Source organism: Actinomyces provencensis, assembly GCF_900155435.1.
Lineage (GTDB): Bacteria > Actinomycetota > Actinomycetes > Actinomycetales > Actinomycetaceae > Pauljensenia > Pauljensenia provencensis.
This window is the reverse complement of sequence record NZ_LT700212.1, coordinates 927297-979345: the sequence shown is the minus strand read 5'-3', so window position 1 is coordinate 979345 and position 52049 is coordinate 927297. Positions and strand designations below refer to the sequence as shown.

At 69.9% G+C, this 52049-nt stretch carries 43 protein-coding genes and 1 tRNA gene (1 of these 44 only partly in view); 24 read left to right on the top strand and 20 right to left on the bottom strand.

What is annotated here, in order from left to right; genetic code table 11:
• Positions 1–150 precede the first annotated feature (150 nt).
• Positions 151–2028, bottom strand: coding sequence for an AMP-dependent synthetase/ligase (locus BQ9890_RS04225; RefSeq protein ID WP_075889606.1), 1878 nt, complete (start codon positions 2026–2028; stop codon positions 151–153).
• Between the two features lie 238 nt (positions 2029–2266).
• Between BQ9890_RS04225 and BQ9890_RS04220 the strand changes: the two genes are divergently transcribed.
• Positions 2267–2905, top strand: coding sequence for a hypothetical protein (locus tag BQ9890_RS04220; RefSeq protein WP_075889604.1), 639 nt, complete (start codon positions 2267–2269; stop codon positions 2903–2905).
• 95 nt (positions 2906–3000) lie between these two features.
• Here the strand turns inward: BQ9890_RS04220 and glnA are convergent, their stop codons facing one another.
• Positions 3001–4425 carry a type I glutamate--ammonia ligase gene (gene glnA / locus BQ9890_RS04215; RefSeq protein ID WP_075889602.1) on the bottom strand — a complete coding sequence of 475 codons (1425 nt, stop codon included), beginning with the start codon at positions 4423–4425 and terminating at the stop codon, positions 3001–3003.
• Positions 4426–4681: 256 nt separating this feature from the next.
• On the opposite strand from glnA, the gene gltB reads away from it, so the two are divergent.
• From gltB to secG, 12 genes are all read left to right on the top strand, one after another.
• On the top strand, positions 4682–9238 hold the full coding sequence (gene gltB, locus BQ9890_RS04210) for a glutamate synthase large subunit (RefSeq protein WP_075889600.1): 4557 nt from the start codon (positions 4682–4684) through the stop codon (positions 9236–9238).
• Positions 9231–10688, top strand: coding sequence for a glutamate synthase subunit beta (locus BQ9890_RS04205; RefSeq protein ID WP_075889598.1), 1458 nt, complete (start codon positions 9231–9233; stop codon positions 10686–10688). The genes gltB and BQ9890_RS04205 overlap by 8 nt, the downstream gene beginning before the upstream one ends.
• A gap of 87 nt (positions 10689–10775) precedes the next feature.
• On the top strand, positions 10776–11984 hold the full coding sequence (locus tag BQ9890_RS04200) for an IS110 family RNA-guided transposase (protein WP_326844909.1): 1209 nt from the start codon (positions 10776–10778) through the stop codon (positions 11982–11984).
• 746 nt (positions 11985–12730) lie between these two features.
• Complete coding sequence (gene uvrC / locus BQ9890_RS04195; RefSeq protein ID WP_078062529.1) at positions 12731–14947, top strand: excinuclease ABC subunit UvrC; 2217 nt, start codon at positions 12731–12733, stop codon at positions 14945–14947.
• A complete protein-coding gene (gene purT / locus BQ9890_RS04190) occupies positions 14940–16187 on the top strand; it encodes a formate-dependent phosphoribosylglycinamide formyltransferase (RefSeq protein ID WP_075889594.1) in 1248 nt (415 codons plus the stop codon). Before uvrC ends, purT begins: the two co-directional genes overlap by 8 nt.
• 38 nt (positions 16188–16225) lie before the next feature.
• Positions 16226–17182 (top strand): RNase adapter RapZ, encoded by a 957-nt coding sequence (gene rapZ / locus BQ9890_RS04185; RefSeq protein ID WP_075889592.1) that lies wholly within the window; start codon positions 16226–16228, stop codon positions 17180–17182.
• Complete coding sequence (locus tag BQ9890_RS04180; RefSeq protein WP_075889590.1) at positions 17182–18186, top strand: gluconeogenesis factor YvcK family protein; 1005 nt, start codon at positions 17182–17184, stop codon at positions 18184–18186. Before rapZ ends, BQ9890_RS04180 begins: the two co-directional genes overlap by 1 nt.
• Before the next feature lie 26 nt (positions 18187–18212).
• A complete protein-coding gene (gene whiA / locus BQ9890_RS04175) occupies positions 18213–19196 on the top strand; it encodes a DNA-binding protein WhiA (RefSeq protein WP_075889588.1) in 984 nt (327 codons plus the stop codon).
• 153 nt (positions 19197–19349) lie between these two features.
• Positions 19350–20357 (top strand): type I glyceraldehyde-3-phosphate dehydrogenase, encoded by a 1008-nt coding sequence (gene gap, locus BQ9890_RS04170; RefSeq protein WP_075889586.1) that lies wholly within the window; start codon positions 19350–19352, stop codon positions 20355–20357.
• Between the two features lie 102 nt (positions 20358–20459).
• Positions 20460–21650, top strand: a complete 1191-nt coding sequence (locus tag BQ9890_RS04165) for a phosphoglycerate kinase (protein WP_075889584.1) — start codon at positions 20460–20462, stop codon at positions 21648–21650.
• 2 nt (positions 21651–21652) lie between these two features.
• Complete coding sequence (gene tpiA, locus BQ9890_RS04160; protein ID WP_075889582.1) at positions 21653–22432, top strand: triose-phosphate isomerase; 780 nt, start codon at positions 21653–21655, stop codon at positions 22430–22432.
• Between the two features lie 150 nt (positions 22433–22582).
• Positions 22583–22828 carry a preprotein translocase subunit SecG gene (secG, locus tag BQ9890_RS04155; RefSeq protein ID WP_075889580.1) on the top strand — a complete coding sequence of 82 codons (246 nt, stop codon included), beginning with the start codon at positions 22583–22585 and terminating at the stop codon, positions 22826–22828.
• A 52-nt stretch (positions 22829–22880) separates the two neighbouring features.
• On the opposite strand, the gene pgl is transcribed toward secG, so the two are convergent.
• From pgl to tkt, 4 genes are all read right to left on the bottom strand, one after another.
• Positions 22881–23594, bottom strand: a complete 714-nt coding sequence (gene pgl / locus BQ9890_RS04150) for a 6-phosphogluconolactonase (protein WP_075889578.1) — start codon at positions 23592–23594, stop codon at positions 22881–22883.
• Positions 23587–24561, bottom strand: a complete 975-nt coding sequence (locus BQ9890_RS04145) for a glucose-6-phosphate dehydrogenase assembly protein OpcA (protein WP_075889576.1) — start codon at positions 24559–24561, stop codon at positions 23587–23589. Before BQ9890_RS04145 ends, pgl begins: the two co-directional genes overlap by 8 nt.
• The gene (zwf, locus tag BQ9890_RS04140; RefSeq protein WP_075889574.1) at positions 24558–26087 is read right to left on the bottom strand and encodes a glucose-6-phosphate dehydrogenase; all 1530 of its coding nucleotides are present in this window, start codon (positions 26085–26087) and stop codon (positions 24558–24560) included. The genes BQ9890_RS04145 and zwf overlap by 4 nt, the downstream gene beginning before the upstream one ends.
• 61 nt (positions 26088–26148) lie before the next feature.
• Positions 26149–28212 carry a transketolase gene (tkt, locus tag BQ9890_RS04135; RefSeq protein WP_407638869.1) on the bottom strand — a complete coding sequence of 688 codons (2064 nt, stop codon included), beginning with the start codon at positions 28210–28212 and terminating at the stop codon, positions 26149–26151.
• A 223-nt stretch (positions 28213–28435) separates the two neighbouring features.
• Here tkt and BQ9890_RS04130 point away from each other — a divergent pair, with 223 nt between their 5' ends.
• The 7 genes from BQ9890_RS04130 to cmk all read left to right on the top strand — a co-directional run bounded on the left by BQ9890_RS04130 (position 28436) and on the right by cmk (position 34577).
• Positions 28436–29392: a site-specific tyrosine recombinase XerD gene (locus BQ9890_RS04130; protein WP_195907624.1), complete on the top strand. Its 957-nt coding sequence runs from the start codon at positions 28436–28438 to the stop codon at positions 29390–29392.
• Positions 29389–30270 carry a ParA family protein gene (locus tag BQ9890_RS04125; protein ID WP_143226234.1) on the top strand — a complete coding sequence of 294 codons (882 nt, stop codon included), beginning with the start codon at positions 29389–29391 and terminating at the stop codon, positions 30268–30270. The genes BQ9890_RS04130 and BQ9890_RS04125 overlap by 4 nt, the downstream gene beginning before the upstream one ends.
• Positions 30254–31111, top strand: coding sequence for a segregation and condensation protein A (locus tag BQ9890_RS04120; RefSeq protein WP_078062220.1), 858 nt, complete (start codon positions 30254–30256; stop codon positions 31109–31111). Before BQ9890_RS04125 ends, BQ9890_RS04120 begins: the two co-directional genes overlap by 17 nt.
• A gap of 142 nt (positions 31112–31253) precedes the next feature.
• Entirely contained in the window at positions 31254–31808 is a 555-nt protein-coding gene (scpB, locus tag BQ9890_RS04115) for an SMC-Scp complex subunit ScpB (RefSeq protein WP_075892695.1), read from the top strand.
• Entirely contained in the window at positions 31805–32554 is a 750-nt protein-coding gene (locus BQ9890_RS04110) for a pseudouridine synthase (RefSeq protein ID WP_075889570.1), read from the top strand. The genes scpB and BQ9890_RS04110 overlap by 4 nt, the downstream gene beginning before the upstream one ends.
• Positions 32555–32564: 10 nt before the next feature.
• Positions 32565–33725 carry a prephenate dehydrogenase gene (locus BQ9890_RS04105; protein WP_230297812.1) on the top strand — a complete coding sequence of 387 codons (1161 nt, stop codon included), beginning with the start codon at positions 32565–32567 and terminating at the stop codon, positions 33723–33725.
• Between the two features lie 120 nt (positions 33726–33845).
• A complete protein-coding gene (gene cmk, locus BQ9890_RS04100) occupies positions 33846–34577 on the top strand; it encodes a (d)CMP kinase (protein ID WP_075889566.1) in 732 nt (243 codons plus the stop codon).
• A 233-nt stretch (positions 34578–34810) separates the two neighbouring features.
• Here cmk and BQ9890_RS04095 read toward each other — a convergent pair whose 3' ends face one another.
• On the bottom strand, positions 34811–35827 hold the full coding sequence (locus BQ9890_RS04095; protein ID WP_075889564.1) for an aldo/keto reductase family protein: 1017 nt from the start codon (positions 35825–35827) through the stop codon (positions 34811–34813).
• A gap of 272 nt (positions 35828–36099) precedes the next feature.
• On the opposite strand from BQ9890_RS04095, the gene BQ9890_RS04090 reads away from it, so the two are divergent.
• Positions 36100–36173, top strand: a tRNA-Pro gene (locus tag BQ9890_RS04090).
• Between the two features lie 234 nt (positions 36174–36407).
• On the opposite strand, the gene BQ9890_RS04085 is transcribed toward BQ9890_RS04090, so the two are convergent.
• From BQ9890_RS04085 to BQ9890_RS04035, 11 genes are all read right to left on the bottom strand, one after another.
• Positions 36408–37598: a tyrosine-type recombinase/integrase gene (locus BQ9890_RS04085; protein ID WP_075889562.1), complete on the bottom strand. Its 1191-nt coding sequence runs from the start codon at positions 37596–37598 to the stop codon at positions 36408–36410.
• The gene (locus tag BQ9890_RS04080; RefSeq protein ID WP_075889560.1) at positions 37591–37803 is read right to left on the bottom strand and encodes a helix-turn-helix domain-containing protein; all 213 of its coding nucleotides are present in this window, start codon (positions 37801–37803) and stop codon (positions 37591–37593) included. The genes BQ9890_RS04085 and BQ9890_RS04080 overlap by 8 nt, the downstream gene beginning before the upstream one ends.
• Positions 37787–38386 (bottom strand): hypothetical protein, encoded by a 600-nt coding sequence (locus BQ9890_RS04075; RefSeq protein WP_075889558.1) that lies wholly within the window; start codon positions 38384–38386, stop codon positions 37787–37789. The genes BQ9890_RS04080 and BQ9890_RS04075 overlap by 17 nt, the downstream gene beginning before the upstream one ends.
• Before the next feature lie 10 nt (positions 38387–38396).
• Positions 38397–38873: a single-stranded DNA-binding protein gene (locus tag BQ9890_RS04070; RefSeq protein ID WP_075889556.1), complete on the bottom strand. Its 477-nt coding sequence runs from the start codon at positions 38871–38873 to the stop codon at positions 38397–38399.
• Positions 38874–38953: 80 nt separating this feature from the next.
• Complete coding sequence (locus BQ9890_RS04065) at positions 38954–40741, bottom strand: type IV secretory system conjugative DNA transfer family protein (protein WP_075889554.1); 1788 nt, start codon at positions 40739–40741, stop codon at positions 38954–38956.
• The gene (locus BQ9890_RS04060; RefSeq protein ID WP_075889552.1) at positions 40738–41316 is read right to left on the bottom strand and encodes a hypothetical protein; all 579 of its coding nucleotides are present in this window, start codon (positions 41314–41316) and stop codon (positions 40738–40740) included. Before BQ9890_RS04060 ends, BQ9890_RS04065 begins: the two co-directional genes overlap by 4 nt.
• Positions 41313–42806: an ATP-binding protein gene (locus BQ9890_RS04055; protein WP_075889550.1), complete on the bottom strand. Its 1494-nt coding sequence runs from the start codon at positions 42804–42806 to the stop codon at positions 41313–41315. Before BQ9890_RS04055 ends, BQ9890_RS04060 begins: the two co-directional genes overlap by 4 nt.
• Positions 42803–44020, bottom strand: a complete 1218-nt coding sequence (locus BQ9890_RS16140; RefSeq protein ID WP_230297811.1) for a hypothetical protein — start codon at positions 44018–44020, stop codon at positions 42803–42805. The genes BQ9890_RS04055 and BQ9890_RS16140 overlap by 4 nt, the downstream gene beginning before the upstream one ends.
• Positions 44021–44106: 86 nt before the next feature.
• Entirely contained in the window at positions 44107–45579 is a 1473-nt protein-coding gene (locus tag BQ9890_RS04045) for an SCO6880 family protein (protein ID WP_075889548.1), read from the bottom strand.
• 6 nt (positions 45580–45585) lie between these two features.
• Complete coding sequence (locus BQ9890_RS04040; RefSeq protein ID WP_230298044.1) at positions 45586–46974, bottom strand: conjugal transfer protein TrbL; 1389 nt, start codon at positions 46972–46974, stop codon at positions 45586–45588.
• 71 nt (positions 46975–47045) lie between these two features.
• Positions 47046–47366, bottom strand: coding sequence for a DUF6112 family protein (locus BQ9890_RS04035; RefSeq protein ID WP_075889544.1), 321 nt, complete (start codon positions 47364–47366; stop codon positions 47046–47048).
• Between the two features lie 99 nt (positions 47367–47465).
• Here BQ9890_RS04035 and BQ9890_RS04030 point away from each other — a divergent pair, with 99 nt between their 5' ends.
• Both BQ9890_RS04030 and BQ9890_RS04025 read left to right on the top strand, forming a co-directional pair.
• A complete protein-coding gene (locus BQ9890_RS04030; RefSeq protein WP_143226232.1) occupies positions 47466–48389 on the top strand; it encodes a hypothetical protein in 924 nt (307 codons plus the stop codon).
• Between the two features lie 116 nt (positions 48390–48505).
• Entirely contained in the window at positions 48506–49534 is a 1029-nt protein-coding gene (locus BQ9890_RS04025) for an IS630 family transposase (protein WP_075888578.1), read from the top strand.
• 500 nt (positions 49535–50034) lie between these two features.
• On the opposite strand, the gene BQ9890_RS04020 is transcribed toward BQ9890_RS04025, so the two are convergent.
• Complete coding sequence (locus tag BQ9890_RS04020; protein WP_456047827.1) at positions 50035–50295, bottom strand: DUF6112 family protein; 261 nt, start codon at positions 50293–50295, stop codon at positions 50035–50037.
• A gap of 223 nt (positions 50296–50518) precedes the next feature.
• Between BQ9890_RS04020 and BQ9890_RS04015 the strand changes: the two genes are divergently transcribed.
• Positions 50519–51250: a DUF899 domain-containing protein gene (locus BQ9890_RS04015; protein ID WP_075889538.1), complete on the top strand. Its 732-nt coding sequence runs from the start codon at positions 50519–50521 to the stop codon at positions 51248–51250.
• Positions 51251–51258: 8 nt separating this feature from the next.
• On the opposite strand, the gene BQ9890_RS04010 is transcribed toward BQ9890_RS04015, so the two are convergent.
• A protein-coding gene (locus tag BQ9890_RS04010; RefSeq protein ID WP_407638868.1) for a M23 family metallopeptidase crosses the window boundary here: on the bottom strand, positions 51259–52049 show its 3' end. Its footprint extends 862 nt past the window's final position; 791 of the gene's 1653 nt are visible here — the last part of the coding sequence; the start codon falls outside the window, past its right edge; it ends in the stop codon at positions 51259–51261.

The following is a 52049-nucleotide window of genomic DNA, read 5'->3' as shown; positions in this document are numbered from 1 at the left end:
CGGGTCTGCGCGCCCCTCTCCCCGGGGGGATCCGTGGAGGGGGGCGGCCCCGCCGTGCCGCCCGGTGACCCCGGTGTCCGGCACACCACGCCCGCAGCACCCCGGTGCGTCAGTGGCGGTCCGTGCGCACCGGGGCGTGGGTCGTGGGGGTCAGGCGCGCCTGCCGCGACGCCGACGACGGCCCTCGGCCTCCGCGTTCTCCTGGGCCACCTTCTCGGCCTCGCCCTCGTCGTAGAGCGCGTCGACGTCCCCCGCGAAGTCGTGGAGCACCTGGGAGCGGCGCAGCTTGAGGGAGGGCGTCAGGTAGCCGTTCTCCACCGTGAAGGCCGCGTCCAGGATCCGGAAGCGGCGGATGGACTCCGCCCGCGACACCTGGTGGTTGGCGCGGTCGATGGCACGCTGGAGGGACTCGCGCACCTCGGGCAGGTCCGCGGCCGTGGCCGGGTCGACGGTGTCGAGCCCGTGCGCACGCAGCCAGCCGGGCAGCATCTCCGCGTCCAGGGTGATGAGGGCACCGATGTAGGGGCGACCGTCACCCACCACGACCACGTGGCTGATGAGGGGATGGGTCTGCAGGGCGTCCTCGAGGACCTCCGGGGAGACGTTCTTCCCGCCGGCGGTGACGATGAGTTCCTTCTTGCGTCCCGTGATCCTCAGCTGCCCCTTGCGGTCCAGGGTGCCCAGGTCCCCGGTGTGGAACCACCCGCCGCTGAGGGCCTTCGCGGTCTCCTCGGGCAGGTCGTGGTAGCCACGCATGACGGAGATGCCGCGGACCAGGACCTCCCCGTCCTCGGCGACGCGCACGGAGTCCCCCGGCAGGACCTGACCGACGGCACCCGTGGGGTTGGCACCGGGACGCTGGACGGTGATCGGGCCGGTGGTCTCGGAGAGCCCGTAGCCCTGGAGGAGGGTGATGCCGGTGCCGGCGAAGAACTGGGCCAGGTCGGTGGCCAGCGGCGCACCTCCCGAGACGACGTACCTGATGTTCGGACCCAGTGCGGCACGCACCTTGCCGAGCACGAGACGCTCGGCCATCCCGTGGCGCAGTCGCAGGGCGGGGGAGGGGCCGAAGGCGGTCTCCCGGGCGGCGGAGGCGGCGCGCGCCTGCTTGGCGGACCACGCGAAGATGCGTCGACGCAGGCCGTGCCCGGCCTTGGAGGAGGCTGCGTTGTAGACCTTCTCCAGGACGCGGGGGACGGCGAGCAGGGCGGAGGGCCTGAACGCCTGGATGTCCGGCAGGAGGCGCTTGACGTCGGGGGAGAAGGCAATGGTCCCGTGCCCCCCGAGCACCGCGTGCATGACGAAACGTGCGAGCACGTGGGCCAGGGGCAGGAACAGGAGCAGACGCGTGTCCGGGGCGTCGATGACCTCCGGGAGGATCTGGTACACGGCGCGGGTCGTGCCCACGAAGTTGGAGTGTGTGAGCACCACGCCCTTGGGGACGCCGGTGGTGCCCGAGGTGTAGATGATGGTCGCCACGTCCTCGGCCCGCACTGCGGCCGACCGGTCGTCGACCTCGGAGGGGGCCACGGACCGTGCCGCCGAGCTGAGCGTGCGCAGGGCGCCCCGGTCCAGGGAGTCGATGGCGCGCACACCCGGGGTGCGCACGGACTCCACCAGTTCCGCCTGCTGCGAGGTCGCGGTGAAGACGTGGGAGACCTCGGCATCGGCCAGGATGTGACCGATCTGGGCGGCGGAGTCGGACTCGTAGATCGGGACGGTCACCGCGCCGACGCTGAGGATCCCCAGGTCCAGGAGCATCCACTCGAAGCTGGTGGCGGACAGCACGGCCACGGACTCACCGGGGCGGACGCCGACGCCGATCAGCCCACGCGCGACGTCCTCGACACGGTCGGCGAGCTCCCGTGCGCGCACCGGTCTCCAGGCACCCACCTCGGTGCGCTCCTCGACGACGATGTCATCGGGCCTGGCCTCCGCGCGCTCGCGCAGCATGGCCTGGACGGTGTCGGAGGGGTCGATGGTGAATCGGGGCGTGTCGGTGAAGGACCCGTCGCGGTTCTTCCTCATGGTCGTGGTCTCCTTGCCTCGGGGTGCACGCTCGGTACCGTTGCTGCTTGGAACTCTAGCGGCGGCGAGGGGACCTCTCCCGTCGGCGCACCGGGGTGCGGGTACCGGTGCGCGCTGGTCCGGACCAGCAGTGGTCGGGACGGGAGTGGTCGGGACGGCGGTCGTCGGGCTGCCCACCTCCCGACGCGCCGGTGGCCACACGCGTCGATAGCATGGCCGGGAGAGGGGTGGCACGGACATGGGTCGGTGGACACGCAGCTGGCGCCGACGGCGCGCCGAGGAGGGCGACGGGAGCCCCCTGCGGGAGTGGCGCCCGTGGCACGCGCTGTGGAGGTCCGCCCTCGTCACCGAACACGCTGGCCACCACTGGACGGTGGACGTCGACCACTTCGACTGGGAGGGGCGCGCCCTGCTCCACCGGGACGGCAGGTGCGCGGCGGTGTCCGTCATGCCCGCGGCCTTCCCCGTGCCGGGGGCCCACATCGAGGTCGCCACGGGCACGTGGGGACTGACACGGGCCCACATCGTCCACGAGGACGGACGCGAGGAGGTGCTCGATCCTCTTCCCGGCACCTCCGAGGCCTGGCGTGCCCGCATGGGCGAGCGCTTCCCCCGCACGAGCAGGGCGGTGGGCGTCCTGGCGGTGCTCGTGCTCACGGTGAACCTCGTGCTCCTCGGCCTCGCACTGGCCGAGTGGGCCACCCACCAGTCCTGGGCGGCGCCCCATGTCGCACCGTGGTCCTCCCCGCTCCGGCTCCCGGACTGGCTCCCCGGCATCCTGGTGGTCGCGGGGGTCCTGGCCGCCCTGGAACGTGCGCTGACCATCCGCAGCCACTGGCTGGTGGATGCCGAGACCGGGTGGTTCAACCTCGGCTGAGGGGAGGGGCCGCGGACGCACGACGGCCCCGGCACCACGCGGGTGCCGGGACCGTCGTCGGAGCGGGACGGACAGCCGGGGCTGCCGTCGCCGACTCAGATGTTGTAGTACAGCTGGAACTCGTAGGGGTGGGGGAAGTTGCGCAGCGGCGCGACCTCGTTGGTCTCCTTGTAGTCCAGCCAGGTGTCGATGAGGTCCTGGGTGAAGACGTCACCCTCGGTGAGGAACTCGTGGTCCTCGGCCAGGCTCGCCAGTGCGGACTCCAGCGAGCTCGGCAGCTTGGCGATGTCCTCGTACTCGGCCGGCGGGAGCTCGTAGAGGTCCTTGTCGATCGGGGCGGCGGGCTCGATGCGGTTGCGGATGCCGTCCAGGCCGGCCATGAGGCAGGCGGAGAAGGACAGGTACGGGTTCGCCGAGGGGTCCGGCACGCGGTACTCGACGCGCTTGGCCTTGGGCGAGGTGCCGGTGACGGGGATGCGGATGCAGGCGGAACGGTTGCGGGCCGAGTAGACGAGGTTCACGGGGGCCTCGAAGCCCGGCACCAGGCGGCGGAAGGAGTTCACCGAGGGGTTGGTGAAGGCCAGCAGCGCCGGGGCGTGCTTGAGGAGGCCGCCGATGTACCAGCGCGCGGTGTCGGAGAGGGAGCCGTAGCCGCGCTCGTCGTAGAAGAGGGGCTCGCCGTCCTTCCACAGGGACTGGTGGGTGTGCATGCCCGACCCGTTGTCACCGAAGACCGGCTTGGGCATGAAGGTCGCCGACTTGCCGAACTGCGTGGCCGTGTTCTTGACCACGTACTTGAACTTCATCATGTCGTCGGCGGCCGTCGTCAGGGAGGCGAAGCGGTAGTTGATCTCGTGCTGGCCGGCGGAGCCGACCTCGTGGTGCGCACGCTCGATGTCGAGACCCACGGCCTGCAGGTTCGTCACCATCTGGTCGCGCAGGTCGACGAAGTGGTCATTGGGGGAGACCGGGAAGTACCCGCCCTTGACGCCCAGCTTGTACCCGAGGTTGCCGCCGGCCTCCTCGCGACCCGTGTTCCAGAACGCCTCGGCGGAGTCCACGGAGTAGAAGGTGTACTCCGGCTTCACCTGGTAGCGCACGTCGTCGAAGAGGTAGAACTCCGCCTCGGCACCGATGAAGCAGGTGTCGGCGATCCCGGTGGACTTCAGGTACGCCTCGGCCTTGGAGGCCACCTGGCGGGGGTCGCGGGAGAAGGGCTCGTCGGTGAAGGGGTCCACGATCGAGAAGTTCACGATCAGCGTCTTCGCCTCACGGAAGGGATCGAGGAAGGCCGAGGTCGGGTCCGCGATGAGCTTCATGTCCGACTCGTGGATCGCGGTGAAGCCGCGCACGGACGAACCGTCGAACATCACCCCGTCCTCCAGGGCGGCACCCTTGAACTCGGCGGCGGGCACGGTGAAATGCTGCTGGACGCCAGGCAGGTCGCAGAAGCGGACGTCGACGTACTGGACGCCTTCGCGGTCGATGAAATCCACGACCTCGTCGGAGTTGCTGAACATGGGGTGTCCTTCCCGGAGACTGTGCAGGCTGGTCGGGTGACGCGGTGACTCCCGGTCAAGATCCTGCAAACCGATGACAAAAGGGAGTGTAGCGGGGAGTCGGGCGGGCTCCAGGCGACTCGTCCGCATGTTGGTCCTTGATCGGCGCGGCGACCCCGGTGGCGGCATCCTTGAACACCGGCGATATCACCTTGACCCGTTCTTGGTTCGGGGCCTCTCGGGCCCGGGTCGGCGGCAGACACTACAGGGGGTCCCCATGAACCATCAGGAAGCCGGCCGTCCCCAGGCCATCGGCCTCTACGATCCGGCCAACGAGCACGATGCCTGCGGCATCGCCTTCGTCGCCACGCTCACGGGTCCACCCACGCACACCATCGTGGAGCAGGGGCTCCACGCCCTGGAGAAGCTCGACCACCGCGGTGCGGTGGGCGCCGAGGAGAACTCCGGCGACGGTGCGGGCATCCTCATCCAGCTCCCGGACGAGTTCTTCCGTGAGACCGTCCGCCCCGACCTCCCGCGCGTGGGCTCCTACGCCGCGGGCCTCGTCTTCCTGCCCGGTGCGCACGACGGACGCGTGGAGCTCTCCCGCGCCGTGGCGGCTGTGGAGCGCATCACCCGCGAGGAGGGCCTGCGGGTCCTCGCCTGGCGCGACGTGCCCGTCGACGACACCGGCGTGGGCCCCACCGCACGCGGCTCCATGCCGACCTTCCGGCAGCTGCTGGTCGCCGACCAGCACAACCGCCGCAGCGGGCGCGACCTCGAGGTGGCCGCCTACCGGGTCCGTCGTCGCTGCGAGCACGAGGCCGGGGTCTACATGACCGGTCTGTCGACCCAGACCTTCGTGTACAAGGGCATGCTCACCACGATGCAGCTGCCGGAGTTCTTCACCGACCTCTCCCACCCGACACTCACGTCGCGCCTGGCCCTGGTCCACTCCCGTTTCTCGACGAACACCTTCCCCTCGTGGCGTCTCGCCCAGCCCTTCCGGATGGTCGCCCACAACGGTGAGATCAACACCGTGCGCGGCAACCGCAACTGGATGAGTGCCCGTGAGGGGCAGCTCGCCAGCCCCGTCCTGGGGGACATGGCCCCGCTGCTGCCGGTCACGACCGACGCCGTCTCCGACTCCGCCTCGCTGGACGAGGTCCTGGAGCTCCTCGTCCTCTCCGGGAGGTCCCTGCCCCAGGCCGTCGCCATGATGGTGCCCGAGGCCTGGGAGAACAACGAGCAGATGGACCCCGGACTGCGGGCCTTCTACAAGTACGCCTCCACGCTCATGGAGCCCTGGGACGGCCCGGCCGCCGTCACCTTCACCGACGGCCACCTCATCGGCGCCGTCATGGACCGCAACGGGCTGCGCCCCGGACGGTGGCAGGTCACCGAGGACGGCCTGGTGGTCCTCGCCTCGGAGACGGGTGTCCTGGGCATCCCGGACTCCCAGATCCGCGCCAAGGGTCGCCTGGAGCCCGGCTCCATGTTCCTGGTCGACCTCGACGCGGGGCGGATCGTCCCCAACAAGGAGATCAAGGACGCCCTCGCGGGCCAAAGGCCGTGGGGGGAGTGGCTCGACGACAAGCTGGTGCACCTCTCCGACCTGCCCGAGCGCGAGCACATCGACCACTCGCACTCCTCCGTCCTGCGCCGCCAGCAGGAGTTCGGCTACACCCAGGAGGACCTCGACATCATCCTCACGCCCATGGCGACCTCCGGGGCCGAGGCCCTGGGTTCCATGGGCTCGGACACCCCCATCGCCGTCCTCTCCGCCCGGCCGCGCCTCCTCTTCGACTACTTCCAGGAGCTCTTCGCCCAGGTGACGAACCCGCCCCTGGACGCCATCCGGGAGGAGCTGGTGACGGCCCTGGGGACCACGGTCGGCCCTCAGCCGAACCTGCTGGAGGACACCCCCGACCACGCCCGCAAGCTGGAGATCGACTTCCCCGTCATCGACTCCGACCAGCTCGCCCAGATCTCCCACATCGGCAGCGCCCGCGCGGGCAAGGGGTTCACCTCCCGTGTCATCCGCTGCCTCTACCGCGTCTCGGGTGGGGGGGACTCGCTGGAGGAGGCCCTCGAGGACATCTTCCGCCAGGCGGACGAGGCCGTGGAGGAGGGCGTCTCCTTCCTCGTCCTCTCCGACCGTGAGTCCAATGCGGAGATGGCGCCCATCCCGTCACTGCTGGCCACCTCCGCACTCCACCACCACCTCCTGCGCCGCCAGACGCGCACGCAGGTGGGACTGGTCGTGGAGGCCGGGGACGTGCGCGAGGTCCACCACGTCGCACTCCTCGTCGGCTACGGTGCGGCCGCCGTCAACCCTTACCTCGCGATGGAGTCCGTGGAGTCCATGGCCCGCGCCGGCCACCTGGGCGACACCACTCCCCACGACGCCGTCGCCCACCTCATCAAGGCACTCGGCAAGGGTGTCCTGAAGGTGATGTCGAAGATGGGCATCTCCACGGTGTCCTCCTACTGCGGGGCCCAGGTCTTCCAGGCGGTCGGGCTCTCGCAGGAGTTCGTGGACCGCTTCTTCGCGGGCACCGCGAGCCCGCTGGGGGGCGTCGGACTCGACGTCATCGCCGCAGAGGTCGCCTCCCGCCACGAGGTCGCCTACCCGCCCTCGGGGATCTCCCCGGCCCACCGCACCCTGGACGTCGGCGGCGAGTACAAGTGGCGGCGCGAGGGCGAGGCCCACCTCTTCAACCCCGAGACCATCGCGCGCCTGCAGACCGCCACGCGCACCGAGTCCCGCCAGGTCTTCCGCTCCTACACCGACGGGGTGGACGACCAGTCGCGCCAGCTCATGACCCTGCGCGGGATGATGCAGCTGCGCACCGAGGAGGTCGAGCCGGTCCCCCTGGAGGAGGTCGAGTCGGTCGCCGAGATCGTCAAGCGCTTCGCCACGGGCGCCATGTCCTTCGGGTCCATCTCCCAGGAGGCGCACGAGACCATGGCCATCGCCATGAACGCCCTGGGTGCCCGGTCCAACACGGGCGAGGGCGGGGAGTCCCCCGAGCGTCTGCGCGACCCCCGGCGCAACTCCGCGATCAAGCAGGTCGCCTCCGGGCGCTTCGGCGTCACCGCCGACTACCTCACCCACTCCCGTGACATCCAGATCAAGATGGCCCAGGGCGCCAAGCCCGGCGAGGGCGGTCAGCTGCCCGCCCAGAAGGTCTACCCCTGGGTCGCCAAGGAACGCCACTCCACGCCCGGTGTCGGCCTGATCTCGCCGCCCCCGCACCACGACATCTACTCCATCGAGGACCTCAAGCAGCTGATCTCGGACCTCAAGAACGCCAATCCCGACGCGCGGGTCCACGTCAAGCTCGTCTCCGAGGTCGGCGTGGGAACGGTCGCCGCCGGTGTGTCCAAGGCACGTGCCGATGTGGTCCTGATCTCGGGTGCGGACGGCGGGACGGGCGCCGCCCCGCTGACCTCCCTCAAGCACGCCGGTGCCCCCTGGGAGATCGGGCTGGCCGAGACCCAGCAGACCCTCGTCCTCAACGACCTGCGCGACCGCATCGTCGTCCAGGCGGACGGCCAGCTCAAGACCGGTCGCGACGTGATCGTCGCAGCCCTCCTGGGTGCGGAGGAGTTCGGCTTCGCCACCGCGCCGCTCGTGGTCTCGGGGTGCATCATGATGCGGGTCTGCCAGAAGGACACCTGCCCGGTGGGTGTGGCCACGCAGAACCCCGAGCTGCGTGCGCGCTACTCCGGCAAGCCGGAGTACGTCATCAACTTCTTCACCTTCATCGCCGAGCAGGTGCGCGAGATCCTCGCCTCCCTGGGGCTGCGCTCCATCGAGGAGGCGGTCGGGCGCTCCGACCTGCTCGACGTCTCCGACGCGGTGGACCACTGGAAGGCCGCCGGCCTCGACCTCGGTCCCGTCTTCCAGCGCATCGAGCCGCGTCCCGGGTCCTCGCTGCACCAGGTGCAGGGCCAGGAGCACCACCTGGAGGACGTGCTGGACCGTCGCCTCATCACCCTCGCCGCCCCGGCCCTGGAGCGTCGTGAGCCCGTGACCATCGAGGCGGAGATCCACAACACGGACCGCACCACCGGCGCGATGCTCGGCCACGAGATCGCGCTGCGCTACGGCGACCACGGTCTCGCCGCCGACACGATCTCCATCCGGCTCACCGGCTCCGCCGGGCAGTCCCTGGGGGCCTTCCTGCCCCAGGGTGTCTCGATCACGGTCGAGGGCGACGCGAACGACTACGTCGGCAAGTCCCTGTGCGGTGGCACGGTGGCGGTGCGGCCCTCACGCTCCGCGAAGTTCGCGGCCAACGAGAACACGGTGGCGGGCAACGTCATCGGCTACGGCGCGACCTCTGGCGAGCTCTACGTCTCGGGCAGGGTCGGTGAGCGCTTCGGTGTGCGCAACTCCGGTGCGACCCTGGTGTGCGAGGGCACCGGCGACCATGCCCTGGAGTACATGACCGGTGGAGAGGTCCTCGTGCTGGGCCGCACCGGACGCAATGTCGCCGCCGGCATGTCCGGGGGCACCGGCTACCTGCTGGACTTCGACTCCGGCCTGCTCAACCCGCAGGTGCTGGCACAGCTGGAGGTCTCGGGCCTCTCCGACGCCGACGGGGAGCGGGTCGCCCTGCTCCTGCGCCGCCACGTCGAGCTCACGGGATCCGTGGTCGCCCAGCGTCTGCTCGACGACCTGCCGGCCTCACTGGCCCGATTCACCCGCATCCAGCCCACGCAGTTCGCCCAGGTCACCGAGATCCTCTCCGAGGCCGACGCCTCGGGCGTCGACCGGGAGGACCCCGAGGTGTGGCAGAAGATTCTGGAGGTGTCCCATGGCTGACCCGAAGGGGTTCCTGAAGATCCGGGAGCGCGAGCTGCCGGAGCGCCGTCCCGTCCCCGTGCGCATCCGCGACTTCGACGAGGTCTACGAGGAGCAGGAGATCGGCGTCGTCGAACGCCAGGCAGGGCGTTGCATGGACTGCGGCACGCCCTTCTGCCACTACGGCTGCCCCCTGGGCAACCTGATCCCGGAGTGGAACACCCTGGGGTGGAAGGGTGACTGGAGGAGCGCCATCGAGCGCCTCCACGCCACCAACAACTTCCCGGACTTCACCGGGCGCCTCTGCCCGGCCCCGTGCGAGGCGGCCTGCGTGCTGTCCATCAACCAGCCCGCCGTGACGATCAAGAACGTCGAGCACACGGCCGTCGACCACGCCTTCGACGAGGGCTGGGTGACCCCCCAGATCCCCCAGAAGCTCACCGAGTTCACGGTGGCGGTGGTCGGGTCGGGCCCGGCCGGGCTCGCCACTGCCCAGCAGCTCACCCGCGCCGGGCACACCGTGGCCGTCTTCGAGCGTGCCGACGCGATCGGTGGCCTCATGCGCTACGGGATCCCCGAGTTCAAGATGGAGAAGGCGGTCCTGGACCGTCGCCTCGACCAGATGCGCGCCGAGGGCGCCCGCTTCCACGTCGGGGTCGACGTCGGTCACGACGTGACGGGGGACGACCTCCTGGAGCGTTTCGACGCCGTCGTGCTCACCACGGGGTCCACGGTGGGACGCGACCTGCCCGCGCCGGGACGGCAGCTGGGCGGCATCCACCAGGCCGTCGACTACCTGACCCGCTCGACCAAGCACGTCCACGGGGACACCGAGGTCGACTGGATCAGCGCCGAGGGCAAGGACGTCGTCATCATCGGCGGCGGCGACACCGGAGCCGACTGCCTGGGCACCGCCATCCGTCAGGGGGCGCGCTCCGTGACGAGCCTGGAGATCATGCCCCAGCCGCCCGCCGAGCGCACGGCCGCCGACCCCTGGCCGAGCTACCCGCGCATCTTCCGGGTGGCGTCGGCCCACGAGGAGGGCGGGGAGCGTCTCTACGCGGTCTCCACCGCGGAGTTCCTCGGGGACGAGGAGGGCAATGTCTCCCAGCTGCGGCTCAGCGAGGTCAGGTTCTCCGGTGGGCGCTTCGAGCCCGTGGAGGGCACGGAGCGGATCATCCCCGCCCAGCTGGTGCTGCTCGCCATGGGCTTCACCGGGGTCGAGCGTGAGGGCCTCGTCGACCAGCTCGGCCTCGAGGTCGACGCCCGTGGTCGCGTCGTGCGCGACGAGCACTGGGCGACGACCCATCCGGGTGTGTTCGTGGCCGGGGACGCCGGGCGCGGGCAGTCGTTGATCGTGTGGGCCATCGCGGAGGGCCGCTCGGCCGCGGCCGCCGTGGACGAGTACCTGCGCGGGCGTACCGAGCTGCCGGCCCCCATCGCGCCGACCGACGTCCAGTACCGCCCCTGACGGCGAAGTCCGCTCAGTTCGGGCCTCGAAGACGATATGGGGGTGGGGGTGGTCTGAGGTTGGGTCTTGTGGCCTGGGGCCTTCCCTGTGCAACGTGGTTCAGTGCCCTGGTTGGGGTGCAGTGCCACGGTTTCGTGGATCGCCCTCGCCCGTGGGTGGGGGTGCCGACATGCGATTCAGGGGAGGCCCCAGGTGTTGTCAGATGCTACGTGTATTGGGTTGGATGTTCACGCTCGCAGTGTTCGAGCAGCAGCGATTGATCCCCTCTCGGGTGTGATCCGGGAGGCTGCGTTGGGGGGTGGGGACGGGGAGGTCCTCGACTTCATTGCGCGTGTGGGTGACGCCCGGGGGGTGCGGGTGGCCTATGAGGCCGGGCCGACCGGTTTCCACCTGGCACGGACCCTGGAGGGGGAGGGCATTGAGTGTGTGGTGGCGGCCCCCTCGAAACTGTTGCGTGCCAGTGGAGACCGCATCAAGACGGACCGTCGTGATGCCCTCCACCTGGCCCAGATGCTCGCGGCGGGCCAAGTGGTGGGAGTGCGTGTCCCCACCGTGGAGGAGGAGTCCGCCCGGGACCTGGTGCGTGCTCGTGATGACGTGCGCCGTGAACTCATGGCCGCTCGTCATCGTCTCTCCAAGCTGCTCCTGCGTCGGGGTTTCCTCTATGAGGGCAAGACCACGTGGGGTGTGGCTCACCGGGCGTGGCTGGGCACGATCCGCCGGGAGGGACTGGCTGGGGCGGGGTGGGCGACCTTGCAGACCTTTGATGAGTCCTGGGAGACGGTCTGTGCTCTGGAGGCCAGGAGGGGGCGCCTCGATGAGGGCATCGCCCGCCTGGCTGAGGAGTCCTCCTTCGCTGAGGGGGTGAAGCGACTGTCCTGCCTGCGCGGCATCTCCACCCTCACAGCGGTGGGCCTGGCTGTGGAGGTGGGTGACTGGCAGCGTTTCACCCCCACCAGCATCGGCTCCTACCTGGGGTTGGTCCCCAGTGAGCACTCCTCGGGGTCCACCCGCCACCAAGGCGGCCTCACCCGCACCGGGAACGCGCATGCGCGCAGGCTCCTGGTGGAGGCCGCCTGGCACCACCTGCCCACCTACCATCCATCTGCCACCTTGCAGGCACGCTGGGACAAGGCCCCCCGAGCAGTCGCAGACCACGCCGGGCGCGGCAACCGTCGACTCCACAAGCGATGGCTGGGATTCAAGGCCCGCAAGAAGACTCCCACGGTCGCCAACTGCGCCATCGCGCGTGAACTGGCCGGATGGTGTCAGGTGCTGGTCACCATGGACGCCTGAGCCCCACAGTCTCGTCGAGGCCGGCCCCTGAGGGAGTGGGGCAGTGTGTCGGAGAGGGAAACCACCGATGCGGACATGGGCACCCACCCGGGCACGCCCGTCTCGAAGACCGCAGTGAACCCCTCTTCCGCCGGAACACCGTCATGCGGCACCAACCCGCGAATATCAGAGTGACCACACCGTCCACCAACGGACACACCCCACCCCCACAAGGCCCCACCCCGACGACCGAGGCGCCGCCCCACAACCAGTGCCGGGCGGCGCCTCACCATGCCCACTTGACAGCACACACCCCCATATCAGTCCGCTCAGTTCGGGCCCTGAGGTCAGCCCCGGTCGCTCGCTCACCGTCCGCCCTCGTCGCCCCCGGGCCCAGCGGTCGCACGTCCGGGCACGTGACCCACGGGTCCGCTGCTGCCGCGGCGGTGACGGGGGGCGATCCCGCGGGCCCGCCCGGACGCACGGGGCCCCTCCCGGCTCCTGCCTGTGGGACCGGGTTCGGCCCCGGTCACCCCGACGCCCAACGCGGACGAGGGCCGCAGTCCCTCAGGGCACCGGGGAAGCCCCAGGGAGAAGGGGACGGACCCCGGTACCGGAAGTGGGCGGACCTCGGCACCGGAACTGAGCGGACCTCGGCACCGGAACTGAGCGGACCTCGGCACCGGAACTGAGCGGACCTCGAGGTCAGAACTGAGCGGACCTCAGTGGGAGAACAGAGCGGACTTCGGCAGATTAGGGTGGTGCGCGTGGCAGACCCCTCGACCTACCGTCCCCGCACCGCGGACATCCCCACCAGCCCGGGTGTGTATCGCTTCCGGGACGCGGAGGGCCGGGTCATCTACGTCGGCAAGGCGAAGAACCTGCGCCAGCGCCTGACGAACTACTTCCAGGACCCCGCCCACCTGCACCCGCGCACTCAGCAGATGGTCACCACCGCGGCCAGCGTCCAGTGGACGGTCGTGTCCACCGAGGTCGAGGCCCTCACCCTGGAATTCACGTGGATCAAGGAGTTCGATCCGCGTTTCAACGTCATGTACACGGACGACAAGTCCTACCCCTACCTGGCCGTCACCATGGGGGAGAAGGTGCCCCGCGTCCAGATCACCCGCGAGGCGCGTCGCGCCGGTGCGCGCTACTTCGGCCCCTACACGCAGGTCTGGGCCATCCGGGAGACCATCGACCTGCTCCTGCGCGTCTTCCCCGTGCGCTCCTGCTCCGCCGGCGTCTACCGCCGCGCACACGCACAGGGCCGCCCCTGCCTGCTCGGGTACATCGACAAGTGCTCCGCCCCCTGCGTGGGTCGCATCAGCGAGGAGGACCACCGCGAGCTCGCCGAGGACCTCTGCCAGTTCATGGAGGGCCGCACCGGCCCCTTCATCCGCGACATCGAGTCCCGCATGCGCGAGGCCGCGGGCGCCCTGGACTTCGAGCGTGCCGCACGCCTGCGCGACGACCTCCAGGCCCTGCGCAAGGTGCTGGAGCGCAATGCGGTGGTCCTCGACGACGGCACCGACGCCGACGTCTTCGCCCTGGTCACCGACGAACTCAACGCCGCGGTCCACGTCTTCCACGTGCGCGGGGGTCGCATCCGCGGCACCCGTGGCTGGGTGGTGGACCGCGTCGACGACACCCCACCCGCGGGCCTGATGGAACGACTCCTGGAGCAGGTCTACGGGGACGTCGAGCCGGCCGCGAAGCCCCTGCGCGGACGCCCGACCGGACGCGCCGAGGCGACCTCCGTCGACGACGTCGCCCACACCCCGACCCGCGCGATCCCCCGTGAGGTCCTGGTCTCGGACCTGCCCGAGGACGCCGCGACGCTGGAGACCTGGCTCTCCGACCTGCGCGGGGCCAGGGTGCGCCTGCACGTCCCCCACCGCGGCGCCAAGGCCCGCCTCATGGACACCGTGCGGGCGAACGCCTCCCAGGCCCTCCAACTCCACCGCACGCGCCGCGCCGGGGACCTCACCCAGCGCTCCCGCGCCCTGGAGGAACTCGCCGCCGACCTCGACCTGCCCGCAGCCCCCCTGCGCATCGAGTGCTACGACATCTCCCACACCCAGGGACAGGACCAGGTCGCCTCCATGGTCGTCTTCGAGGACGGCATACCCCGCAAGGACGCCTACCGCACCTTCAACATCCGCGGCGAGGACGGGACGGGCGTCCCGGACGACACGGCCGCCATGGACGAGGTCCTCCACCGCCGCTTCGCCCGGCTCCTCGCCGAGGAGGCCGGCATCGAGGGTGAGGACGCGGACGGCGTCCCGCTGGCCTCCGGCCCCGTCGACGCGACCTCGGGACGCCCCCGGCGCTTCTCCTACCGGCCCGACCTGGTCGTCGTCGACGGTGGGCTGCCCCAGGTCAACGCCGCCCGCACCGCCCTGGACAGCATGGGGGTGGACCTCCCGGTGGTCGGCCTCGCGAAGCGCCTGGAGGAGGTGTGGGTGCCCGGGGAGGAGTTCCCCCTGATCCTCCCGCGCACCTCGGCGGCCCTCTACCTGCTCCAGCACCTGCGCGACGAGTCCCACCGCTTCGCCATCACCAAGCACCGGCGCCGGCGCGCCAAGGGCCAGACGCGCTCCGTCCTCGACGACGTGCCCGGCCTGGGACCGGCCCGGCAGGGCGCCCTCCTGCGCCGTTTCGGATCCGTGAGACGCCTGCGCGACGCCACGGTCGAGGAGGTCGCGGAGGTACCCGGCATCGGTCCGGTGCTCGCCTCCACGGTCCTGGAAGCGCTCGGGTCCGGCGCGGGGAGCCCGGTGGCCCCCGGAGACGGGGACCCGGTGGTGGGCCCCGCCGTCGGCACCGAGGCGTTCCCCCCACCGCACGAGGGCGACCCCGAGCCCGCCGGAGGTGCGGGCGCCACCACCAGCGCCACGACCGGCACCACGTCTGGCACCGACCCGTCGTCCGACGACCCCACCACGTCCACCCGCACCCCGGAGGGAACCCACCATGACTGATCCGACCGACGCACGCGCCGCGACCACCCTGCCCACCCCGCTGCCCGCACGGATCCTCCTCCTCGGCTCCGGGGAGCTGGGCCGTGAGCTCACGATCTCGCTCAAGCGCCTGGGCGCACACGTGATCGCCGCGGACTCCTACCCCCACGCCCCCGCCATGCAGGTCGCCGACGAGCACCGTGTCCTCGACATGACCTCCGCCACGGACCTGCGCGCGCTCCTGGACTCCGTCGACGTCGACCTGGTGGTGCCCGAGGTCGAGGCCATCGCCACGGATGCCCTCGTCGAGGAGGAACGGACGGCGGACGCACCCCGCATCGTCCCCAACGCCTTCTCGGTCCGCACGACCATGGACCGCCAGCGCATCCGGGCGCTGGCCGCCTCGCTGCCGGGGGTGGAGACCTCACGCTTCCGTTTCGCCTCCTCCGCCGACGAGGTCCGCGAGGCACTCGACGTCACGGGTCTCCCGGCCTTCGTCAAGCCGACCATGTCCTCCTCCGGCCACGGCCAGACACGCATCACCGGGGCACACGAGGCGGAGGAGGCCTGGCGGGCCGCCGAGGAGGGGGCGCGAGCGGGCACGGGTCGCGTCATCGTGGAGGAGGCGATCGACTTCGACTCCGAGATCACCCTGCTCACGGTGCGTCGGTGGGACGCGGCTGCGGGGGAGGTGCGGACCTCCTTCTGCGCCCCGATCGGGCACCGGCAGGAGAGTGGGGACTACGTGGAGTCCTGGCAGCCCGCCGAGCTGTCGGACACGGCACTGGCGAGTGCGCGTTCCATGGCGGAGTCCGTCACCTCGGCCCTGGCGGAGGGCGGAGCCTCCCCGGCGCTGGGCCTGTTCGGGGTCGAGTTCTTCCTGCGGGGGGACCGCGTGTGGTTCTCGGAACTGTCGCCACGCCCGCACGACACCGGCATGGTGACCATGGTCACCCAGCACCAGTCCGAGTTCGACCTCCACGCCCGCGCCGTCCTGGGTCTGCCCGTCGACACCACGCTGGCGACCCCCGGCGCGTCCGCGGTCGTGCGCGCCCCCGGACAGCTGCGCGACGTGGCCTACGAGGGCGTCGCCGAGGCCCTGGCACTGGGCGGTGAGGTCCGGGTCTTCGGCAAGGACGCGACCCGGGAGGGACGCCGGCTGGGCGTCGCCCTGGCCAGGGGGCGGGACACCACCGACGCGCGCCGCACCGCGGAGGGCATGGCGGCGACGGTCCGCGTCGTCGAGGGCGAGCGCCGGTGAGCGACGGAGCGACCCCCGGAAGTGGCATCCTTGGGGGCATGACCAACCACGACGCCGGACAGGACGACAACCCGCCCACGGTACCCACGGGGATCCCGATGCTCGACGAGCTCCCGGGAGCGCCTGCGCCCGCGGTCAACGAGGTCCTCATCATCTCCGGTCGCTCCGGGGCGGGGCGCTCCCAGGCCGCACGTGCCCTGGAGGACCTCGACTGGTACGTCGTGGACAACCTGCCCCCCTCGATGCTGCCCGCCCTCGTCGGCATGATGTCGCCGGGCGGGGGGGCGGGTGTGCACCGGCTCGCGGTGGTCGTGGACGTGCGCTCCCGGGCGTTCTTCACCGCCCTGTCGGCAACCCTGGACAAGCTCCAGGCGGCCGGGGTGCTCTACCGGATCATCTTCCTCGAGGCGGACGAGGCCACCCTGGTGCGCCGCTACGAGTCGAACCGACGTCCCCATCCCCTGCAGGGGGAGGGGACGATCATCGACGGGATCCGTGCGGAGGACCGCCTGCTGCAGCCGCTGCGCACGCGTGCCGACGAGGTCATCGACACCTCGCACATGACGGTCCACGACCTCTCGCGCCACATCCGCGACGTCGTGGCGGGGGAGGCCGAACGCCCCCTGCAGCTCACCCTGGAGTCCTTCGGGTTCAAGTACGGCCTGCCGATGGACGCCGATGACGTCCTCGACGTCCGTTTCCTCAAGAACCCGTACTGGGTGGGGGAGTTGCGCCACCTCACCGGGCGCGACCAGGCGGTGGCCGACTACGTCCTGGACCAGCCGGGTGCCCGCGCCTTCGCCGAGGGGTACGCGGACCTGTTGGCCCCGATGCTCAAGGGCTACCTCACCGAGCTCAAGCCCTTCGTGACGATCGCGGTGGGGTGCACGGGTGGGAAGCACCGCTCGGTCGCCATGGCCGAGCTCATCGCCCAGCGTTTCCGTGACACCGGCTTCTCCGTGCGTGTCCTCCACCGTGACCTGGGGCGTGAGTGATGGCCTATCTCGACCGGGACGGTTGGGCGCAGCGCGGTGAGGTCGGTCAGTCCGTCGTCGCCCTGGGCGGCGGCCACGGTCTCTCCGCGACCCTGCGGGCACTGCGCCACATCACCCATGCCGTGACCGCGGTGGTCACCGTCGCCGACGACGGCGGGTCCTCGGGCCGTCTGCGCCGTGAGATGGACGTCCTGCCCCCCGGTGACCTGCGCATGGCGTTGGCCAGCCTGTGCGAGGAGACCGAATGGGGCCTCACCTGGCGTGACGTCCTGCAGACGCGTCTGGACACGACCGGCCCGCTGGACGGGCACGCCCTCGGGAACCTCCTGATCTCGGGGCTGTGGCAGATGCTCGGCGACCCGGTCGAGGGACTCGACTGGGTGGCGCGCCTGCTCAACGCGCAGGGGCGTGTGCTCCCCATGGCGTCCGTGCCCCTGGACATCGAGGCCGAGATGGAGGACCAGGGTCGCGAGTACACCGTGCGCGGGCAGTCACGGGTCGCCGTCGCCCCCGGCACCGTGCGCCACGTGCGCCTGATCCCCGAGGACCCGCCCGTCCCGGGGGCGGTGCTGGAGGCGATCGACGCCGCGGACTGGGTGGTCCTGGGTCCGGGCTCCTGGTACACCTCCGTCATCCCGCACCTGCTGGTGACCGATCTCCACCGTGCCCTGGTCACCACCGACGCCCACCGGGCGCTGGTGCTGAACCTGGCTCGCCAGCGTGGCGAGACCGACACGATGACATCGGCCGACCACGTCCGGGTCCTGCTGCAGCACGCCCCCGACCTCAAGCTGGACGTCGTCCTGGCTGATCCGACCGCGATCGACGACATCGACGACCTCGTGGAGGCCGCCCAGGAGGCCGGTGCCCGGCTCATGTTGCGCCAGGTCCGCACCGGGGACGGCATGCCCCACCACGACCCGCTCCGCCTGGCCGCTGCACTGCGCGACGCCTTCGACGGCTTCCTCGGCGAGGTCGGCCGTCCCGAGCCGTGGCTCGCCTGAGGCCGGGCGACGAAAGGAATGCACTGATGTCACTGACGACTGACATGAAGGACGAGCTCGCCCGTCTCCGGGCCGGCTCCGTCAGCTCCGTTGCCGCCGAGGTGGCTGCCGTGCTGCGTTTCGCGGGCGGACTGCACCTGGTCTCCGGCCGCATCATCATCGAGGCGGAACTCGACTCCCCGGTCGCGGCCCAGAGGCTGCGGACCTTCATGGCCCACCTCTACGGCACGGACTCGAGCGTGGTCGTGGTCTCGGGCGGTGCGCTGCGCCGCGGCAACCGCTACGTGGTGCGCGTGGTGAAGGACGCCGACGACCTGGCCCGCATGACGGGTCTGGTGGACCAGTTGGGGCGCCCGGTGCGCGGGCTGCCCGCCCAGATCGTCTCCGCCGGGAGGGACGAGGCCGCAGCCGCGTGGCGCGGGGCGTTCCTCGCACGCGGCTCCCTCATGGAGCCCGGGCGTTCCTCCTCCCTGGAGATCACCGCCCCGGGTGCCGAGGCCGCCCTGGCCATGGTCGGGTGCGCCCGCAGGCTGGGGGCGGCCGCACGCTCCAAGGAGGTCCGCGGCGCGGACCGTGTGAGCGTGCGGGACTCCGACGCGATCGGCGCACTCATCCTCGCCATGGGCGCCACACGCACCCATGCCGCCTGGCAGGCACGCCGGGAGAGGCGCGAGGCCCGCGGGTCCGCCAACCGTCTGGCCAACTTCGACGACGCGAACCTCAGGCGTTCCGCGCGCGCCGCCGTCGCAGCGGGGGCCCGGGTCGAGCGCGCCTTCGAGATCCTCGGCGACGAGGTGCCCGAACACCTCCAGGAGGCGGGACGCCTGCGCCTGGAGTTCAAGCAGGCCTCCCTGGAGGAGCTCGGACGTCGCACGGACCCACCCCTGACCAAGGACGCGGTGGCGGGCCGGATCCGCCGACTCCTCGCCATGGCGGACAAGAAGGCCCACGAGGAGGGGATCCCGGACACCGAGTCCGCACTGACGCTCGACATGCTCGACGAGGACTGAGACCGTGGGTCGTACGGCCCTGCGCCCCCGGGCCCCGGGGGTGTAGATTTGGGGGTGCTGGAACCGCAGGAACTGCGGGCCGGGGCCGTATCCTGCGGCACCGGTTGCATCGAAGAAGTGCCCCCACGGAGGGGCACAAGCAGGAGGACAACAGTGACCACCCGCGTTGGCATCAACGGCTTCGGCCGCATCGGCCGCAACTTCTTCCGCGCCGCCCTTGAGCAGGGCGCGGACATCGAGGTTGTCGCCGTCAACGACCTGACCGACAACAAGACCCTCGCCCACCTCCTCAAGTTCGACTCGATCATGGGTCGTCTCGACGCCGAGGTCACCTACGACGAGGAGTCCATCTCCGTCGACGGCCACCGCATCGTGGCCCTCGAGGAGCGCGACCCCGCCAAGCTCCCCTGGGGCGACCTCGGGGTGGATGTCGTCGTGGAGTCCACCGGATTCTTCACCGACGGCGAGAAGGCCAAGGCCCACATCGACGGTGGCGCCAAGAAGGTCGTCATCTCCGCCCCCGCGAAGAACGTCGACGGCACCTTCGTCATCGGTGTGAACGACGACCAGTACGACCCCGCCACGCAGAACATCGTCTCGAACGCGTCCTGCACCACGAACTGCCTCGCCCCGCTGGCGAAGGTCCTCGACGACGCCTTCGGCATCGAGCGTGGCCTCATGGTCACGGTCCACGCCTACACCGGCGACCAGCGTCTGCACGACGCCCCCCACAAGGACCTGCGTCGCGCCCGCGCCGCCGCCCTGAACATCGTCCCGACCTCCACCGGCGCCGCCCGCGCCGTGGCCCTGGTCCTGCCCCAGCTCAAGGGCAAGCTCGACGGCTACGCCATGCGCGTCCCGGTCCCCACCGGGTCCGTCGTCGACCTGACCTTCGAGCCCAAGAAGGCCGGCGTCACCGCCGAGGACGTCAACGCCGCCGCCAAGGCCGCCTCCACCGGCGACTTCGCCCACGTGTTCAAGTACTCCGAGGACGACCTGGTCTCCACCGACATCGTCGGCGACCCGCACTCCTCGATCTTCGACTCGCAGCTGACCAAGGTCATCGACAACATGGTCAAGGTCGTCTCCTGGTACGACAACGAGTGGGGCTACTCCAACCGCCTCGTCGAGCTGACCGCGCTGGTCGGCTCCAAGCTCTGAGCCACCAGGTCTCATGACGCAGGGCGCCCGCGCACGCGACAGCGTGTGCGGGCGCCTTTCGTCGGGGCCCACCCACTCCCACATCCACCGAAGGAAGGTTCAATGAGGACCATCGAATCGCTGGGCGACCTGCGCGGCAAGCGCGTGCTCGTCCGCTCCGACTTCAACGTCCCGCTCAAGGACGGTGTCATCACCGACGACGGTCGCATCCGCGCCGCGCTGCCGACCCTGGAGAAGCTGGTCCACGCCGGCGCCAAGGTCGTCGTCATGGCCCACCTCGGCCGCCCCAAGGGCGAGGTCAAGCCCGAGTTCTCGCTGGCACCCGTCGCCGCACGCCTCGGCGAGCTCGTCGACGCGCCCGTCACCCTCGCCAAGGACGTCACCGGGCCCTCCGCCCACGAGGTCGTCGCCGCCCTGAAGGACGGCGAGATCGCCCTCCTGGAGAACGTCCGCTTCGACGCCCGCGAGACCTCCAAGGTCGACGCCGAGCGCGAGGCCCTCGCCAAGGAGTACGCCGAGCTCGGGGACGTCTTCGTCTCCGACGGTTTCGGCGTGGTCCACCGCAAGCAGGCCTCGGTCTACGACATCGCGAAGATCCTGCCCTCCGCCGCCGGCCTCCTGGTGGTCAAGGAGATCGAGTCCCTGCGTCGCGCCACCGACAACCCGGAGCGGCCCTACGCCGTGGTCCTGGGTGGGTCGAAGGTCTCCGACAAGCTCGGGGTCATCGCCAACCTCCTGACCAAGGCCGACATGCTGCTCATCGGCGGCGGCATGGTGTTCACCTTCCTGGCCGCCAAGGGCCTCAGCGTGGGCAAGTCGCTGCTCGAGGAGGACCAGATCGACGTCGTCAAGGGCTACATCGACGAGGCCGCCCAGCGCGGTGTCGAGCTCGTGCTGCCGGTCGACATCATCGTGGCCCCCGAGTTCAGCGCGGATGCGCCCGCCACGGTCGTCCCGGCGGACGCCATCCCCGCGGACCAGATGGGCCTCGACATCGGCCCGGAGTCCCAGAAGCTCTTCGCCGAGAAGCTCGCCACCACGAAGACCGTCGCCTGGAACGGTCCGATGGGCGTCTTCGAGTTCCCCGCCTTCTCCGGCGGCACGCGCACCGTCGCGGAGGCCCTGTCCACGGGGTCGATGTTCTCGGTCGTCGGTGGCGGTGACTCGGCTGCGGCCGTGCGCCTCCTCGGCTTCGACGAGTCGACCTTCTCCCACATTTCCACCGGTGGTGGCGCCTCCCTCGAACTCCTCGAGGGCAAGGTCCTGCCGGGCATCGCAGTTCTGGAGGACTGAACATGGCACGCACCCCCCTGATGGCGGGCAACTGGAAGATGAACCTCGACCACCTCGAGGCCATCCACCTGGTCCAGGGACTCGCCCTGGCGCTCGACGACGCCAACTTCGACTACTCCTCGACCGAGGTCGTAGTCATCCCCCCGTTCACCGCCATCCGCTCCGTGCAGACGGTCGTCGAGGGTGACAACCTCAAGATCCGCTACGGCGCCCAGGACGTCTCGACCCACCAGGCCGGGGCGTACACGGGTGAGGTCTCCGCGGAGATGCTGGTCAAGCTCGGTGTCTCCTACGTGCTCGTCGGCCACTCGGAGCGTCGCGAGTACCACCACGAGTCCGATGCCCTGGTGGGCGAGAAGGCCCGGGTCGTCCTCGATGCGGGCATGACCCCCATCATCTGCTGTGGTGAGGGCCTGGACGTGCGCAAGGCCGGCCGTCAGGTCGAGCACGTGCTCGCCCAGATCGACGGGGCACTGGAGGGCATGGACGCGGAGGCGGCCGCCAAGGTCGTCATCGCCTACGAGCCCATCTGGGCCATCGGCACCGGCGAGGTCGCGACCCCCGCCGACGCCCAGGAGGTCTGCGGCGCGATCCGTCTGCGTCTCGCGGAGCTGTACTCCGCGGAACTGGCCGAGGGTGTGCGCATCCTCTACGGCGGGTCCGTCAAGTCCTCCAACGTCAAGGAGATCATGGCCGAACCCGACGTCGACGGTGGTCTCGTCGGCGGCGCCTCGCTCAAGGCCGAGGAGTTCGCGAAGATCGCGCGCTTCGAGACCCTCTGAGTCCTCGGACAGCTCCCCGCACGAACCGATGGGGGCCGACCGGCCAGCCGGTTGGCCCCCATTCGTGCGTGCGCACTAGAATCATCCTCGTTGTCGTCGCGCCCTGAGGTACACCCGAGGCGCCCACCCGGACCTGAACGGAACCCACTCGTGGCTGTATTGAAGATCGTCCTGCTGGTGCTCATCGTCGTGACGAGCATCCTGCTCACCCTGACCGTGCTCATGCACAAGGGGCGCGGTGGCGGGCTCTCCGACATGTTCGGCGGTGGGATCTCCTCCTCGGTGGGGTCGTCCGGCGTCGCGGAGCGCAACCTCAACCGCATCACCCTCGGTGTCCTCACCGTGTGGGCGGTGTGCATCGTCGCCTTCGGCGTGCTCAACAAGTTCGGCTTCTGACACACCCTGGTCCCTCTCCCGTCGGGGCACGCCCCGACGGGTGGGGGAGTGGTCAGGGGAGCTGACCCGCGGCTGCCCCGTCCAACCACCACACGGCTCCCCGGCGCGCCAGGGCCGCCACGGGGACCTCGTGGACGTCGGCCCCCTCCAACGCCTGCGCAATGGGGCGCGCCTTGGACCCACCGGCCGCGACCAGCCAGAGGTGCGTCGAGCCCGCCACCACCGGGCGCGACAGTGAGATCCTCAGCGGCGGGGGCTTGGGGGAGTGGTGCTCGGCGACCACGACGTCGGTCGCGTCCACCTGTGCGTGTCCGGGGAAGAGGCTCGCGAAGTGTCCGTCCTCCCCGGTGCCCACCAGGGCGAGGTCCGGGCTCCGTGTCCCCATTCCCTCACCCCACTCGGCGGCGAAGTCCGCAGTGGCCTGCTCCAGGGAACGCGTCCCGTCATCGGCGGGCATGGGGCGCAGCTGTACCCCGGGCAGGCGGTCGAGCAGGGCCTCGCGTGCCGCGAGGTCGTTGCGGTCCGGGTCCCCGGCGGGCACGAAGCGCTCGTCCACCCACCACACGCGCACACGCGACCAGTCCAGGGACGCCTCGTGGCCCCGCAGTCGCTCCAGGACCAGCGAGTTCACGGAGCCGCCCGCCAGGGCCAGGTCCACGGGCCGGTCGGGGACCGTGCGCAGGAGGTCCGCCAGCGTCCTGACGAGGGCGTCCGCCACCGCCTGCCCCAGCTCCCGGGGCCCCGGGTACACCCTGAGGTCAGGCACGTCCCTCGCCCCCGCCCTCGTCGCCCTCCAGCAATGCCACCGCCGCCGGCAGCCGGGGGAGGTCCCGGGTGAGGACCTCGCTGTAGAACACGTCGGGGTCCAGGCGCCGCAGCTCCTCCATCAGGCAGTCCTGGACGGAGCGCCGCGGCAGGTTGACATAGGTGGTGTCCAGGCCCGTGCGCACCAGGTGAGCCACCTGGGAGACGGCCCGACGTGTCAGGGAGACCTCGGAGCCGTCCTCGAAGGAGAAGTGGACGCCCGTGATCGTGCGTGCCTCCGGGTCGGGTTCGTGGACGGTGGGGACCCCCGTGCGACGCTGCAGCCAGGCGGCCACGAGGAAGGACGAGGGGTGCGTGGCGTGTCCCGTCACACGGATGCCGACGGGTGCGCGGTCGAAACCCTCCACCACGGTCGCGACGACCGCCCGCCACAGGGTGACCCCCGACCAGGCGAGGTCGGTGTCACCCGGGGAGTAGACGCGGGCCAGGTCCATGAGTGTGCGCATGGGGCAGTCGGTCTGGCGGGAGTCGGTGATGCGACGTACCGCGATGACGCCCAGTGGGTGTTCCCCGGGGTTCTCGGGCGGGGTGTTGGGCCAGTAGGTGACCACCGGCGTGTCGGAGAGCAGCAACGGCATCACCAGGGTGTCCAGGCCGATGGCTGCGTCCCCGCGCGGCTCCAGGACCACCACGTCGGAGGGTCCGGCCTCACCGCCGACCCGGATCTGGGCGTTGAGCCGGGCAGTGCCCTGCCGGTCCCCGGGATCGACCACGACGATGACGCGGCAGGGGTGCTCACGCGACGCGGCGTCCGAGATCTCGATCGCGCGGTCCACGTCGATGACGTCGTCGACGACCACGATGAGGGTGAGCACGCGTCCCAGGGCTGCGGAACCACGGTCCGCGCGCATCTCGATGATGCGCGAGGCCACCTCCGAGGCGGTGGTGTCCTTGAGTGTGATGATCACGGGATCCTCCAGGTGCGTCCGTCCAGGGCCAGCATCTCGTGGGCCGTGGAGGGACCCCAGGAACCCGGCCGGTACTGCTCGGGGGACCCCGATGCCTCCCAGTGCGCCAGGACGGGGTCGAGGATCCGCCAGGACAGCTCCACCTCACGCTGGTGGGGGAAGAGGGGGGCCGACCCCACGAGGGCGTCCAGGAGCAGGCGCTCGTAGGCCTCGGGGGAGTCCTCGGTGAAGGCGTGCCCGTAGCCGAAGTCCATCGTCACGTCCCGCACCTGCATCTCCGTACCGGGGACCTTCGCGCCGAAGCGCAGCGTCATGCCCTCATCGGGCTGGACCCGGATGACGAGGACGTTCTGCCCGGTCTCACCCATCTCGGAGTTCTCGAAGGGGACGTGGGCCGCCCTCCTGAAGACGATCGCGATCTCGGTGACGCGCTTGCCCAGGCGCTTGCCCGTGCGCAGGTAGAAGGGAACCCCCGCCCACCGGCGGGTGTCCACGAAGAGCTTGAGGGCGGCGAAGGTCTCCGTGCGGGAGTCCACGGGGATGTTGTCCTCCTCCAGGAACCCACGGACGTGGGCACCCCCCTGCCATCCCTCCGTGTACTGTCCCCGTGCCGTGCCCGTGTCGAGGTCCTCGGGCAGGCGCACGGCGGAGAGGACCTTCTCCTTCTCGGCCCGCAGCGCCTCCGGGGTGAAGCGGACCGGCTCCTCCATGGCGGTGAGGGCCAGGAGCTGCAGGAGGTGGTTCTGGATGACGTCACGGGCAGCACCGATGCCGTCGTAGTAACCCGCCCGGGTCCCGATGCCGATCTCCTCGGACATGGTGATCTGGACGTGGTCGACGTAGTTGGAGTTCCACAGCGGCTCGAACATCGTGTTCGCGAACCGCATCGCGAGGATGTTCTGGACCGTCTCCTTGCCGAGGTAGTGGTCGATGCGGAACACGTCGCGTTCCTCGAACACGTGGGAGACCACCCGCGAGAGTTCCCGGGCCGAGTCGAGGTCGTGCCCGAAGGGCTTCTCGATGATCACCCGGCGCCACTCGTGGCCACCGTTGCGCTCATTGAGGCCCGTGTCCGCGAGGTGACGGCACACGACGGGGAACCAGGAGGGTGGGATGGACAGGTAGAAGGCGTGGTTGCCGCCCGTGCCCCGTGAGCGGTCGAGCTCGGCGACCGTGTCCGCCAGCTTCCGGTACCCCTCGGCGTCGTCGAAGCTGCCCGGCACGAAACGCAGTCCCGCGGCGAACTGCTTCCAGGTGCGCTCCTCGAAGCCCGTGCGCGAGTACTTCTCGATCGCGGTGCGCACGAACTCCTCGAAGTCACCCGTGGACCAGTCACGTCGCGCGAAGCCGGTCAGGGCGAAAGCGGGGTTGAGCAGTCCGCGGTTGGCAAGGTCGTAGACCGCCGGGAGCAGCTTCTTGCGGGCGAGGTCACCCGTGATCCCGAAGATCACCAGCCCACAGGGGGGTGCCACGCGGGGGAGGCGACGGTCCTCGGGATCGTGCAGCTCGAAGGGGGGAGAACCCACGGTGTTCCTTCTTCCTGGAGGGGCCGGGCGGGCGCTGGGCCCGCCCGGCCACGAGGACGGCTCAGGCCCGGGCCGCCGCCAGCGACTCGTGGGCCGCGGACACGACGTGGGGGGCGTCGATGCCGTACTCGTCGAAGAGTGCCTGACCCGCACCCGAGGCACCGAAGTGCTCGATGGACACCGAGCGTCCGGCGTCACCGACCAGGCCACGCCACGGCATGGCGATCCCGGCCTCGACGGAGACACGGGCACGCACCGCAGCCGGCAGCACGGACTCGCGGTAGTCGGCGTCCTGCTGCCCGAACCACTCCATGCAGGGGACGGACACGACCCGCGCGGCGATGCCCTGGTCGGCCAGCAGGGTCTGGGCGGCCAGTGCGTACTGGACCTCGGAACCGGAGCCCATGAGGATGACGTCGGGGACGCCCTCGCAGTCGGAGAGCACATAGGCACCCCGCGCGACCCCGGTGGCGTCCGCTAGACCCGTACCCGCGCCACGCGCGGGGTTGGGCACGTTCTGTCGTGAGAGGACCAGACCGGCGGGGTGGCGCTGCTCCAGGACGGCGCGCCACGCCTGGGCGGTCTCCTCCGCGTCGGCGGGACGCACGACGGCCAGCCCGGGGATCGCCCGGCAGGCGGCCAGGTGCTCGATGGGCTGGTGGGTGGGTCCGTCCTCACCGACACCGACGGAGTCATGGGTCCACACGTGCACGACGGGCAGGTCCATGAGGGCCGCCAGGCGCACGGCACCACGCTGGAAGTCGGAGAACACGAAGAAGGTGCCTCCGTAGACGCGGCTCAGACCGTCCGCGGCGATGCCGTTCATCAGGCAGGCCATCGCGAACTCGCGCACCCCGAAGTGGAGGTTCCGACCGAAGGGGTTGCCGGGGAACATCGCCGAGGAGCGGTCCACCGGCAGGAAGGACGGCCAGCCCTTCATGAAGGTGTTGTTCGACCCCGCCAGGTCCGCCGAACCGCCCCAGAGCTCGGGCACCGCCGAGGCGATGGCGTTGAGGACCTGTCCCGACGCCGCACGCGTCGCGACGGCCTTGCCGGGCTCGAACTCCGGCAGGGACTCCTCCCACCCCTCGGGCATGCGCCCCTCGACGATGCGTTCCAGCATCTCGGCTCGTTCTGGATGGGCCGAGCGCCAGGCCTCGAAACGGGGGTCCCACTCGGCGTGGGCCTCGCGGGCACGCCGGGCCGCATTGGCCCGCGCGGTGTCCACGGCCTCCTGGTCGACGGCGAACATCCGGTCCGGATCGGCCCCGAGGGCCTCCTTGAGTCCACGCAGTGCGTCGGAACCGAGCTTGGACCCGTGGATGGCCCCGGTGTTCGCCTTGCCCGGCGTCGGCCAGCCGATGACCGTGCGCAGGGCGATGATCGAGGGCCTGCCCGTCTCCGCCTTCGCGGCGTCCAGGGCCTCGTCCAGGGCCCGCACGTCCTCGGAGTAGGAACCGTCCTCGGACAGCCAGTCGACACGCTGCACGTGCCATCCGTAGGCCTCGAAGCGTGCGAGCACGTCCTCGGTGAAGGCGATGTTCGTGTCGTCCTCGATCGAGATGTGGTTGTCGTCGTAGAGGACGGTGAGGTTGCCCAGTTCCTGCGTGCCGGCCAGGGAGGCGGCCTCGGAGGTGACGCCCTCCTGCATGCACCCGTCCCCGGCGATGACGTAGACATCATGGTCGAAGACCGACTCGCCCAGCGGCGTCTCGGGGTCCAGGAGCCCGTGGGAGCGGCGCGAGGACATGGCGAAGCCGACGGCCGCGGCGAACCCGGTCCCCAGGGGCCCGGTGGTGAGCTCGATGCCGCGGGTGTGGCGGAACTCGGGGTGACCGGGGGTGAGGGAGCCGAGCACACGCAGCTGCTCCAGGTCGTGGAGTTCCAGACCGGCGCCGGCCAGGTAGAGCTGGATGTACTGGGTGAGGGAGGTGTGCCCCGCGGACAGGATGAACCTGTCGCGTCCCAGCCACCGGTCGTCGGCCGGGTCGAAGCGCAGGTGTCGCTGGAAGAGCAGGTAGGCGGCGGGTGCCAGGGAGATCGCCGTCCCCGGGTGCCCGTTGCCGGTCTTCTCCACCGCGTCCGCTGCCAGTACCTTCGCCGTCGTCACGGCGCGTTCATCCATGGGGTCCCACTCGAATGTCACTGTCGGCCTCCAGCCGTCCATGCCCTCACAGGCGTGCTTCACACGGGTTCCGCCCCAAACTCTATCCCGCGCGCGCCCACCCCACCCGGGGGGTCCCGGGTCGGGGTGGGGGAGGGGTGCCGACGAGGGCGCGCCCCCGGGCACGTGGGTGGTCCCCGGAGCGGCGGACGCCGGGCGGCTGCGGGCGGCCTAGCATTCCCCCATGGAGGACATGGAGGACGTCGCGCGGGACTGGCTCGACCACCTGAGGGTGGAGCGGGGTGCCTCACCCCACACGGTCTCCAACTACCGTCGTGACGTCGCGCGTTACCTCGGCGACCTGCGCGCCCACGGCACCGGTTCCCTCCAGGAGGTCACCGAGGCGGACATCGCACGCCATGTCGCGGCCCTGCGCTCGGGGGAGGTCACGGGACGTCCACTGGCCGCGTCCTCGGTGGCCCGCGCCTGCGCGGCGATCCGCGGCCTCCACCGCTTCGCCCTGCGGGAGGGGCTCACCACCGACGACCCCGCCGCCCGCCTGGAGGCCCCCCGGATGCCCGGGAGACTCCCCAAGGCGCTCTCCGTCCCCCAGGTGGGGGCCCTCCTCGACGCCGCACACCTGGGTGACTCCCCGGTCCATCTCCGCGACGCCGCGCTCCTGGAGTTCCTCTACGCCACCGGCGCCCGCATCACCGAGGCGGTCTCCCTGGCGGTGGACGACCTGGACCTGGAGGAGGAGATGCCGGTCGTGCGCCTTTTCGGGAAGGGGCGCAAGGAACGCCTCGTGCCCGTGGGCCGCCCCGCCCGCGAGGCCATCGACGCCTACCTCGTGCGCGCACGCCCCCAGCTCGCCCAGCGCGGCCGGGGGACGCCCGCCCTCTTCCTCAACACGCGTGGTCGCCCACTGTCCCGGCAGTCGGCCTGGGAGGCCGTCCAGCGCGTGGCCTCACTGGCGGGTCTGTCCGCCCACGTCTCCCCCCACACGCTGCGGCACTCCTTCGCCACGCACCTGCTCGAGGGAGGGGCCAGTATCCGCGACGTCCAGGAGCTCCTGGGCCACGCCAGCGTGCAGTCGACGCAGGTCTACACGCGTCTCTCGGCCCTCACCCTGCGGGAGGTGTACCGCACCTCCCATCCACGGGCACTCGGGGTGGGATCCGCAGGAAAGGACGGGCGATGAACTACGCTGGGCGCGTGACGAACGACGCTCAGCCCACCCTCGACGGCGGTCCCTGCGAGACCGAGGAGGACTTCCCCGTCCCGGCCCCACTGGACGGTCACGGACCCGCCCGCATCATCGCCATGTGCAACCAGAAGGGCGGCGTCGGCAAGACGACCACCACCATCAACCTGGGTGCGGCCCTCGCCGAGTACGGTCGCCGTGTCCTCGTCGTCGACTTCGACCCCCAGGGTGCCGCCTCCGTGGGTCTGGGCATCAACACCCTGGACATGGACCAGACGGTCTACACGGTCCTCATGAACTCCCGCGCCGACGTGCGCTCCGCGATCGTCCCGAGTGGGACCGAGGGCCTCGACGTGCTGCCCGCGAACATCGACCTCTCCGCCGCGGAGGTGCAGCTGGTCAACGAGGTGGCCCGGGAGTCGGCGCTGGCGCGCGTGCTGCGACACGTCGTGGACGACTACGACGTCATCCTCATCGACTGCCAGCCCTCCCTCGGTCTGCTCACCGTCAACGCACTCACCGCCGCCCACGGCGTCATCGTCCCCGTGGAGGCGGAGTTCTTCGCACTGCGCGGTGTGGCACTCCTCGTGGAGACCATCGAGACCGTGCGTGACCGCATCAACCCGCGACTGAAGATCGACGGGATCGTGGCGACGATGGTGGACACGCGCACCCTGCACGCCCGTGAGGTGCTCCAGAGGCTGAACGAGGCCTTCGGGGACCTCGTGTACACCACCCGGATCCGTCGCACGGTGAAGTTCCCCGACGCCTCGGTGGCCACGGAGCCGATCACCAGCTACGCCCCGACGCACCCCGGCGCGGAGGCCTACCGACGTCTCGCACGTGAGGTGGTCGCCCGTGGTGACGTCGCGTGACACGCAGGTCGGGATCGGGCCCGGACAGGGGAGGATCGACCAGTTCCAGGTGAGCCTGGAGGTCTTCCAGGGGCCCTTCGACCTGCTGCTGCAGCTGATCTCCCGCCGCAAGCTCGACATCACCGAGATCGCACTGTCCGAGGTCACCGACGAGTTCATCTCCTACATGCGCACCTTCCCCGACCTCTCCCGCACGACGGAGTTCCTGGTGGTGGCCGCGACCCTGCTGGACCTGAAGGCCGCGCACCTGCTGCCCCGGGAGGAGGGGGAGGAGGACGTGGACCTCGCGGACCTGGAGGCCCGGGACCTGCTCTTCTCCCGCCTGCTCCAGTACCGGGCATTCAAACTCGCCGCCGCCGAGGTCTCGCGCACCCTGGGCCTCCACGCGGGTGCCTTCCCCCGCTCGGTCCCACTGGAACCCCACTTCGCGGCCCTGCTGCCCGAGCTCGTGTGGATGACGGGACCCGGTGACCTGGCACGGGCCGCGGCCGAGGCACTCACCCACACCCCACCCACCGTGGAGGTCGCCCACCTGCACGACCCCGCGGTCCCGGTGCGCGAGCAGGCCCTGTTGATCGCCGACCGCCTGCGCACCCTGGGGCGCGCCACCTTCCACCAGCTCGTCGAGGACGCCGGCACCACCGCCGTGGTGGTCTCCCGCTTCCTCGCGCTCCTGGAGCTCTACCGCCGTCGCGTGGTGGCCTTCACCCAGGACGAGGCGCTCGGTGAGTTGGACGTGACCTGGACGGGTGGCGACGCCGCGGTGGACATCGACGTCGACGAGTACGAGGGCGACGCGGGGGCGTCGGAGGGAGGACACCGTGCCGCAGCAGCATCCTGAGCACGAGCACGAGCACGAGGAGGACCACTCCGCCCTGGTGCAGGGGGCCGGGGACCCGTCCCGGGACGCCCCCGCGCCCGGGGCGGGGAGTGCCGCGGCAGGGAGTCGCACGGACGCCGGCGGCGCCCGCGTCCCCCACAGCCTGTTCGCCCCGCTGGAGGCCGTGCTGATGGTGGTGGACCACCCGGTGCCGGCTGCCGAACTCGCCGGGGCGCTGGGGGTGGACCCCGCCCTCGTCGAGGACGCACTGCACGCCCTGTCCCGGGAGTACCGGGGGGAGGGCGGACGTGCCCACGGCTTCGACCTGCGGGAGGTGGCCGGGGGATGGCGCATCTACTCCGCTCCCGCCTGGGCGGACGTCGTGGGGCGCTTCGTGGTGGGCGCCGACACCTCACGCCTGAGCCAGGCCGCCCTGGAGACCCTGGCGGTCATCGCCTACCGCCAACCCACCACCAGGTCGCGCATCTCGCACGTGCGTGGGGTGAACGTGGACGCCGTGGTGCGTACCCTTGTGGCCAGGGGTCTCATCGAGGAGGTCGGGGAGACCGACTCGGGAGCGCGACTGTACGGCACCACCGGGTACTTCCTGGAACGCATGGGCTTCGACTCGCTGGACGACCTGGCGCCGCTGGCCCCCTACCTGCCCGCGAGCGATGAGCTCGACGGGCTCGCACATGACCTGGAGGAGACACTGTGAGGAACGACCCGCACGTCCATGACGGCATCCGACTGCAGAAGGTGCTGTCACAGGCCGGGATCGCCTCGCGCCGCGCCGCCGAGGAGATGATCTCCGACGGCCGCGTCCAGGTCGACGGCAAGGTGGTGCGGACGCTCGGCATCCGCGTCGACCCGACCCGCCAGGTGATCCACGTCGACGGTGACCGCGTGATCACCGACGAGACCAAGCACGTCGTGCTCGCCCTCAACAAGCCCGTCGGCATGGTCTCCACCATGGACGACCCCGAGGGCCGCCCGGACCTCACCGACATCGTCGGGGACTACCCCGAGCGCCTGTACCACGTGGGTCGCCTCGACATCGACACCTCGGGCCTCCTCCTGCTCACCAATGACGGGGAGCTCGCCAACAGGTTGACCCACCCCTCCTACGAGGTCCCCAAGACCTATGTCGCCCGCGTCCACGGGGAGGTCAAGCCCGGTGTGCGCCGCGCCCTGCTCCAGGGCATCGAGCTGGAGGACGGGCCGATCAGCGTCGACCACTTCCGCGTCATGGAGACCTTCGGGGACGTCACCACCGTCGAGCTCACCGTGCACGAGGGCCGCAACCGCCTGGTGCGACGCCTCATGGAGGAGGTCGGCTACCCGGTGCGCGAGCTGGTGCGCACCCAGCTGGGCCCCATCCACCTGGACCACCTCCAACCCGGTACCACACGACGCGTCAAGGGGAACGCCCTCGTCGCCCTCTACGGCTGCGTGGGGTTGTGAGGCAGCCGTGGTGACGCGCGCACCGCTGCGTCCGGTCGCCACCACCGGCCCCGTGCTGGTGGTGGGCACCGGTCTGCTCGGGACCTCGGTGGGACTGGCGCTGAGCGCCGCCGGGGTGGACGTCCTGCTCTCCGACTCCTCTCCCACCTCCCAGAGGCTGGCCGTGGACGTCGGTGCAGGGCGTCCCGTGGCACACATGGGGACGGAGGCACCCCGTCTCGTCGTCGTCGCCACACCTCCTGACGTCGCCGGCGCCTGCGTGGTCGACGCCCTGGTCCACTACCCCGGATCAGTGGTCACGGATGTCGCCTCCGTGAAGTCGGCCGTGGTGCGCGACGTGCTGCACGAGGCCGAACTCACGGACGACCCCGGCGTGGCCGCCCGCTACGTGGGCTCCCACCCGATGGCGGGGCGCGAGCGCTCCGGTGCGGGAGCAGCCGATGCCGACCTCTTCACCGGTCGGCCCTGGGTGGTCGTGCCGCACGAGGGCTCCGCACCGGAGGCGGAACTGGCAGTGCGCACCCTCGCCACGGACCTGGGAGCGGTTCCGCTCCAGATGGACGCCGACACCCACGACCGTTCCGTGGCACTCGTGTCGCACGTGCCCCAACTGGTCTCCTCCCTCCTGGCGGCGCGCCTCGCCGAGGCACCGAGCGTCGCCCTGGGTCTCGCGGGTCAGGGACTGCGCGACACCACGCGCATCGCCGCCTCCGATCCCCGTCTGTGGACGGCCATCCTGGCCGGCAACGCAGCACCGGTCGTGGAGACCCTGGACGCCCTGCGCGGCGATCTCGACGACCTGGTGGTCCACCTGCACGCCGCAGCGGAACAGGGCCCCCTGGAAGGCGGTTCCGTGGGAGCCATCAACAGGGTGATGGAGGCCGGCAACCGGGGAGTGGCACGCATCCCCGGCAAGCACGGTGGCGCCCCCCAGCGCTTCTCCGAGGTCGAGGTGCTCGTCCCGGACGAACCCGGCGAGCTCGGTCGACTCTTCTCGGAGCTGGGCGAGATCGGGGTCAACATCGAGGACCTCACCCTGGACCACTCCGCCGGGCAGCGCGTGGGCGTGGCGCGGCTCATGGTGGACCCGGCGCGTGCCCGCGACGCCGAGGTGGAGCTCGAGCGACGTGGGTGGCGCATCATCGCCCACACCACCTCCGAGGGCAGCTGAGCGGCCGCGCCCGTCGGGGAACGGACCGGGCGGGAGTGAGGGAGGGGCGCTGCCCCGTCCCCACGGCACACGAGGACACGGCGGCCGCAGGGGCCGCGACGTACGAGGAAGGACCACGCAGTGGACCAGGAGAGACGCAGGGAACTCATCGCCCGGGTGGGGATCACCATCGGCGTGGACGGTCCCGCAGGATCGGGGAAGTCGACCGTCTCCAAGCGGGTGGCCCTGGACCTCGGAATCGGCTACCTGGACACCGGTGCCATGTACCGGGCCCTCACCTGGTTCGTGCTGGACCGCGGCATCGACCTGGGTGACCAGGACGCGGTGGCGGCAGCCGCGGACTCCCTGCCCCTGGAGATGGACTCCCACCCCCTGGATCCCCACGTGGTCGTCGGTGGTGTCGAGATCACCCGTGAGATCCGCACCCCACGCATCTCCGAGGCGGTCACGGCAGTGTCCACGAACATCCCGGTCCGCCACTGGATGGCGCGCGAGCAGCGCAGGCGCATGCTGGCCGCCCGGGAGGCCGGCTCCGGCATGATCGCGGAGGGTCGCGACATCACCACGGTCGTGTGCCCCGACGCGGACGTGCGTGTCCTGCTCCTGGCGGACCCGCAGGCGCGTCTGCGCCGCCGCACCCAGGAGCTCTACGGGGACCAGTCGGCCGAACACCTGGAGGCCACGAGGCGTCAGGTCGAGGACCGCGACGCCGCCGACTCCACGGTCTCGGAGTTCCTGGAGCCCGCACCCGGTGTGGACGTCATCGACTCCTCCGGTCTCGGGATCGACCAGGTCGTGGACGCCGTCCTCGCCCTCGTCGACCAGGACCTCACCGAGCGCACCCCCGCCTGACCTCCCCCTGCCGAAGTCCGCTCTGTTCGGGGCTCGAAGTCCGCTCTGTTCGGGGCTCGAAGTCCGCTCTGTTCGGGGCTCGAAGTCCGCCCTCCCTCGCGCGTGAGCCCGTCGTGCTCCGGCACGCAGGCGGAGCCGCCCGGCACCCCCACCATCGGAACGCAGCAGCGGGTGGCGTGCCCGGGTGCCCCACGGGGGAGGACCTGGCGCCCACGAGGGCGGCCCCGCCGGCCTCAGACCAGTCGGTGGCGCGGGGAGACCTTCTCCGTCTCGGCCGGGTCGGTGATCGCCACCGGTGCAAGGGCCTCGTCGATGGCGGCCATGGTCGCGCCGTCGAGCTCCACGCCGGAGGCACGGACGTTCTCGGCGACCTGCTCGGGGCGCGAGGCACCGATGAGTGCCGCGGCCACTGCGTCGTTGTGCAGCACCCACGCCAGCCCGAGCTGCGCCATTGTCAGCCCTTGCCCGGCGGCGATGGGCTCCAGGCGCTGGACGGCGAGCAGGATGTCCTCGGTGAGGAAACGCTCGATGAAGCGGCTGCCCCCACCCTTGTGGTCGGTGGCGCGCGACCCTTCCGGGACGGCCGCACCCGGGCGGTACTTGCCCGTGAGGACCCCCTGGGCCAACGGGGACCACACGATCTGGGAGATGCCCAGCTCGCGGCTGGTGGGGATGACCTCCCCCTCGATGACCCGCCACAGGGCGGAGTACTGGGGCTGGTTGGAGATCAGCTGGATCCCGAGGTCCTGGGCGAGCGCATGACCCGCTCGCAACTGATCCGCCGTCCACTCCGACACCCCGATGTAGAGGGCCTTGCCGGCGCGCACGACGTCGGCGAAGGCCTGCATCGTCTCCTCCAACGGCGTGTCGTGGTCGTAACGGTGGGCCTGGTAGAGGTCGACGTAGTCGGTGCGCAGGCGCTGCAGGGAGGCGTCGATGGACTCCATGATGTGCTTGCGTGAGAGCCCGGTGTCATTGGGGCCCTTCGGACCGGTGGGGAAGTACACCTTCGTGAAGACCTCCAGGGAGGCGCGCCGCTGACCGTGCAGGGCCTCACCGAGGATCGACTCGGCCGCGCCGTTCATGTAGGTGTCCGCGGTGTCGAATGTGGTGATTCCCGCGTCCAGGGCCGCCTGGACGACCTCCACGGCGCGGTCACGCCCGACCTGCCCGCCCGCCGTCACCCAGTTGCCGAGGGTGAGCTCGCTGATCCTGAGTCCTGAGTTGCCGAGGTACCTGTGGTTGATCATCTCCCGAGGCTATCGCGTCGCCGCGACCGGTGCCGCACGACTGCGAGCTGGTCCTCTGCCCTCCTCATCGCTCCCGGAGGGCACGGTGTTCCCCGTCCGGGCCGGGCATGTGGTCCAGCTCGCTCCTGGCGATTGGCACCCGGACGGGCAGGTGGGCTAGCATGTTCCAGTCGCCGCGGGAGCAGCGACGACGGGCTGTGGCGCAGTTTGGTAGCGTACTTGACTGGGGGTCAAGTGAGTTAGAGCAGCGGGACGGTCCGAAAACTAAACAACGGGATGTGGCGCAGCTTGGTAGCGCACTTGACTGGGGGTCAAGGGGTCGCAGGTTCAAATCCTGTCATCCCGACAAAAAGCCCTGGTGAGAGGCAACTTTCACCAGGGCTTCGTCGTATCTGGACGTGGTTACTGCCTGGTCCACTCGACCGATTCAGGTGATCTGCCCGCCGGTGAAGTGGACCACTCGCGTTCGGCGCCGACGCTGCTGGAGTGGACCAAGAGGTGCCCATGAGGTGGACCAACCTGCGGGCAGGGGGCTGCTCCGGCCCTATTTCGGGAGGGTCGGAGCGTCGGTTCTGGGTGCTCACAGGCGGGGTCCGTCGCGGCGGTTGGCGTCCTTCCTGGCGGGTGCTGTGGAGAGGAACTGGTTGGCTTGCCGGGCGGCTTCGGCAAGGTGCCGGTGGTCAGGGTGGAGGTAGCCCTTGGTGGTCTCGATCGACTGGTGCCCGAGGATCTCTTGGAGGACGTGCAGGGCGATGCCGGCGTCCGCCATCCAGGTCGCCCCGGTGTGGCGGAGGCCATGCCGGGTGAGGTTGCCGAATCCGAGGCGTTTGACGAGGTCATCCCAGTGGGTCGCGTCGCGGACGGTCGCGGTGGTTAGGACGCCTCCGCGGGGTCCGCGCAGGAGTGGGTCGTCGGGGCGCTTGCCGGCGGTGAGGCGTTCCAGGACGGGTTCGAGGGCGTCGAGCATCGGGACAGGGCGGTCTCTTCGGCCTTTGGTCTGTTTGATGACCAGGCCCCCGCGGCCGGGGTAGTGCTGGCGTCTGATCCAGACGATGTGGTTGTCCCAGTCCACGTCCCCTGCGCGGAGGCCCGCGACTTCGGAGCCGCGTGCGGCCAGGAGGGCTGCGAGCATGACGTGATCGGAGTATGACTGGTGCACCTGCGCGCACGCGCCTGCGAGCTTCCGCAGTGTGGCGAGGTCCGGGAGCGCGTATTGGCGCAGTGCCCCGGTGGTGTGGGTGACGTGCTTGCCGAGGTTGCGGCGAGCACGATGCTTGGCGGGGTTGATCGAGATGATGTCGTCGCGGACGGCCTCGTCCAAGACGCGCACGAGCGGGGCGATGGAGTTCTTGATCGTGGAGGCGGAGTGCTCGGCTTCCCAGGCGTCGATGGTGCGGTCGATCATCCCTGCGGTGATCTTCGTGACCCGCACGTGCCCGAGCGCGGGCAGCACGCGGAGCCGGAGCCCGGTGTCGTACAGCTCGGCGGTCGAGGTGGGGTCCAGGCCCCGTTGCCAGCGGTCGCCGATCGAGGCGGCGTACGCGGTGAGGGTGACGGTGGAGTCGGTGCCGGTCTCGGTGGCCTTGCGCATCTGATCGAAGAACTCCTCGACCTCCTCGGTGGTGCGGACGTGGCTGACCCGGCCCACACGTTTCTTGGTCGAGGGGTCGGTCCATCGCACGCGTGCGCGGAACCCGTCGACGCGGCGTTCGACGTCGGTGGTCAGCCGCACCCCGACCGGCGGCATGCGGTGTTTGCGGGGATCAGCCATGGGCGTTCTCCTGCTCGCGCACCCAGGCCCGCACTGAGACCGGGTTGTAGCGGGAGACGCCGCCGACCTGAAGGAAGGGCGGGCCGATGCGTTCGCGCCGCCAGCGCGAGAGGGTGGCCTGGGAGACGTTCAGGTACTGCGCGACCTCCCGGGCGCACCACAGCGGCTCGACGATGCCGACGCCGCGTTCAACTGGCTCGCTCATCGTGGTCACCTGTGGCCAGCTCGGCGTAGAAGGCGTCCTCGGCTTCCTGCCGCCTTGCGACGTCGGCGTTCACGAACGCCCGGAAGTCCTCGTCGCGGTCGGCGATCACGACGTCCTCGATCGCAGGTCCGGGGTCTTCACCGGGCCAGGAGGTCTGCCGGGTGGGGCGGTCGCGGTCCAGGCGTGTGCCGGAGGCGGCGACCCAGTCCCGCAGCCGGGCGCGGGTGTCGGCGAAGTCGCGGTGCCAGCCGCTGGGTGCGGACCCGTTCTGCTCGGGGTCGTAGGCGCACAGCCAGTGGATGTGCAGCGCGGAGAGCTCCCAGACCAGTTCGGAGTGACGGTGCCAGAACGGCGGCACCACCGTTGCGGTCAGGCCGTAGGTGTGGCGCAGCCAGGTCACCCACCGGTCCAGCTCGGCCAACTCCGCCGCGGCCTCCTCGGCGGTGAGCAGGTTCCAGTTCACCGGATGCGGCGGCTCGGCCACCAGGTCAGGGTCGACCTGTGGCCGTTCGTCGTAGTCGTCCTCGTCGAACTGGTCCGGTTCCGACTCGCCGAACTCCGGCGCCTCAGCGGTCGTTTCCATCGCCGGTTCCTCACAGTCCCAGCGACGTTGACGTGCTCGGCGCAGGCCGCCGTTCACCGGTCAGCTCGGGTGCCGCCCGGTCGACGGGCTCGCGAGCGGGGGCCTTTCGGTCCACGGTGGCCTCGGCGCGACGGCTGCGGTCGACCTCATAGGTGGTGCGGGCCAGGTCGTGGCCGATCTTCTTGGCGACGAACTCCTCGGTCTCGACGCTCTGCCCGTCGCGCTCGCTCGTGTAGGGGCGGACGTAGCCTTCGGCCACGAAGCTGTCGCCCTTGGCGAACCGCTCGTGGGCGCGCTCGGCGGTTGCCCGGAAAGCCACCATGTCGTGGAACGTGGGTTCCAGCCGCGTGAAGGTGCCGTCGTCCTCGCGGCGGAAGTGCTCCTGCCCGATCCGCGCGTAGAACCTCGCGTCGCCCTTCGAGGTCTCGGTGAGCTGCGGGTCCGAGGCGATGAACCCCGACAACGACTCCTGCGTGTGAATAGCCATGACAAGCGCCTTCCTGACATCGCACGGCCACCGGTTTCTGGGCCGCTCGTGTCAGGCAGGTGCACGACCGGCTCCCCGCGTCAGGTGGCCGCCGGGCGCCGCAGCAGTGCCTCGATGGCGGAGCGGTCCTTGCCGAGCTGGGTGGCGTCGGGGCGGGTGGGCCAGGCGCGTAGGTCGGTCACGATCGGTGGCGCGGAGCGCAGCAGGGTGACGCCGGTCCCGAACGGCAAGGTCCGGATGCGGTCCGGCGGCAGGATCGGCACCCGCCGCACGGAGCGCTGATTCGACCGGGTGCCGTGGTCGCCGAGGGTCACCGAGTCGGTGTATTCGTCGCGTTCGCCGATCAGCGCGCTGAGGTCTTGGAGGTCTCGGGAGTTGGAGGCGCCGCCGAGGATTATCTTGACGATGGAGGCGTCCCAGATGGCGCCGGCGGCGTTGTCGCCCCACTTCTCGCGGGCTTGGGCGAGGGATTGCAGGACAGGGAGGCAGGTGATGCCGGTGCCGCCGCCCTCGGCCATGAGCGTCGGCAGCGACGGCAGGGGGCTGAGGTTGCCGATCTCGTCCAGTGCGAGCAGCAGGGGCGGGTCGAGACGGGCGCCGGGTGAGCGGGCGGCGAGGCGGCGGGCGGCTTCCACGAGGTCTTCCACGAACGCCGCGACCAGGGCCGCGGACGCTCCGGCCCCTGCGCCGGTTGCGAGCAGATACAGCGTGCCGCGCTGGGTGAGGAAGGCTTCGGGGTCGAAGTCTTCGCCGGCTCGTGGGGTGACGGCGTCCAGGACGCGCGGGTCGGCGAGTGCTCCGAGGGCGAGGGACACGCCTTGCCAGATGGAGTCGCGGGTCTTGGGGTCGGAGTCGATCATCGCCCCGAGGGAGTCGGCCCATCCGGTGGCGGCGTTGGGGTGGTTGGTGAGGACGGCGACGGCTTCGGCGGCGATGGAGGGGTCCAGGGTCCACCGGAACAGCTCGGCCGGCGGCCGGTGGTCGAGGGCGGCGGCGTGCAGCAGCGCTTGCAGCGCGGTGCGTGTCTTGCCTTCCCAGAACCCGCCGGACTCGACACCGCCGGAGGACAGTCCGGTGGCAGAGGCGAGGCCGGTGGCGCGGATCATCGCCGTCAGCGGATCTTCACACCCGCGCACCGGGGACCACCGCAGACCGGAGGGGACGCCTTCGGCGAGGTGCTGGGGATCGAACACCCCCACCGGCCGACCGTCGCGCTGCCGGGCTTTCAGGGTGGCGGTGAGGTTGTCCGGCCGCGTCGAGGTGGTGACCACCGCACCGGGCGCATCCAAGATGGCGTTGATGACCACGTGCAGGCCCTTGCCCGAGCGTGGCGGCCCGAGCAGCAGGATCGAGTCTTCCACCGAAGCCCAGACTTGTTTGCCGTGGCTGGTGCCGAGCAGGTAGCCCACATCTGCCGGTGCGGGAGCCTCTAGGGAGGGGCGGAGTGTGCTGGCGCGGCGTAGCAGCGCCTTCCTGGAGGCGGTGTTGGCGACCTCATGCCCGGTGGCGGTGCCGGCGAGGCGGCGGGGGTCGGTCTCGGCCTTGCGGGTGTGGCGGCGCAGCCGCACCCACACCCACCCGCCACCGGTACAGACACCGGCGAGCAGGACGGCGGTGACGATCCAGTAGACGACGGGGTTCAGCCCGGTTGCGTCGAGGGCGGCGGCGGGATCGGCGGGGTTGAACAGCACCCCGAGCCCGGACGCCGGCCCCGCGGCGGGTGGGGCGGTGCCGGTGAGGAACGCGGCCACGCTGCCGGCGCCGCGTAGGACGAGCGCGACGCCGAACATCCCGACCAGGCCGATGAGGGCGGCGTTGGTCAGCTCGTCCCCGAACGACCCGGTCTGCCGACCCTGCGGGCTGCTCACGGCACCCGCCTGACCACAGTGGTGCCGGAGATGCGCCCATACAGCACCACCTCAACCGCACCGTCGGCCTCGGGCAGCACGGCGTCGAGTCGCCGCTGGTCGAGCAGGGCGCGCGCCGCCCCGGCACCGGTGGCATCGGTGTGGGAGACGATGACGGCGACAGCGATGTCCTCGCCCGGCACGAACCCCTCCCCGCTGACCTCGACCAGGACGGGACGTGGGGTGTGCTTGGTGCGGCGTGACCGGCGGGTCCCCGGCGCGGCCGTGTCGTCATCGGTTGGTGGGGGTGGGGTGGGTTTGCGGGAGCGGATGAGGTCGGTGAACACAGTCCCGTCGACCTCGCGGACCTCGATCCGCACGGCGATGGTGCGGTCCTTGGTCACCGCGTCCAGCAGCGGCCCGAAGGTGCCCCGTGTCCACTCCGAGCCCGCGGCAGGTGGCGGGAACGGCGTGCCGTCGACGGTGACGTCCAGGGCGCCGTTCTCGGTGACGGTGATGACGACGTGGGGCAGCACCACCGGTGTCTCGTTGGGCTGCTGGGAGGTGGTGCGGTGCAGCGGGTTGCGGCCACTCATGACTGACCGCCCAGGTAGCGGGCATCGGTCCGGAACAGTTCCAGCTCGACGGGATGGAGTTGGTGCTGCGAGATGAAGCTCCTGGACTTGATCTTCCACAGCCCCTGCCCAACTCCCAGGGTGGGGAGGAGCTTCTGTTCGGTCCCGGTCAGCCCGAGCGCGGCGGCGGTCGGGCCGAGCTGGTCGGATTCCTGCCGGTAGACGATCCGAGTCTCCGCATTGGCGAGCAGGCTGTTGGCGAGAGACCGCATCGCGGAGCCCTGGTCGCCGACGTTGTCGAGGTCGGTGAGCTTGTGGAAGATCAGCATGTTCGCGATGCCGTAATGCCTTGCCAGCCGCCAGTGGGCGTCCATCCGCCTGAGCAGGGCGGGGTGGGACATGAGGCGCCAGGCTTCGTCGTAGATCACCCACCGTTGCCCGCCGTTCGGGTCCAGCAGCGCCGACTCCATCCACGCCGACGAACAGGTCATCAGCACTGAAATCAGGGTGCTGTTCTCGGTCACCCGCGACAGGTCGAGGCTGATCATCGGTAGCGACGGGTCGAAGGCGACGGTGGACGGTCCGTCGAAGAGGCCGCCGAGGTCGCCGGCGACGAGGCGGCGTAGGGCGTGGCCGACGAGTCGCCCGTCTTCGGCCAGTCGCCCGTCGTCATCGTCGTCGTGGGTGGGGTTGAGGATGTGGTCGACCACGGTGGGCAGGATCGGCACGTCGTTCTCCCGCACCGTCGCGGTCAGGGCGAGGTCGATGGCGGTGTGCTCCAACGGCGTCAACCCGCGTGCCAGGACGGTCTCGGCGAGGGCACCGATCAGGTCACGACGGCGTGAGGCGACGGTGGAGGCCCATTGCTCATCCGAGAGGCCGGAGGGCCGGTGGCCTTCATCTAGAGGGTTCAGCCTTGTGCGAAGTCCGTGGCCCAAGACGATCGCCCGGCCGCCGACCGCTTCGGCGACGGCGGTGTGCTCACCCTTCGGGTCGCCGGGGACGTAGACGCGGCGGCCGAACGGCAAGCTGCGGGTGTAGAGGGACTTGGCGAGGGAGGACTTTCCGGAGCCGACGATCCCGGCCAGAACGATGTTGGGTGCGGTGATGATGCCTCGGGCGTAGAGCACCCAGGGGTCGTAGACGAACGATCCGCCGGAGTAGAGGTCCTGGCCGACGAACACCCCATCACTCCCGAGGCCGCCTTCGGCGACGAACGGGTACGCCCCGGCAAGGGTCGCGGACGTGTCTTGATGGCGGGGCAGTCGGAACCGTCCCGGTGACCGGAGCGCGGCCGGTCCGGGTTCGCCGGCGGCGGGCAGGTAGGTTGTTGCGCGGCGTTCGGCCTTCTCGGCTTCGGCCTTCGCTCGCGCCGCCTGCTTCTCGGCTGCGCGTTGTTCGGCTTGGAGGCGGGCGGCGGCCTGTCGGCGTTGCTTGCGCAGCCGGCGTCGTTCGGCGGCGGGAGCGACCAGGACGGAGGTGTGCAGCCGCTCGGGCTCACTCTCGTTCATAGCGAGAGTCCTCGGGACTGCTTGACCGCGGCGGCGCCGGGGTGCTCGAACCAGGACGGATCGGGTGCCCTGTGCGACCGTTCGGACGGCGCCTGCTGCTTCGGTGCCGGCTCGGGTGTGGGGGTACCGATCCCGGCGATCGCCTCGCGCGTCGGCTCCACGGCGGGGTCGTCGAGGGCGTCGGCTGGCGGGGTGTGGTGCTCGCGGAGGAGGCTGACGTGTCCGGCGAAGGGGTTGTAGGTGAGGGTGTAGCCGTCCTGGCCGGTGACGACTCGGTCCAGGGCTCCGGTCGGGGGCTCGTCGTAGACGTAGCCGTTCTCCAGTGCCGCCTGGGTGGTCTCCTCCCCGTAGTCGTAGCCGGCCAAGTGTTCGATCGCCGCCGCGGTGCCGTCGCGGTCGATCAGGTCCAGCACTTTGTCGGCTTCCTCGCCTTGGAGGAACACCACGCTGATCCACCGCCCGGCCGGCCGGGACGCCTCGGCTGGAGCCGTCTGCTCGGTCGGTTCGGTGAGTTCGGTGAGTGTGTCGGCGTTGGTGCGGGCGGCCTCTGCCGCCCAGCCGGGGAACAGGCCCGCGTGCTCGGGCTCGCTGTCGGGGTTGTCGAGGGCGTACTGGCGGGCCTCACCGGCGGCGGAGAGGAAGGTAGCGAGGTCGCGGATCGCGTGGCCGGGGTCGATGGGCTGGCCGGCGCCGGTGAACAGGTCCCGGCCCTCCAGCTCCTGCCCGGTGGTGGTGTCAGTGATCCGGTAGGCGTAGCGCTGGTGCTCACCCACCGGGGCGTCGGGCCAGACCGTCAGCCTCAGAGTCCCTGCCGACACCGCGGTGGTACGCGCGGGAGAGTCCTGGTCGAGCCCGGTCTGTGCGGGTTCGGGGTACCAGGCGATGCGCCCGGAGTGGGAGAACGCGGCGTTGAGGTGGTCGTGGGCCTGGTTGAGCAGGGTGCCGGCCTGGTGCAGCTCGTCGGCGGCGCCGAGCGCGGAGCGGTCTCCGGCGAGGTGGTCGCCGTCATCGTGGTGTGCCCGGTCTCGGTGAGCGAGGTGGGTGGCGGCGAGCTGGTCGAGTACCTGCCGCAGTGACCGCATGGTCGCGGTGAGGTCGCCGAACACGGTGTAGGTGTCGGCCGGGTCATCGAACACACGGGATGCGTGGGCGAGACCTCGCATCGCCTCGGATACTTCGGCGGCATCGGCGAGTGGGTCGTGGAACGTGGGCATGACAGCCTCCCTGGACGCGGGCGAGCACCCCCGCGATTCGGAGGCCACCGGTCAGGTGCGCCACGTCTCCCACGCACGGGCCGGGGTCAGATGCGGCGGCAGAGCGGGAGGGCGGCGGCGGTGAACGCGGCGGCTTGCTGGCCGACGAGGAGGCGGGTCTCGCAGGAGGCTTGGATGGCGGCCTGTTCGATCGCCGCCACGCCCGCGTCGAGTTCTTCCACGGTGGGGGCGGAGACGCTGATGAGGCCGGTGTAGCGCAGGACGCCGTGGCCGGCGGTGAGGTCGGCTTCCTGTTGGAGCACGTCGTGGTACTCGGCGGTCTGGGCGGCGTCCTCGATCTGTCCGATCTTGGCTCGCTGCGCTTGGTCGGAGATGTGTTCGACCTTCTTCTTGCGGATGTCACGGGCGGCAGCGTCGGAGCGCATCGGCGTGCACAGCAACGAGAAGCTGCGCTGGATGCCCGTGGAGAGGAGGACCGGGGACAGGAACCCCGGATACACCAGCGACCGCGGCCACTCGGAGACCCACAGCACCGCATGGTGCGCCGAGTCGGTGCGCAGCCGCGACCAGGACTCGTTGACCGCGACCGGGCCGGCGGTGGCGAGGGACTGGCCGAGCTGGCCGTGGCGCTCGAGAGTGGCGGCGATCGCCGGGTCATACGCGCTGCGGAGGATCACCGCGATCTGCCCCGGTGTGAGCCATCCCGAGGGTGCCAGGTCGGCGGAGCGGAGGGCAGCGATCAGGGTGTTCATCTCTTGCCGCAGTACCGCGGCCGCGCCACGCAGGCCGCCGCTGGCGGTCCTGATCTGCCGTGCGCTGGCGTTCATGTCCAGCGCCAGCGACAGGGTGGTCGCGTGTCGCTCGCCGGCCGGTCCGGCCCGGTCGATCAGCTCGGCGTAGGTGGTCGCGGCCCAGGTGTCGTCGGCGGTGCCGTGGCTGGCCCACCATTCCGCGAGTCCGGTGCCGGAGTCCGGCAGCGTCCGTTCCAGCACCTGCAAGGTCGCGATGCGGCCGGATCGGCAGACGGTGGCGAGGACGCGGCCCCAGGAGGTGACGCGTCGTTCTTGCTCGCCGGGATCGAGGAGCACGAACGCGGGATGCGTGACCTCGCAGACCACGGTCAGCGTGTTGGCGGTGGGGTCGTGGATCATTCCGGCCCCGGTTTCGGGGTCGGTGTATTCCCGCAACCGCGCCTGGTCGCCGGGTAGCGCGAGTGTCCCTACCGGTCGGGGCTTGACCACCCGGCGTCGGTAGAGGAGCTGGCCGCCGGTGGTGCGCCACAGCCACCAGCACGCGACCGGTAGCCACTCCACCGCCGGACGGCCCGCCACCGGTATCCACGTCATGCAGGCCGCTACGACCCAGATGGGGGCGGTGTAGGCGAGCAGGATGCCGCCGCCTGCGTAAAGCGCGCCGACGATGGAGAGGATGCCGATGGCGAGGGTGATGAGCTGCGCCAGCGACAGCCCCAGGAGCACGCCGCGGCGGGTGAGGCGGGAGAACTTCACCGGCACCAGCTCGCCCGACGACGCGGCGGGTTCGTTCTGCTTTGCGGACATGGCGGCTCACTCCTTTCCGGTCGGCTTCGGCGCCGGCGGCGGTGGTTGCTTCGGCGGACGCGACTCCGGCGCCGATGGGCCTGCCGAGGGTGTCTGTGGTGCCGGGGTCGAGGGCGGGGGTGCCTGGGCGGGCGGCGGGGTGGTGCCGGTCTGGCCCGCGGAGTCGGCGGCGCTCTCGCCCTGGTTACCGAGGGTCTTGCCGGCCTTGGGACCGGCGGTGGCGGCGTCTTTGGCGACTTTCGCGGCCACCACCGCGGCCGCGGCTGGGCCAGCCGCCGCACCCGCGCCGGCCCCAGCGCCCGCTCCGGCCCCGCCACCGGCACCGGCTCCTGCGGAGCTGCCGGCGGCGGTCTTGCCGCCTGCGCCGGCGGTGCCGCTGGAGGACGCTGGTGCAGGGTTCTTCGGCTCCGGCGGTTTCTTCCCACCGCCCCCGTCGCCTCCACCGTCGTTGCCGTCGAGGACCTTCTTCGGCTCGCTACCGCCGTTGCCGCCGGGCTTGGAGGGGACCGGGACGGGACGGTTGAGGGCGTTCTTGGCGTCCTGTTCGGAGCCGATGGCGTGGTACATGTCGAACCCGACGAACGCGATGAACTTGTACGTCAGATAGGGCGCGAACGCGGCCATCGCCATGAGCACGATTCCCGCGATCGGGTCGGCCACCGAGGCCAGGTCCCCGTCGATCGGCGCACTGACCTGGGTGATGGCGACGAGGAACATCACGACCAGGACGAGCTTGGAGCAGATGAGGGCGATGACGAACATGGCCCACTTGCTGATCCACCCCCGGCTGGCGTCCCACGATGCGCCGGAGAACGCCAGCGGGGCGAATACGATCGCCACCAGCAGCAGCGCCTTGCGCACCAGCAGGCTCAGCCAGACGATCGCGGCGGCGGCGATGGCGAGGCCGGCGAGGAAGATCGTGATGATCGCCCCGACGCCGGGGGCGGCGATGTTGATGCCGACCAGGCCGGCGGCGAGCAGGGCGATCTTGTCGCCCATGCTCTCGGTGGTCTCCCCGGCGGCCTGGATGATCCCGACGCAGAGCTGGTCGACGATCTCCAACAACAAGGCGGTCAGCGTGATGACCACGAACGACCCCAGCACGGACTTCGCCAACCCCAACGCGGCGCGGGAGAGTGCGGTGGGGTCGCGGCGGATGAGGCCGGTGATGAGCTGGAGGCAGAAGAAGATCAGCATCACGAATACGGCGATGCCGAAGAGGATGTTGTAGACCGCCACGTACTCGTCGCTGGTGACATCCACGAGGGTGGTGGTGTCGAACACCGCCCACACGGCCTCGAACAGCCACCCGGCCGCAGCGCCCATCGCTTGGGCCAGCCAGTCGAACGGCGCCGCCACCAGACTGGCCGCACCTTCACCGACCGCGTCACACACGGAGGAGATGACAGGGACGTCGCAGACACCCATCACAAGACCCGCTTTCCTTGCTCGATCGCGTGGGCGGGTCAGACCTGCTGGCCGACGTTCCAGAAGAAGTTGATGAGCGTCACCGACGCCCCGCAGATGACGGCGGCGCCGCAGGAGACGAGGACGCCGACCTTCCCCCGGCCCGCGAGGTGGGGGTTGGAGGAGTTGGCGCCGAAGCCCCACACGATCGCGGAGATGATGAGGGCGAGGACGGAGAGGATGAGGCCGACCGTCATGACGGCGCCGACGATGGTCCGCAGCTGCGCGATGCCGGGCAGGCCATCAGAGTTGGGGTCGATGTTGATGTCCATCGGCACCACGACGGGTGCGGCGAGGAGGACGGTGGCGAGGTCGAACACGATGGGCTCCTTCTGCTGATGGACCGGCACTTGCCGGACTTGCCAGCCAGGTGCACCGCATGCCCACGGCGTGCCGAGGGCCCCGCCTAAGATCGGGGGATGAGGGGAAGCGCCAAGACAGTGAAGCCCCTAGTGATGTATGTCGTGCACGCGAAGGGCGCGAATCGGATCAGCTACCTGAGTGCCGAGAAGATCAGCGAAGCGTTCGACAAGGAATCCACGCCGACTGTGGGTTCCCTCTGCGCCATCGTCCGCGAGGGAGATGAAGAACTCGGCCCCGGGGAGTTCCTGATCGGTTTGGCTGTCACGCGCGGGGTCGCAGGGATTGCGAGCGGAACGCTACGTGCGACCTTGTCGCCAATCCTCCGCCTACTCTCACCTCTCGATCTCGGGCAGTTGCGAGAGCAGGCAGTCTCGATACCGTCGATGCCGCAACATTTCTACGCCCGCCGACTTGACGGCCCTACAGCTAGGGCTCTCCTGGAATATCTCAGGCAGTTCGATCCGACGGTCGACCCCTGGCTGGACTCAGTGTTCAGAGAACCGCGCACGTTCAATGATGACGTGCAGCAGTCGAGAGTCGAGGCACGAGACGCCGTCCTGTTGGCTTCGCAGATTGCCGAAGTTCCGCTCCCTGCAGATGCCTTTAGCGAGCCACCCAGCGTGGAGGAGAAAGAGACTCTCCTCGACACCGTGCTGAACGCTGGTTACGAACGAGATATGGAAGAGGAACTGCTGCCGCTTGATATTCAGCGCTTCGATGGCAAGCTCATCGCCAACCAACGAGCGGCGAGCCTTGCGGTGTTCGAGGACCGAGACGGACAGCGGAAGCTACTGGTCATGTCCGTCAACAAGAAGCCCATCGAGGAAGAACTCGGCGTCGACCTCCTCTACTGGGACCAAGCGCACGACGCCTTCACCTTCGTCCAGTACAAGAGGCTCGAACGCGTCGACAGTGGCGACGGAAGCGGCACCTACGAGTGGGCCTATCGGCGTAAGAATGAGATCGAGAAGCAGTTATAGCGGGAACAGAACGAGTTCTGATGGTTCAGAATTGCCTGTCGATATTTCGCGATCGTAATCCGGACACGCTTTGGTGATAACGCCAAAATGTGTGAGCGGGCCCGTAGAATTACGCTATGGGAAAGATTGAGGTGACGGTGGAAGAATGGGATATTCTTCTTGACCACAAGAGACACGGGCCGACGGTCTTGATGCGTGAGAAGGCTGAGGCAATGCTCATGCTCGCCGAAGGTGCAGGCATTGATTTCGTTGCTCGCATTGTCGGACGTCAGCCCTCCACGGTCAATCAGTGGAAGAGGGACTTTGGGGAGTGTCGGTTGGCGTCCATCCATGACTTCAAGTTGGGGAACCTGAATGCTTCCAAGCTGACTGTCTCCCAACGGGAGGAAGTCATGGAGGTCCTGTCCCAACCACCCTCCCCGGACTTGGTGCCGAGTGGGTTTTGGACGGTGCCTGCACTGAGCGCGTGGGTCAGTGACCGCTTCGAGGTGACCTACGACAGTGACACGTCCTTGGTGTTCCTCCTCCACCAAGCAGGCTTGTCCTTCCATGGTGTGGAAGCGTTCGACAAGCGCCGGGCCAGCGACGATGTGATTGAGGTGCGCATGGGGGAGATCCAGGCGGAGCTCGCTGAGGACCTCGCCGACCCTGAGGTGATTGTGGTGGCAGCAGATGAGGTCCGCCTTGAGCACGAGGCGATCACGCGGCGGGCATGGTACAAGCGGGGTGAGAAGACGAAGCTGAAGGTCGACCGTCAGCGTCAGGCCCAGTCCTACATCGGGTTCCTCGACCAGAAGACGGGTAGCGTGCACCTGGAAGCAGTCGAGTGGCAAAACAGTGACACCATCATCACTGCGCTCACCAGTTTCGCACTCCACCACAAGGGCCACAAGATCACCATCGTGTGGGACAATGCAGGCTGGCACAAGTCGAAGAAACTCCGCCATGAACTCGCCACCAACCAGACGCTGGCCGGTATTCACTTGATCAACATGCCGCCCTACGCTCCCGACCACAATCCCATCGAACACGTCTGGGCAGAAGCCAAGGCCCAGATCTCCAACCTCCAACGCGACACGTTCGAACAGACCCGCCACGCGTTCGAAACATTCATCACCGGAAACACATTCCCCTACAAACTGTAAGAACTCGTTCTGTTCACGCTATAGGCCTCATGCCAAGAGGTCGTGAGATCCCAAAGAGCGCGGCAGACTGGCGAGCATTCGAGACACCATTCTGGTTCAAGTTCGTGCGTGGAGACGCTGGTCGTAAACTCGACGGACAGACGCTTAAAGGCATGTACGTCTCCGTTGACTGGATACGACTAGCCATGACTGATTCCACATTCAAAGTCGGGCCCCGAGAAGGCTTCCGAGTTACCTACAGGAATGCGAAGTACCTAGGGCGGAAGGCCTTCACTCAACTCATCTCGCGTGGATTCGTCGGAACAGCGAGTACGCGTTCCAAGGCATTCAGAAAAGCGATGGAGAAGCTCGGATCTGACCGGGAACTGATCATCGCGATCAGGACGGAGTGGCAAGAAGACACTGAATCCGAGTCAGCAGCGGCGTTTCCCGACACTTCCTCGACAGGGCTCCCGTTCTAGGAACATCCTCTATGGCGGAGCGTAGTGAGCCTGCGATGTCTAAATCTGGTCGCCCAGAGCGATCAGCCAGTTCATCCACGCGACCCCGCCGCCTGCGAGCGCGGCGGTGCCGAGGGCGACGAGGATGCCGGTGCGAGCTTTGGAAGCGGTGGCGTGGTTGCCGTGCGCGGAGGCGACAGCCCAGATGATCGCCGACACGATCAGCATGAGTACGGCGATGATGAGTACGAAGGTGAGGAGAGCGCCGATGACCTCGCGCAGCTCACCGATCCCACCGAGGCCCTCGAAATCGGGGAACACGTCCATCACGACTCAGCTCTCAACCGGCGCAGGCAAGTATTCAAAGCGTTCGAAATCCATGCCTGTCAGGTGCGCATGGTGGTGTCCCGCATGGGCAGTGAGGTGCCGGCTGTGGTCGTCATCAGATGCACGGTGCGCCGGTTAATTCGCACGTGGTTGTGTCGTGGCCGGGACAGGTTGCGCTGTGCCCAGATACTCTGGACGCTACTGAGAGGAGGACCCGATGGTTGACGCTCCGTCCACATCCGGGCCCATCACGTGGCCCGAGATCGTCAATGAAGACCAGTGGCGGCAGCGGTTGCAGGAGTTGCTCCTCAAAGAGAAGGAACTGACTGCGGCCCGCGATGCGCTGGCGGCCCAACGCCGCCGCATGCCGATGACGCGCGTGCACCACGACTATTCCTTCGAAGGTCCAGACGGCCGGCTCGACCTGCTGGAGATGTTCGAGGGCCGCCATCAGCTCATCGTGTACCGATTCTTCTACGCACCCGATGTGGAGAACTGGCCCGAGGGGGCCTGCTCGGGATGTTCCCTGTTGGCCGACAGCCTGGTTCATCCCGCGCATCTGAACGCACGCGACACGACGTTCGCGATGGTCTCGACCGCATCGCAAGACCTCATCGCTCGGTACCGAGCCCGGATGGGTTGGCATGGCGTGCCCTGGTACACCATGGTCGACAGCGACTTCGAGCAGGACTTCGACGTGCCGGAGTTCTTCGGGTTCAATGTCTTCGTCCGCGACCACGACCAGGTGTACCGCAGCTACTTCACCAACGCACGAGCCGTGGAGACCCTCGGCCCACTCTTCCCCCTGCTGGATCTCACACCGCTTGGACGCCAGGAGAGCTGGGAAGACAGCCCTGCCGGGCGACCCCAGGGCGAGCCATATGTGTGGTGGGACCTTCACGACCAGTACAGCGATGCCCACCCCAGCGGTCACTGCTGCGCCCACTGATACGACCGTCAGTTGGCCCGGACGGTGACGTGCAGGTGGTCGTAGTGGCCGCCGGTGACGTCGCCGGGGTTGTGCATGCCGCCGCCGTCGTAGGGGCGCCACCCTTCGGCGTCGCGGGCCAGGGACCAGATGCGGCCGTCCCAGATCAGGTACTCCACGCCCAGGGCTTCGGCGTGGTCCTGCATCCAGTTGGTGACGTCCCAGCCGAGCTCGCGCTGTGCGGGGGTGGGGTGCTGGCCGATGGCGTTGCCGAAGGTGCCGTCGCATGCTCGTCCGAGGGGGTGTTCGGAGCTGGTGCCGGGGCGGGGTGAGTAGCAGGCCCAGGAGGTGTCGGGGAACGCGGCGATGGTCTGCTGGTAGAGGTGGAGCATGCGGGCGGTGATCTGGCCGTCGCTGGTGGGGTCGTCGACCATCTGGTTCGGGTCGCCGTCGTACGGTTGCGGCGCCTGACCGGGAGTGTCGGTGTCGGGGTCGCAGTCCTGGCCGGGTGTGCCGGTCTCGGGTTCGGGCAGGTCGGCCGCGTCATGGCTGTTGAGCCAGGCGGCGGGGTCGGTGTGCTCACCATCGGTGCCGCCGAGGCGGACCTCGAAATGCAGGTGCGGGCCGGTGGAGTTGCCCGAGGAGCCGATGTCGCCGATGTGCTGCCCGGCGGTCACGGTGTCGCCGGTTTGGACGTGGATGCCGTGCTCCCACATGTGCGCGTATGCCGTGGCGACGGTCTGCCCGTAGATGGTGTGCTCGATGACGATGAGCCCGCCGTACCCGCCACTGAACTCCGCGACCGTGACCACGCCATCGG

Excerpts from the sequence above, each read along its gene's own strand:
- BQ9890_RS04180 (WP_075889590.1), top strand. The coding sequence starts at position 17,182 with ATGGCCTATCTCGACCGGGACGGTTGGGCGCAGCGCGGTGAGGTCGGT.
- purT (WP_075889594.1), top strand. The coding sequence starts at position 14,940 with ATGACTGATCCGACCGACGCACGCGCCGCGACCACCCTGCCCACCCCG.
- BQ9890_RS04030 (WP_143226232.1), top strand. The coding sequence starts at position 47,466 with ATGAGGGGAAGCGCCAAGACAGTGAAGCCCCTAGTGATGTATGTCGTG.
- BQ9890_RS04025 (WP_075888578.1), top strand. The coding sequence starts at position 48,506 with ATGGGAAAGATTGAGGTGACGGTGGAAGAATGGGATATTCTTCTTGAC.
- BQ9890_RS04225 (WP_075889606.1), bottom strand. The coding sequence starts at position 2,028 with ATGAGGAAGAACCGCGACGGGTCCTTCACCGACACGCCCCGATTCACC.
- BQ9890_RS04095 (WP_075889564.1), bottom strand. The coding sequence starts at position 35,827 with ATGATCAACCACAGGTACCTCGGCAACTCAGGACTCAGGATCAGCGAG.
- glnA (WP_075889602.1), bottom strand. The coding sequence starts at position 4,425 with ATGTTCAGCAACTCCGACGAGGTCGTGGATTTCATCGACCGCGAAGGC.
- tkt (WP_407638869.1), bottom strand. The coding sequence starts at position 28,212 with ATGGATGAACGCGCCGTGACGACGGCGAAGGTACTGGCAGCGGACGCG.
- BQ9890_RS04130 (WP_195907624.1), top strand. The coding sequence starts at position 28,436 with ATGGAGGACATGGAGGACGTCGCGCGGGACTGGCTCGACCACCTGAGG.
- BQ9890_RS04125 (WP_143226234.1), top strand. The coding sequence starts at position 29,389 with ATGAACTACGCTGGGCGCGTGACGAACGACGCTCAGCCCACCCTCGAC.
- BQ9890_RS04205 (WP_075889598.1), top strand. The coding sequence starts at position 9,231 with ATGGCTGACCCGAAGGGGTTCCTGAAGATCCGGGAGCGCGAGCTGCCG.
- BQ9890_RS04165 (WP_075889584.1), top strand. The coding sequence starts at position 20,460 with ATGAGGACCATCGAATCGCTGGGCGACCTGCGCGGCAAGCGCGTGCTC.
- BQ9890_RS04220 (WP_075889604.1), top strand. The coding sequence starts at position 2,267 with ATGGGTCGGTGGACACGCAGCTGGCGCCGACGGCGCGCCGAGGAGGGC.
- BQ9890_RS04015 (WP_075889538.1), top strand. The coding sequence starts at position 50,519 with ATGGTTGACGCTCCGTCCACATCCGGGCCCATCACGTGGCCCGAGATC.
- gltB (WP_075889600.1), top strand. The coding sequence starts at position 4,682 with ATGAACCATCAGGAAGCCGGCCGTCCCCAGGCCATCGGCCTCTACGAT.
- BQ9890_RS04070 (WP_075889556.1), bottom strand. The coding sequence starts at position 38,873 with ATGGCTATTCACACGCAGGAGTCGTTGTCGGGGTTCATCGCCTCGGAC.
- BQ9890_RS04075 (WP_075889558.1), bottom strand. The coding sequence starts at position 38,386 with ATGGAAACGACCGCTGAGGCGCCGGAGTTCGGCGAGTCGGAACCGGAC.
- BQ9890_RS16140 (WP_230297811.1), bottom strand. The coding sequence starts at position 44,020 with ATGCCCACGTTCCACGACCCACTCGCCGATGCCGCCGAAGTATCCGAG.
- BQ9890_RS04055 (WP_075889550.1), bottom strand. The coding sequence starts at position 42,806 with ATGAACGAGAGTGAGCCCGAGCGGCTGCACACCTCCGTCCTGGTCGCT.
- BQ9890_RS04080 (WP_075889560.1), bottom strand. The coding sequence starts at position 37,803 with ATGAGCGAGCCAGTTGAACGCGGCGTCGGCATCGTCGAGCCGCTGTGG.
- tpiA (WP_075889582.1), top strand. The coding sequence starts at position 21,653 with ATGGCACGCACCCCCCTGATGGCGGGCAACTGGAAGATGAACCTCGAC.
- BQ9890_RS04085 (WP_075889562.1), bottom strand. The coding sequence starts at position 37,598 with ATGGCTGATCCCCGCAAACACCGCATGCCGCCGGTCGGGGTGCGGCTG.
- BQ9890_RS04060 (WP_075889552.1), bottom strand. The coding sequence starts at position 41,316 with ATGAGTGGCCGCAACCCGCTGCACCGCACCACCTCCCAGCAGCCCAAC.
- BQ9890_RS04045 (WP_075889548.1), bottom strand. The coding sequence starts at position 45,579 with ATGTCCGCAAAGCAGAACGAACCCGCCGCGTCGTCGGGCGAGCTGGTG.
- rapZ (WP_075889592.1), top strand. The coding sequence starts at position 16,226 with ATGACCAACCACGACGCCGGACAGGACGACAACCCGCCCACGGTACCC.
- whiA (WP_075889588.1), top strand. The coding sequence starts at position 18,213 with ATGTCACTGACGACTGACATGAAGGACGAGCTCGCCCGTCTCCGGGCC.